The organism is Enterococcus sp. DIV1094 (genome assembly GCF_017316305.2).
GTDB classification, from domain to species: Bacteria; Bacillota; Bacilli; order Lactobacillales; family Enterococcaceae; genus Enterococcus_B; species Enterococcus_B mangumiae.
Genome location: NZ_CP147250.1, coordinates 1,865,344 through 1,923,014, shown reverse-complemented (window position 1 = coordinate 1,923,014; position 57,671 = coordinate 1,865,344). Strand labels below are relative to the sequence as shown.

The window sequence follows — 57,671 nt, the reverse complement described above, 5'->3', positions numbered from 1 at the left end:
CCCCTAATGCAAAGAAAGAACTAAAAACGATCCCGATTGCTGTATCATTTTTCAAGCGACTCCGTTGTGTGACAAATCCAATGATTCCAGCTGTCAACATCCCAAATGCGGTAGCTCCTAAAATATAACTAAAACCAAACATATAAGAAATCGCCACTCCAGGTAGTACTGCATGAGAGATTGCATCCCCCATCAACGACATGCCTCTTAAAATAATAAAAGAGCCAATCACACCTGAAGCTAGTCCTACGAGCATCGATGTGATCAATGCGTATTGTAGAAACTGATAATCCATTAACCCCTCAATAAACGATTGAATCATTTTTCCATTACCCCTTTAGCTAATTGTCCAATGATCTCCCCATAAGCCAACTGTAGATTTTCTGAAGTAAATACTTCGCCAACTGGTCCAGCTGCGATCAGCGCTTGATTCAATAAAATCACTTCATCAAAATAAGCTTCGACTTTGTGCAGATCATGATGGACGATCACAATAGTTTTTCCTTCATTTTTCAGTTCATTCAAAATAGCAAAGATTTTTCTTTCACTGACCGCATCGATCCCTACAAACGGTTCATCTAAAAAGATCCATTCTGCGCCCTGAGCCAATGCTCGGGCGATAAAGATCCGCTGTAATTGACCACCAGATAATTCACTGATTTGACGATCTTCATAGTCCGCCATATCAACTTTTCGTAAAGCTTGCTTCGCTCGTTCCTTTTCTTTTTTCCCAGGTCGTTGACCCAAACGCAAGGATGGATAGGTTCCTAATAGAACGACTCCTAACACATCGATTGGAAAAGAAAGATCCAACTCACTTCGTTGTTCCACATAGGCAATTTTTTTGCGGATCGTTTTTATGGATCGATCGTCAAAAGTGATTTCACCAGAAACTTTAGGAACTAGCTCCAATAAAGCCTTCATAAAAGTAGATTTCCCGGCACCATTCGGTCCTATGATCCCGGTAAATTTTTGTGCTTGGATAACTGTTGATACATTATTTAATACTGTCTTTCCTTGGTACGCAACCGTTAAATCTTTAACGGAGATTTCATTTTTAGACACCTTTCGCCACTCCTTTTTTCGGCATACCTAACTTTTTATTTAATCTTAGTTTAACTAATATCAAAATGATTTACAAGTGTTGTGAAAGATTTTTTTGATTTTTCTCGCAATTTTAAAAATTTTTATGTAAAATCACAAACAAGAGCCTTAAAGTAATATTCGTTATTTATTTTCTCAGTTATAAAATGAACTTATTTTTTACTTTATCACTCAACTTAAAAAAGGGGTTTTTGTATGGAAGAAGAAAAATTAACTCGGAGTCTCAGCGCCCGTCATATTCAAATGATCGCGCTAGGAGGGACGATCGGTGTCGGTCTGTTCATGGGTGCTTCATCCACCATCCGTTGGACAGGGCCTTCTGTAATGGTTGCTTATGCTGTAGCAGGCTTCTTTTTGTATCTGATCATGCGTGCCTTAGGTGAAATGCTGTATCTTGATCCCTCTACTGGTTCATTTGCTAATTATGCAAGTGAATATATCCATCCCGTCGCAGGCTATTTGACCGCTTGGAGCAACATTTTTCAGTTTATCGTGGTCGGTATCAGCGAAGTGATCGCTGTAGGGGAATATATGAACTACTGGTGGCCAGACTTGCCTCAAATCATACCAGGGATCATTGTCGTCCTCTTTTTGATGTTCGCAAATCTTGTATCAGTCAAAGCATTTGGTGAATTAGAATTTTGGTTTTCTACTATTAAAGTAGTCACGATCATTTTGATGATCATCGCTGGTTTAGGAATTATTTTTTTCGGATTCGGTAATCATGGCGAAGCAATCGGGATTTCAAACTTATGGAAAAATGGTGGTTTCTTTACAGGCGGCGTAAAAGGTTTCTTTTTTGCTCTATCGATCGTCGTTGCCTCTTATCAAGGAATCGAATTGATCGGAATGACCGCAGGTGAAGCGAAAGATCCGCAAAAAACGATCGTCGAAGCGGTGCAGTCAACGATTGGGCGTATTTTGATATTTTACATTGGCGCAATCTTCATCATTGTCAGTATCTATCCTTGGAACCAATTAAGCGAACTAGGATCACCGTTTGTTCAAACATTTTCTAAAATTGGAATCACATTTGCGGCTGGTTTGATCAATTTTGTTGTGATCACCGCAGCTTTATCTGGTTGTAATTCTGGTATTTTCAGTGCCAGTCGAATGGTTTATACCTTAGCAATCAACGGCAAAATGTCTAAAAAATTCTTGAAACTTACCCGACATGGCGTTCCATTTTATCCAGTAGTAGCCATCTCATTTGGTATTTTGATTGGGTTGATTTTGAATTATTTGTTGCCATTAGTCTATTCTCAAACACAGGATCTATTTGTTTTTGTCTATAGTTCCAGTATCTTACCAGGAATGGTCCCTTGGATCGTTATTTTGATCAGTCAAATCAAATTTAGAAAGAGTCATCAGTTGGAAATGGCGTCACATCCGTTCAAAATGCCTTTTTCTCCATATACCAATTATCTGTCATTAGGCTTTTTGGCAGTCGTTTTGATCTTTATGTTCATCAATCCTGAAACAAGGGTTTCATTGATGATCGGTTTCGTTTTCTTAGTGTATATGGCGCTCTACTATTTTGTACGTGAAAGAAAAATCAAGCAATAGTAAAAGAAGTCAAGACTACACAATGGTAGTCCTGACTTCTTTTATTCTCTATAATAACCAGATTGCACAACTGCTACTCACCAGGGACTAAACTTTCTACAAGAGTGTATTAACATGTGATTTCAATAATCGTTCTGTTCTTTACTTTGTTCTAGTATGGTATGGTGTGGTTTAGTGAATTCCAATTGAGTGTGTATAAATATAGAAATAAAGTCCCTGGCAAATAGCAGTTGTGCAGTCTGATTTTTTTCTCTACTGATAGTCCCAAACGTATGGATGACCTTATTACTTTCTTTTGTTCTCCACAAAAGTGACAGAAAAACACATGCTAGAATTAGTTGATGGCTTAAATGAATACTCCCAGCCATACTTGTCTAATAGTTGTTGTACGATAAACAGTCCGAGACCAGTACCGCCAGTATCACGACTTCGACTATAATCTGGTCGATAAAACGGCTGGAAAATCTTACTTAATTCCTCCGCATCCAGTATCTGGTTGACCTCATTTTCAATCAATAATTGTTTCCCATCGAAAAACAGACTGATTTCCCCTTCATGCTTTGTGTATTTGAAAGCATTACTCAGTAGATTATCTAAAATCTTATCAAGATCATTTTTATTCCCGATGATCGACTGCTCTTTTAGGTGAACGACTAGCTTTTTCTGTTCTGCTTCAGCTAGTATCCGAAAAGAAGTTAATTTATGTTCAATCATTTCTTTGATAGATACTTCTTCATAGACCACATCATCTGACGGCAAATGATTTCTCGAAGCAAAGAGAATATTATTGATCATTTCTGTTTGTTCTTGCAAAATATTTTTGCAAACTTCTAAATAGCGTTCTCTATCTTTGAACTTACCGACATTATAGATCATGCCATCAATCAGCCCCATCAATGACGCCACGGGTGTTTTTAATTCATGCGAAGCAACTTGCATGAACTCTGATTTTGCTTTTTCTAATTCTTTCGTTTTTGCTACTTCAAGCTCTAAAACATCAATCGTTTGGATCAAAGACGCATATAATTGATTGATATCTTGCGCTAAAAGTGAGATTTCATCCGTACCTTTGACATCACAACGAATATCCGCATCTAAATCGATCATCTTTTCTGTCACTTTGGAGATTTCTTTGATTTTTTTTGTTGAATAAATACTATAATAGTAGGCACCTATTCCACCGATGATCAGTGAGATGATGATGATAAATGGATATAAATGAAGTAAAACTTGACTTGCTTCTGCGACTGGTTGCAACGAATACATACCGAGTAAATAATAAGTATTACCTTCTTTGTCCGTAATTTCTTGATAAAGACTCATTTCATCAGAAAAATAGTTTATTCCTGAATAATCAAGATTCACATCAAAAAATGGACCAATGACTCTGCCATTCTTATCCATCAACATGAGATCAAGATTTTGTTCTCTTCCAAGCCAGTATTGATCAACCTCCTTTTGTATGGTAGATAAATCTTTGTTCTCGATACTCTTTGCCACTTGATTGAATTCCTTGTTTATTTCATTTAGCTTCATTCGCTCATAATAGACAGGCATTGTAAAATATAAAGCAACCAATGAGATGATCGAGACTAAAAAAATGATGACCCCAGAAAACAGAAAATTTTTCAGCATGATGTTCATGGTGAAACCTCTAATTGATAACCTCTATTTTTAATTGTTTTTATCGATAATAGAGGCATTTTCTTTCGAATGTTTTTAATATGATTATCTAATATGCGATTCTCCAAATGATATTCATACGACCAAACTTGATAAACCAATTGTTCTCGCGTGACGATTTTCCCTTTATTCCTTATCAGAACCACTAAAATATCATACTCTTTTCTGGTTAAGTGGATTTCTTCTGTCTGATGTTTTACAAGACCACCATCTAAATCAATGGCATACTCTCCGATAGTTATATGTGGATTTCCTTTATTCAACCGAAAAACATTTTCGATACGTTTGATCAAAATAAGCGGTGAAAAAGGTTTAACCACATAGTCACTGATCAAATGAGAGAAACTGAGTAATTGCGTATATTCATCATCTAACGCAGTTAACATGATGATGGGCACATCCGAAGTTTCTCTTATTTTCTTTAAAACATCCGTCCCCCTTATCCCAGGCAACATAATGTCCAATAGGATCAAGTCAAATGTTTCCTCAGCAAAAACTTCCAATGCCTGTTCGCCACTCCTGACTGAACAGACCTCATATTTTCGCTCTTTTAAAAATTCCGTTACGATTTGATTGATCATATATTCATCTTCAACTACTAGAATTTTCTCCATGTGTACCTCTCCTTATTCAAAGCGAAGCGCCTCGATAGGGTTTAATTTTGATGCTTTCATTGCCGGCAATAGACCGAATATGATTCCCATCATTGAACTGAAAATCAAACTGCCGACAATTGAAAGTGCGGATACGATATAAGGATAATCAAGCGACTGAGTAATGGCATAGCCACTGAGTAATCCAATCAGCACACCCAGCACACCACCAATCAAAGTCAGGACGACCGCTTCGACTAAAAACTGTTTTAAAATAGTTTTTCTTCTTGCACCGAGGGCTTTCTTTATCCCAATTTCTTTCGTTCTTTCTGTAACTGAAACCAACATGATATTCATCACACCGATCCCTCCGACCAATAAAGAGATACTTGCTATACCAGTTAAAAGAATAAAACTTGATTGATTCATTCGTTCCAATTCCCTGGCAAATTCGCTAAGATTCATTATCCCATACTCATAATCGGATGGTGGGATCTGTTGGTTAAGGATCTCTGCTGCTTTTTCCGAAGCAGTTTGTAATTGATCGGTATGATTTGTTTGGATCGTGACAAGTGGTACAATATCCAACTCATCAGATAGTTTATGTGCTTGCTGCAAAGGAACATAAGCTCGTTTTTCAAAACTAAATATATTGCTACTATTTGGATCTAATTTAAATACACCTTGAACTTTAAAGGGAACACCATTCACTTCGACAAACTGTCCTATACCTTCTTCATTCGGAAACAGTTCATCATATAGCTCATTTTCTAAAAAAATCACTTGTTGATTCTCTTTAAATGCTTGAGAACCAAATCCTTCTCCTTTGATGAAGTTTAATTGCTCTAACTCCTCAACAGATGAAGTGACAGCAGAAACTTTGGCGTCGGTTCCTTTTGCTTTCCTATAGATTTTCCCATCTTTTTGATAGGACAAACCACTCGCTAAGACTTCTGGTATTTCATTGATTTGCTTCAGTACCTCCTCACCCAAAAATGGAAAATATAACGGTTTTTTCTCTTCCTTGTCAGACAGGATTCCACCAGACATAAGGTTCTGTTGGAAAGCACTTTTTCTGTCATATTGGATATTCATCGTATTATTGTTGCCACCAATCATTTCTCGTTTCATTTTTTCGGTGTTACCTCCGATGATACTGAAAATCGAAATAATGGCAGCAATCCCAATGATAACACCTAGCATGGTCAATATCGAACGCATTTTATGAGCAAAGATCGATTGTAAGGCAAATCTGATTTCTTCCATTTCCGATCACCTCACTTCATTTTGTTCGTCGCTGATTATTTGACCATCTCGTAAAGTAATCGTTCGTTGACATAACGCTGCGATTTCTGGCTCATGAGTAATGAGAATAATCGTCTTTCCCGCTTGATGGAATTGCTTGAATAGCTCCATGATTTGACTACTTGTTTTTGTATCAAGTGCCCCTGTCGGCTCATCGCCTAAAACAAAACTAGGATTGGTGACTAAAGCTCTCGCAATCGCCACTCGCTGTTTTTGTCCTCCAGATAATTCCATCGGTTTGAATTCACTTCGATCCTCTAAACCGACGAGCTGCAACATATCCAACGCACGCTTACGTCGCTCTTTTTTATTGACTTTCTTATATGTTAAAGGCATTTCCACATTCTGCGAAACGGACAATTTTGGCATAAGATTGAAATTCTGGAAAACAAAACCGATTTTTGCATTGCGAAAATCAGCCAATGAATTGTCAGCTAGCGTTTTGACGTCAGTTCCTTCAACGATATAATCTCCTGAGGTCGCCGTGTCCAAACAACCGATGATATTCATCAATGTTGATTTTCCTGATCCTGAAGGCCCCATGATCGCAACTAATTCGCCTTCATTGATCTGCAAAGAGATATCTTTAAGAACTTGCAGCTCTTTTCCGCCTTGCCAATAAGACTTATGGATGTTGTTAAGCGTCAACACTCGCACCAACCTCCATTCCTTCGACCATTCCTGTTTGTGGCAAAGCAAGCTGATCTTCAACTGTCAATCCTTCGACTATTTCTGCGAGTTCATCCTCCATCAGATTTACCTTTACTTCATGCTCTTTGATCCGATCATTTTCTACTTTCCAGACATAATACTTTTCATCTTTTTCCATGAGGTATCTTTGATTGATGATCACTTTTCCAGCCACAAAATCTTTCGGTAAAACATTGACATACACATTCGAACCAATCAATGGCATCTCTTCTTTTGGATCAATCTTAACTTTATAAGGAAACTTAGATAAATTAGGGTTCTCTTCTTTTTGATCGTCTTGTTTTGCCTCATTCGTTAAGTTTGCCACCTGCACAATGCTTCCTTGCCAAGTATTCTCTTGGTTTTTACGATCCATGATTTCTACTCGCTGATCGACAGCGACCTTTTCACGATCAAATTCAGTGACTTGACCATCCACATACAAGTTGGAATCATCAAGGATCTCCATAAAGTTTTCTTCTTTTTGACGTTCTTTGGATTGATTGACTAAGTCGCGATTCAATGATTTGATTCTTCCTGAGTGATCAGCTGTCACTGTGTCTTCATTCAAACGTCCTTTTTCGTTTTCCAGAAGTAATTGCGCCCTTCTTAATTCTGTTTCTGCATTCTTCACTTCATTGTCGCCAGCAATAGCTTCTGCATGTAAACCTGTGACTTCTCCTTCTAACGCTTTGATCGTACTTTGCAACTCTTCCGATTTTTCTTTTGCATAATCCTGTCTTGCTTTTCCGAGCTCTGCTACTTTTTGATTATGTGCCGTCCATTTTTGACTTGCAGTCGCTCGTGCTTGTTCTACCGCTCTCACTTTGATTTCTACATCCATTTCAGCTTCAGCCACTTTTGTCTGCTGATCTGTTTGGTACGTAAATAAAGGTTGCCCTTTTTCAATGACATCTCCTTCATTTACCAAAATTTCTTTTACTGACCCACGTTCCGGATCGATTTTGATTTTATTACTATTATTTGGCATGACTTTCCCAGCTAAGATCAAGTTTCCAGATTTTACTTCATCGATGAGAGATTTAACAGAGCGTGCTTCAATCGTTGTTGCTGAACTATTTTCTTTCGTGCCGCCACTGGTTGCAACCAGACTGATCGCACCAATCCCTAGTAAAACGACGATGACAGCTATTGGCAAATACCATTTTCGGTTGAACTTTGTTCTTTTTTTTTGCTTCATGTACCTACTCCTTCATTAAGATCAGTCATTAAAAAAGCGCTTATATAATTCTATCCAAAGCTCATTCCTCTTCTTTTTCCGACACTTCTTCATCAAACATTTGAACAACCGTTCCATCATCCATAACTAGTTCCGTTCCTTCTTTTCCATCAACAGTCACTTTTCTCTCGCTTTTCACATTTGGTATTTCAGCCTCATTCGACTCTTTTGTCCCTGAACCACAGCCTGCTAAAAGGCCGATTGAAAAAGCTAATACAAGATACCCTTTATACTTTGTTCCTTTTTTCATCATAAAAAACCATCCTCTTCTATTTGTTTTAGTTATGTTTCGCTTGTTATGTTTACTATCATACATAACAGACCTATTCTCTTTCTAAAGCTAATCTGTTTTTTGTGTAATTTTTTTATTAATATTTTTAGAACAAAAAGATAGCGCTCTATTTTTATGTAAACAAAAAAACAACCCAAGTGATCGTTGGATTGTTTTTCGTAATGAAGCGAGGGATTCAATTCATTTATTTCGTCAACTCATAACTATCTTTCAGCAAGTAGACAACTTGTTTTTCTTCAACTGCACCATTCAGCGCCACACTGATCCAATGGTTCTTATTCATATGATAGGCAGGATAATACCCCTCACTCTTTTTCAGAATCGAAATGATTTCTTGATCAGCTTTCACATTGAGGAGTGGTACTTTTCCTTCCCATCCAATCCCAATTTGTCTTTTTCAATAGAAACGACCAAGCCAAACCATTTACCTGACGATCGATGCCGCAACACGATATACTCAGGAAATTTTGCAAAAGGATGATCGATTTGGACGTCTTTTAAGGTAGCTGTGAAATCGATGAGTTTTTGTGTTAGGTCCATAGGTAGGTTCTCCTTTCTGACAACAAATAAAATAGGATGATCATCAGTCAATTTAAACGATGTGTCATGTTACATCTAAGGAATGATACATCATTTGGTTATCAATGATCGAATTATTTTTTGTGTGTTGAGGGCTTTTATTATGCTTCCTCCACCAAATAACCTCATGTCCTTTTATATTGTAAATATTCCCTTTTTAACCAGTGTATTTTCTTTCTGTGTATTGCTGTCTTTAATAACTAATAGTAACTTTTTAAAAACCATTTTATGAGTATTTTTGTTGGAAATAACTTGATATGATAGTTGATAAGCTTCGGTCACTATATGACAACCATGATTACACTCGTAAACCTAAACCTAGATCAAGCATGAAAGTCATAGTTGAATATATTTTTCTTCGTGTTTTTATCCATTATGAGTTGTCAAAAATAAATTCGTTTCAGCAAATATAGTGACCGTGAGCTTACTTTTACTCCTTTGTCTTTTTTCTACTCAATAAGGATAAGTATTGTCACAACAAGTAAAAAACATCGGATTTTATCAACCTTCACGAAGATATTTCTATTTCATATCATGATCATTATATTCCCTTATCCTAAACAGATAGTGCTGAGTCTAGAATAAACAACTAATACTTTTATTAACTTAAAGTCAGGCTCACACCGGAATCCGTGTGATTTTTTTGTAAATAAGCGGAAAAATCCATAAAAATTTGATGAGTCACTTTTATGAATGATTCCCTAATTTTGTGGCTCTACACTTCAATAGCAATAGCCTCTTTTCAAGTAAACTTCTTACTCAAGCATATCAAAATAATTATTCTCAATACAAGAATAAAATCCAATTTAATATCTTGTTGTCTTACTCAGTTGATTTCTAAAAATTCCAGCATATTAATATTTTCATAACAAACACAACCTTGAAAATCCTGATATTTTTATTCACCCTCAAAATGTCTGCTCTCTACCTCAATATGCTACTCTCTATAAACAAAAATCAGGTACTGCCTGAAACTTCACTAACGGGCAGTACCTATAAAAACAATATATAATGGACGTCTATAAGTTAGATTTTACCAAATTATTATTTTTTATACGTTCAAAAAAACAATGAAAGAAATCCAAATTTTGGATTTCTTTCATTGTTTTTCTTATTTTTAATAGGTGCATCTCATTATTTTAATTGTTCTTTTAATTCATTCTGTATCCGTGTTAATTCTTTTTCTTCTACTTTTTGGTAAGAGATACCTTGTTCACCTGTCACTCCATCTCCAGTAAAACCTGTACCCATTAGTTGATCTGATTTTATTTTTTTCAGTGCTGGTCGGTATTGTTTAACCATACTTTGCATCATGTTCCACGGTACGTCAGTTTTCATATTTCCACCAATTATTTCTAGGAAATCTTTATAATTCGTCAAGGTTTTTATTGATTTCAATTGGTCTATAATACCAGTAACAATTTGTCGTTGTCTCTTTTGCCGACCATAATCGCCATCAGGATCATCGTAACGCATCCGAGAATATTTGAGCGCCTTTTCGCCATCCAAGTGTAATTTTCCGATTGGGAAATCGGTTCCTTCATAATTAAAACTGAAGGCATTATTTACGTCAACACCGCCCACAGCATCAACTAATTCTTGCATGCCTTTTAAATCGATTTGAACATAATAATCAATCGGAACATTTAATAAATTTTCTACAGTTGATAGTGACATAGGAACGCCCCCATAAGCATAGGCGTGATTGATTTTATCCGTTGTACCATGCCCTACGATTTCTGTATAAGTATCTCTTGGAATGCTGACTAATGTGGTTGTTTCTTTTTTAGGATTGACTGTAGCAACAATCATCGTATCTGATCGCCCTTGCTCTGTTCTACCTAAATCACCGCTATCCGTTCCTAACAATAAGACAGAAAAAGGTTCGCCAGACTCATAATCTAAGCTGTCATTTTTTGAACCGTCTGTTCGTTCGATTGCTTCATAGGATTCATTTGCTGTTGCTTTCACATCAAAATAGATTTTTCCGACATAGCCAATAATCCCAATAACGACAATCAACATGACCGCTAAAATAGAAAGAAAGATTCGTTTAACCATTGACATTATTTTTGCTCCTTTTTTTATTAAATTTAAAAATCTCCACTGATGCCTTGATTTAAATGATGAAACTCATTTGCAATTGCTTCTATGATTCGTTCACTTGCTCTTCCATCTCCATAAGGATTAGACGCCTGTGCCATTTTTTTATGATCAATTTCATTTTCGATCAAGTTTTTTATTTCACGATACACGTTTTCTTCATTCGTGCCGACAAGTTTAAGAGTATTCGCAGCTACGCCTTCTGGTCTTTCTGTCGTGTCACGTAAAACTAGAACTGGTACCCCCAATGATGGGGCTTCTTCTTGCACCCCACCCGAGTCTGTCAAGATCATATAACTACGGGCAATAAAATTATGAAAATCCACGACATCTAACGGTTCAATCAAATGAATGTTAGGCAAATCACCTAGTATCTTTACTACTTTTTCTCTAACCTTAGGATTGCGATGCATCGGAAAAACAAATTCAATATTCGGATAGGAAGAAGCAACCCTATGAATTGCCCGACACACATTCTCCATTGGCTCTCCGAGGTTTTCTCTTCGATGCATAGTCACTACAATCATTTTTCTATTCTCTTTCAGTTCTGGTAGATAGGGATGACTATATTTTTCCTTGATTGTATATTTCATCGTATCAATTGCTGTATTTCCAGTGATATAGATTCTATCAAGAGAGTGGTTTTCCTTTTCCAAATTTTCCTTACTTCTTTCTGTCGGCGCAAAGTAAAGATCGCTTAGAATATCAGTCAATTGTCGATTTGCTTCCTCCGGATATGGTGAACGTTTATTCCATGTTCGAAGACCAGCTTCTACGTGCCCAATTTTGATTTGTTGATAAAAAGCAGCTAATGCACTCGCATAAGTTGTCGTAGTATCCCCATGTACCAAGACGATATCTGGTTTTTCTGTTACCAAAATAGGTGTCAACTTTTCTAATATTTTTGTAGTGATACTTGTCAAAGTTTGATTACTTTCCATGACATCCAAGTCATAATCCGGTACAATATTAAAATATTGCAATACTTGATCTAACATTTCACGGTGTTGTGCTGTTATGACGACTATTGATGTAAAGCGAGCATCTTTTTCTAATTTTTTTATTAACGGAATCATCTTGATTGCTTCAGGCCGAGTACCAAATATAGACATTACTTTTATTTTTGACATTTTTAGTTCTTCTCTCCTTTAACTAATATATAGCCAATAAGTAGAAGTCTATTCTTTTTTTTTAAACTATTTGCCTAATATTCACCATTTGAAATCCCAAATATTGATTTACTCTTCTAAGATTTAGGGGAGCACAAAATAAAGAGACCAGAGTATTTTTCTGGTCTCTCTCATTACTCACCGTTTTTTCTTTTTATTGATAACTATATACGTTAGGAATCCAAAGAATAAAATGAGGATAAGCACTCCAAATAAAACGAGTAAAGGTTGTCTTTGTTCACCAGTTTTAGGAAAGCTTTCATCCGTCTTTTGATTTACTTTTTTCGGATCATTTTCTTTTGTTAGTTCAACTGATTCGTTTCTTTTTGAGATATTAAAAGCTATCGGACGATCATCTAAAATATAACCTTCTGGTGCTTTCGTCTCAATCAATTCGTAACTACCTTCAGGTAAACCTTCAATTGATAGATGTCCAGATGAATCAGTTTTTAAATTTTTTTGAACTATTTTCCCTTTTTGATCTTTAATCATAAATGAGGCATTAGCCAATTTTTCACCAGATTGGCTGTCTATTTTTTCTAGCAAAATACTGTTAGCTTTACGTGTATTCGTTTTCGTTACTTCTACCGCTTCGGTTTGCCCTTTTTCTATCGTGAAGCTGACTGGTTTCTTGTCTAGGTCATAACCGGTTGGCGCTTTTGTTTCTACCAACTGATATTCACCTGGCGCTAACTCATCGATTGCTAGTTTCCCACTTGCATCAGTCGTCAATCCACTTTGCAGTTTCTTCCCTTCTTTATCTTGTAACTCGAAGACTGCGCCAGCTAGACCTTCTCCGCTTTGATCATCCGTTTTCGTGAGAACCACTCCTCCTGGAGTTAAGTGGTTCGTTTTCGTTACTTCTACCGCTTCGGTTTGCCCTTTTTCTATCGTGAAGCTGACTGGTTTCTTGTCTAGGTCATAACCGGTTGGCGCTTTTGTTTCTACCAACTGATATTCACCTGGCGCTAACTCATCGATTGCTAGTTTCCCACTTGCATCAGTCGTCAATCCACTTTGCAGTTTCTTCCCTTCTTTGTCTTGTAACTCGAAGACTGCGCCAGCTAGACCTTCTCCGCTTTGATCATCCGTTTTCGTGAGAACCACTCCTCCTGGAGTTAAGTGGTTCGTTTTCGTTACTTCTACCGCTTCGGTTTGCCCTTTTTCTATCGTGAAGCTGACTGGTTTCTTGTCTAGGTCATAACCGGTTGGCGCTTTTGTTTCTACCAACTGATATTCACCTGGCGCTAACTCATCGATTGCTAGTTTCCCACTTGCATCAGTCGTCAATCCACTTTGCAGTTTCTTCCCTTCTTTATCTTGTAACTCGAAGACTGCGCCAGCTAGACCTTCTCCGCTTTGATCATCCGTTTTCGTGAGAACCACTCCTCCTGTATCTAAGGAATTGGTTTTAGATAACACTACAGGAACTTCTTGTCCAGAGACGACTGTAAATGAAACAGGTGTTGGATCGATCGCATAATTTTCTGGCGCTTGGGTTTCGATAAACTGATAATCACCTGGCGGAAGTAAACCTGTATTAACTTTTCCACTTGAATCAGATACTAGATTTTCAAGTACAGTCTGCCCCTTACTATCTACTACTTTGAAAACGGCCCCAGCTAATGGATTTTTATTTTCAGAAGCTATTTTAGTTAGATACGCGCTTCCATCTAATATCGTCACAGCATCATTACTATATATACTCGTACCATTATAGTTGATTGACGCCTTATTGATAATTTTATCCCCAGCTTGTGCATCTTTATTATTATAAACTGCATTAAATACGATAGTTAAGCTTTCACCTTCTTCTAAAGTATCTAATAAGGTATAAGAAACTTTTCTAGTTGTAGAATCATACACAGCATCCGATACTTTTGTATCGTTTTTTGAAACAGTTGTTTGATAGGTTGTGTAGTCTGGAAGTGGATCACTTATCACAGTTCCAGCTGGGATACTACCGCTTGAACTTTTCAAAGTCAATGTATAATCCAAAATCCCTTCTGTATCTGCTAGCGTAGTTTGTTCCACTTTTTTATTTAAAGAAATACCACTGTAACTTGATTCGTCCAAAGCCATTGCTGAGTCATAACTTGAAACAAGCGAATCATTTGAATAGATTGCTGCATGATTATTTTTCACACCAAATTCTGCCGGTGTTGGATTCCCTAGTATTTCTTCCCCATACATGACAACGTAACTGTCTTCAGTTGTAACATCGCCGAAATCAATGGTAAATCCTTGATTATTCACAGTTATTTTGTTAGATAATTCACTCGTTACATACTTCCACTCATTTGGGGTACCATCTGCCTTTCTAGAAGTTACTTTAGCAATTCTTATATGTTGATAGGGTGTTAGATCCCCAACTGCGGGTATATAAGTATCTGGATCGGTTAACTGAGTCCCTTCTGGTATGGTATCCGTAAGCTTAACATTTTTCATAGATTTTTGGTCATAATTGACTGTTATTGCATAGATATTTGATGCAGGTTTATCTAGGCTCATTAGTGCAACTTCATTTCCATCAATTATTTTCTTGGGCCTCGTACTCCACTTTGAAAGATTAGGTAAGCTATTATTTAGTCGATGTACTTCGGAATTCAGCTGATCGCTGCTGACTAAGTTATTCCCCTTATAAAATTCAACAGGAAATTCGACAAAATCAGGAATACTTTCATCCCCAACATTAAAAATCGGAGCAATAAATTTAATCGTAAATGTATAGCCTACAGCATCTGTTTGAGATATCTTGGTATGATCATAAAACACCGTCAAGACGTAATCTCCCTGACTATCCTTGGTCAAGGAAGAATCATCTAAATAGAATGGCTCACCGATAATCAGTTTATTTAAAAGATCACTTTCATCTTGAACAATTTCATGGGGAATCGAGATTTGTATTTTCCCATCCTCGTCGATTCCGCCTGCTGAAGAAGCTAAATGAATATTTAATTCAACTTGTTGCCGTGACTCAATAATACTAGGACCACTGATAGAAATTCCTGGATCATCTCCAACAATTCTTGGACTGATTTCCGATGAACTTCCAATCAACGGTAAGAATCCAAGTTGACCGATTATCAAGATAATACTAGTTAATAGATTTAAAAAAAATGTAGCCTTTTTATTCCTCAATTTTGTACCCTCTTTCACTTAATAAGATATTCTTTGATAAACATTTCATTGATTTACCCAGTTGTGTCTTATTTGGCTTGTTACTAGGTAGTTATCTGCTTCTAAAATAACTAAATCATCCTCTATTCGCTGAAGTTCTTTTGCTATTTTTAATTTCTCTTTGTTTGACAAAGAGATTTTGGTATTACTAATCGTTATCATCTGTTTTTCTTCATTAAAAAACAACTGTTGCGATTGACTCGAAGAATCGATTTTCTTTTTTAGTGAAATCTCTTTTATTCGCGACGCCTGACTTAGTGGATATACTCCTTGTCTACCAATCAGTAATATGGATAGAATGACAGATAAAAATTTCAACTAATTTACATCCTTTTCTCTTTGTCTTTTTACCTCTATAATTGCATCTCCAAATACCTCCCAATCGTTTGGAGTAGGTGGTCTTTTCCAGATGATTTGTGTAATCGATAAATTCTCAATAACAGAATCTGAAACAAAAATATCTGTTTTTGAGGTTAAGCGATTCTCTACAATAATATTTAGATTTTTAAATCCTTGAATTTGATTTTGAATAAAATTCGTGTATAAATTTCCCAAAGAAAAATCAACACAAACATAAACAGGTATTTCAATAAAAGCAAAATGATTGATTAGTAAAAATACGTACTCAAAAAAAAGTTGATTGACGCTTGTCTCATCGCTAAAATGCAATTGCTCTTTATAAATTGTTAAGGCTCTCGTAACCGATTTACTAAGTTTGGGATATGATTCCAAAAAATAATCTCTTTGATTACTTGAAGCAAAGGAAGACAAAGTAAAATCAAAAATTTGATGATACCTATTTAACGCAATTAAGTTATTTTCGAAAGATATACGATTTTTGTGTTCATTTATTTTTAATTCAGAGGTGATTTTACTTGCTAGATTTATACTTATTTCATCAATATCTTCAAACTTTGACGTTTGGATCACAACAGGTACTTCGTCTACACCTAATGACTTCAAAAAACCTAATAAATAGCGAATTTCAATACACTTCTTCGTCTCATCTTCAATAGACAAAAAATCAGCTATTTTATCGATGACAAGTTGAATATCCGAGCTTGTCAAAAAAATAAAAAAATCTTCTTCTTTGCTTAAAGAAAAACCATTTTTTTCTCTACATATTAAGATACCGATTAACAAATTTAATTTTACCTGTTCTGTTTTACTTAATCGTAAATGGAAAAGAAATGTTAAATATTCAGATAAAGATTTGATCTGATTTCTTATTTCTTCTGTAAAAGGAAGTTCAATTCCGTTATAAATGTCAAAGAATACAGAAAAAATAAGATTTCTTATAATGATTTCATTTCCTACTACTTTGCCATTTTTTATTTCAAGATTATGTTTTGATAAAAATTTTTTTATCGTTCGCTGTCTCAAGTAAACAGTTGGGAGAGCAAAATAGTGTCGAATGCTAAATTCCTTGACAGTCATGTTTTCTTCGATAAAAGCTTTAAATAATAAAAAAGTTGGTGCTTCTTTGTAATAAGTCAAGCGGAATTTTTTTACAATCGAATAATCTATATTGATTGGGTGGACTATGACACCATCACTGTGGATATGAGCATTCGATTCAAATTGATAAAGTTCATTGTTTAACTCATCAAGAAACTTTTTTAATCTTGTTTCAGTGATCTCAATAAATGAAGCAAGTTCCCTAACCTCAATACTCCTATCTTTTAACTCAATGTAGCGCAAAATAGCTAATTTGATTCTCTCCTTATCTTCTAAAAAAAACTCTAATTGCATTCGATCCTCCTTTTATTAGTTAAGTTAGGTGTTACAGTCCCATTAATAGGATACCTCTACTTAAAAATGGAAAAAGTATGGTTTCTAACTTTTTTTATATAAAATAACTTTTTTTTAAATGAATATATATAATATTTGTTATATATAAATCCTTAAAAACCTAGATCCAAAATAAAACAGAGCAGAAATAGATTCTCCATTCTGCTCTGCTCTATTTGAAATCCACATAGTTTTTTTACATCTTTAGTCTAACAATATTAAACTGATTTTATGTTCATTTATTACCGTATGATCCACCATTCATTAATCAACTCAGTATTATTGTACTTTCTTGGTAATCCATGAAATGTAACCTACCTAAATCTGTCTCTTTTGATTCCAGAAGATGAACGTATGAAAAATAGAAGTTTGTTAAAATAGCAAAGAAATACAAGGAGGTTGAAATATAAAGATGAAGAAATTACTACTGTTTAGTACAATATTATTGTTATCCCTACCTATCTTAACTAGTTGCAAAAATACCAACAATCACGCAACAACAACTACTTCTAGTAGTGCCTTAGATATAGAAACTCAAAAAGTTGATGGTATAGGAAAAGCAACTGTTATTGATGGATTGGAAATCACGATAAATAAACCAGAGAAAAAAGCGATAACAGATGAAAAAGGAGATAAGATTCTATATACGTTCCATGTGAAAGGTAAAAATATCTCCTCAGTTACTAAAGGTTTAGGATCAATTGATTTTTCTCTAGAGACCAAAGATGGTAAACAACATAGTGTAAGTACAAACTACACTGTTTTTGGACAAGAATTAGATGCTAACCAAGAAATTGAAGGAGATCTTTATTTTGAATTGAACAAAAATGATTCCATCGAACAGCTAATTTATCTCGTAAGCGATCAAAAACATATAGCCTGGGATTTAAATAAAAATTAAGCATTCTAAATATTAAATACACTAAACAGCAAAAAAGTTCGCACATTACTTAACAATGTAGTGCGAGCTTTTTTGCTGATCATCAAATCTTTCTATTTTGTAATTATAACTATTTTCGATATGCTGATATTAACAACTATCCTATGGTCAGTTTACACCACTATATATTCCAATTATTGATTTTGAATTCTTTATATATTTGGTATTGTTTCATTTATGTGATAAATAATATTTTTTAATAAATACTATAAAAAAGAGGGAATGCGGAATGGACATCAAACACGTTTATGGGAAAAACATCAAGAAAAAAATCACATTAGTGAACATACTTTACAATAACCATGATTGGATCACTACAAGCGAATTGGCCGAAAAAACGAAGCTAGAAAGAAAAACTACGCTAAAATATATTGCTGAGTTAGAGAGGGATTTAGAATTATTCGATCATTCTGAACTAACGATGGAATTTTCAAAAGGTAGAGGAACGTTTTTGCATGCTAGAGATCCTTTAATCATTCAAAAATTTATTTTGTGGCTAATCAAAGATAATATAGCCATTAAAATCATTCATACTCTTTTTTTTGAGAATCGTTTGAATATTACAAAGTGGTCTTATGAGAATTATGTAAGTATTTCAACAATTAGAAGAACGATCAATGAATTAAAAAAGTTGTTTAAAACTTTAAATATCAATATAACTTCTAAAAAATCAACCTATTATATTTCTGGTAAAGAACACAATATACGATATATGTTTCATGAGTTTTTCTGGAATACGTATAAAGGATTGTATTGGCCTTTTAAAAATATATCAAAAAATAAACTTCATGATTTATTAAATGATATGAGCATCGAATATGGTGCTTCATTTAGCATCCAAGCAAAAGAACAATTATGTTTTTTTATGGCTATAAATATAACTAGATATTTTCAAAATCATTATATTTCATTAGAAGAATTTGATTACAATTACCAACGAATCAATTCAGAATTAATGGAAAATTCACAAATACAGGAGATGATAAAAAAGCATTTTCTCATTTCTGATTCAGAGATTCAATTTTGGTTGTTCTATTTCCAAACGAAAGGAACGTTTTATCGACGATTCGTCAACAAAACTGATATATTCGGTTTACACGAAAATTATCATACGGAGAGTCATTATTATTATACAACATTTAAAACTAATTTTATTGAATACTTCAACTTAGACCTTGAATCACTACCAGACAGCGAGAAAATAAGATTTAAAACAAGTGCTTTTGCAATCCACTACAAAATTTCAATTTTCCCGAAAATCGATAAGAATCCCATTGAAGGGGATGATGTATTCGAAGCACTATATCCACAACTTTTAAATCGTATTGATCATTTTATGGAGTTGATGTATCAAGAAACGCTAAATCCTATCTTTTTAAACAACTCATTTTTAAGAAAGAAATATGCTTTATTATATGAAATTTTTCACCCGCTCTATTATTTAGAACAGAAAATCCAAATCTATTTTGAAGCAGATTATCCCTCAATGATTCGTTGGTCATTGAAAAAACACATAGAATCAATGTTTAGTCTTTATTTCAATCTTAATATTTATTCGATTGAAGAATTAGAATCGAATGTCTCTTTCTATGATGAGATTGATTTAGTGATATCTACACTTCCGACGAATACACAAGCCCATAATTTTCAAAAGAGTTCGTTTATCTATTTAAATTATAAAAATCATTTTTCTGAGTACGACATTCATTTAATTTATAAAGAGTTACAAAAGCTAGTGTTAGAAAACTATCAACATTCAATTCAAACTAGCTAAGTAACTGCTAATTCAATGGGCATCATTGCGACATCAAACGAACGTAAATACGATGCCACTTCTCCATATAGCTATCTAAACTAAAATCCTTCTTTACTTTTTTAAAAGCTTTTTCTGAAAATCTGGCTTTTTCAGTCGCAACTTTTCCGAGATACTGGAGGATTTTGTGACTCATTTCTTCTACATCACCGGGTTCCGTCAATAAACCATCCTCATTATTCTCAATGAGCTGTGGGATTCCTCCAATGTTAGTCGTAATGTTGGGAATGCCATAGCTCATTGTTTCTAAAATAGCCATCGGTAGCCCTTCATTATAAGAGGGCAAGAAATGTAACAATGTTCGTTGAAACAATTCACCCTTTTCTTCCTGATCAACCCAACCATTGATTTTTACATTTGGTAACTGACGGGTCAACTGCCGAAAGTGTTCCACTTCCCCATCTCCATATAACTCAAAAACGACTTCTGGATAAAACTCACCCACGATTTTTGCTACTTTAAGTAAATCATAGGAACCTTTTCGCTCACCGATTCTTCCTAGCGTCAATATCCGCTTTGCTGTCGTCTGATACTGATTTTCTTGTGGCATTTTCACTGCATTATTCACGAATTCAACCGGTGTATCAGTTATTTTTTGGTAAAACTTCTGCCAACTTTCAGAAACTGCAACAATCAAATCCGTTCGACCTAAGCACTTTCTGATGATTCTTTTTTTTCGTCTTGATGCTTCGTGATAAAATAAGTCAAATTGTGAAGCATGGATGTGGAACACTGATTTTACCTTTTTAGGCAATAAAAATAGTAATAAACTCTTACGATAAAAACTTCCTTTTTGTGCTACGTGGAAATGTACGATATCAATCTTCTCTTCTTTTATTGTTTTTCTAATTGTAAAGATATTTTTTAAAAATAGTGAAATACGGTGTTTCTCATGCCAATTACTCACCACTTTGATTTGGTCTTCTCCCTCATATTCATACATATTCTTGATGACTGTTGACATCCCGCCCTTCGCATCAATACTAGGCCCTATCATTAAGATATTCATTTTCACTTTCCTCTCGTAATAATCTCGATACGATCAAACCTAAAATAGTCGCAGACATTGCAGAATAAAATACATGACCCGAAGTCGCTGCAAACCCAAATGTCACAAGTAACAAAAAAGCATACTTATTAAATAATCGCATCTTGAAGATACGATAAATCAAATAGACCAGTGGTAAAAGAAAGACAAGCAAACCTATTGCTCCATATGAGAAAAAAGTATCCAAAAAGTCGATTTCAATATATCCCCCAGCTCGTCCAAAAAATTCCCAGCGATTCTCAACGCCAAATCCAAAGAGAAAGATCCAGTGATTATTTGGATATTCCATAAAATTAGCCATCGCATCTTCAAAATAAATACTTCTGGAACTACTAAGGATCTTGATCCAATTTCCATCGTATAAATCATAAAAATAAGTCATTCGATCAATCGTTCCTTGGATCATTCCGATAAATAGATCTTTTCCCCAAAACAAACTAAACCCAACACCAATTAATATTAATTGCGAAAGTAAAAACTTTACTTGGAAAGGGATATCAGATTTAAAGAAGAGTAAATATAAAATCGTAACAATCAAACTAGCAATGCTATAAATAATCCCCGTCTTCGTTCCAATCAGTAGGAGACAGTAACAATTTGCCAAATAGAGTAATGACAGATAAAATAAAGGACGCCATTGCTTTTTAGTAAAACAAGTAATTAGCACAAAAAGCAACAGAGTGCACAAAATAACTAAAACGTAGGTTAAATCATTGGTTGCATAAAAAAAACTTTTATAACCTGCATTAGAGTTGGCATAGGTAAAATTACCTAACCCTAAAAAATAAGGAACGATCAAACCCACCACAAATAAACTATCGATTGCAATAAACAACTGAGTCAGCTTAGGTTCAGCTATTTTAGAAAATAGTAAAGCAATCAGAAACCATAATAAATATTTAGTTACTGCGCTAGCATCACTAAACAACGTACTAAATGAATTATCAAAATAGATCGTTTGAATGGCTAACAGTAAAAAATATACAAACATACTTAAAATCATCAATAATCCAAAAACGCTGGTAACTAATTCTAGATGATTGATAAATAAGAAAAGTAGTATGATAAACAAAACAATGCGATAGAAGGTTCCAATAGGGATCGAAATCCCTTCACTTAAAAATACACCGTTCATAAAATCGACAAGCGGAAAGACGCCTACAAAATAAAGCAACCATTGGGAATATTTTTGTTTGCTATCTTCTAACAAGGGATTTCCTCTTTTCATCAATGACATGTCCTAAAAAAGTCAAATTGCCAAAAAAATACCGGTGGAACATTCTTCTTGGTTCCTGCGAAAACCGATAGAACCATTCCATTCCGATTTTTTGCATCCATCTAGGTGCACGCTTCACTTTTCCAGCAACTACATCAAAACTCCCACCTACGCCAATCAAAAGGGGGATATTTAAAATTTCTTTGTATTGATCCAACCAGTACTCTTTTTCAGGGGTAGGAATCGCTAAAAATAAAATATCAGGATGAGTAGCTGCAATTTCTTCAGCTACTTCCACTGATTTATTTCGATCGAAATACCCATCCATATAACCTGCTACTTTGAGAGCAGGATATTCTTCTTGATGCCTCCTGACCACTTCTTTTACAACATCTGACTTACTGCCTAAATAATACACACGATAATTCTTTTTTGCAGCAACTTCAATCATTTTTTCAAATAGGTCAATCCCTGTTACACGCTCTGGAATCGCTCGATTGAACAATCGATCTGCCCAGACAACGGACTGCCCATCCGCATTGATCAATTCACAAGAATTCACGATTTTTTTTAGTTTTGGTTCTTTGTATAACAAATTGATTTTATTGGCATTCACTACCACGTGTTGCGTGATTTTTCGTTGTTCAATGATGCGGACCATTTGCTCGATTGTTTCGTCAAACGTATACGAATCTACTTCTGCACTTAATAATTTTACTCTGTTCAATACTTAGTAAGCTCCTTTCATCTTTAAGACCGCTGGGACTGTCAAACACAATATCTTCAAATCAAACCATAGACTCTTATTCTCAATATATTGCAAATCCAAATCAACCATTTCTTCAAACGAAACATCACTTCTACCACTCACTTGCCATAAACCAGTACAACCTGGCAAGACAGTCAAACGTTGCAAATCATGATCTGTGTATTTAGCTACCTCGTTAGGTAAAGGAGGACGTGGCCCCACCAAGGCCATCTCGCCTTTTATTACATTGATCAATTGTGGCAATTCATCAATACTTGTTTTACGTATAATCCGGCCAATCGGTGTGATACGTGGATCTTCTTTAATTTTGAACATCTGCTCTCCAGCTTCATTCAATCGATCAAGTGCGATAAGTTCTTGTTGCGTGACCTCTCTCATACTTCGTAACTTATAAAGAGTAAATTTTTTTTGGTTTTTTCCAATTCTTGTCTGGGAAAAGAAAGGAGAGAGTTCTGGATTCTCCAGCTTCAAAAGAATACTTACTATAATAAGTAAAGGGGATAAAATCAACAGCGCAAAAGCAGCAAGAACACGATTGATGATTGAGTCAAGAATATTCATAAATTACCTCCTGAAAAATATTTGATTCAGGAGTATTATAGTGAATAAATAACCTTTACAATGTTCACTAAACGTATTATTTAAAAGATAAAAAAGACCTATAAATTTTTCTAAAACACTTCCTTGCAGTAAGAAAATATAAATTTTCCTATCTATTAAAAATCATTATTTTTGACAGTTATATCAATCATAAAATACTTTCCCATCGAAATTAAAACAATATAAAAAACCGATCAAATCCCTATTGGTTTGATCGATAAAAAAGCTTTTTTCTACTAAAATAAGCATCTATAAAATAACAATATTTCATATTCACCTTACAATTAATGCTCTAATTTACTAAAATTATTTTTTAGAACAGACTTGATTTGCAGAATATAACTCCACTGAAACACGAAATAAACGATTATACTCAATATGATCAATCCTACTGACTGAGTGAGCGAACACAAAATAGTCGCCAAAATAATGATGAATAGCTGAACAAAAAAAGAGTGATGGGTCATTCGCAACCCAGAAACATTTCTCACTTTGTTAAATCTCAAGTAAGCCAAAAATAAAAAACTGATTGATGCGGATATTCCTGCACCATGCAATCCCATGCTTTTAATAAAGAGTGGACTAAGTACAAGATTTACAATGGCGCACAGGATCGACGAATGAAAAACAAATTTTGTTTCACCTTCCGCAATACAATTTGCGCCTAATAAACTGGCGAGATTGGAAAAAAACGCAGCTAAAACCAAAAAGGGAATATAGTCGATTGCCTGAGTAAACGCATCAGCAAATAAGATTTTCCCGATTGGTTCCATAAAAAGATACATCATGAGCACACCTAGACTCATTAAAAAAAGGAATGCACGAAAAACGGTTGTGTAAAATGCTTCTTTTTTATTGGATTGTACCTCTTCAATTGCCGAAACTTGCCAAGCTTGAAAAAATACAGTACTTAACATGGTAATAAACATGGGTAACTTATTGGCAGCCGCAAATAGACCACTTGCACTTGTTCCTAGAATCAGTACAATAAAAATTTTGTCTGCCGAATTAATTCCCCACCACATCAATGCATTAGGAATCAATGGAAAACTTTTTTTTACCAATTGTTTGAGATAGTCAAAATCGACTGCAAATAGCGCTGTTTGTTTTTCAACATCTTTTTTTCGGAAAAGTATTAACGGCATGACAACGAGAAGCACTACCGTATAAGCACCGACATTTGCATAAAAATAACCAGGCAAACCCAATTCTAAGTATCGGAGCATCATTATCGCAAAAATAATCAATAAAACTGTTTGAATCAAGTTCATCGTCGCATAAATCGTATTTTTATTGATTGCACGAAGGTAATTAGAAAATAAACTATTATAAGATTGGAGTGTCATCAAAAGCATCATCAACAGGAAAATCGAATAATCTAGATGGATATAGCCCAGTGCATACAAACCTTGACCAATGATCCACGCACTAACATTTGTACATAAAAGCAAGAACCAAGCATTTTTTAAGAAGTAGATTTTACGTTCTGGTTGCTGGATCACATCTTTCATGAACATTTCAAAAATACTCATTGTAATGATGGGTAAAAATAAATTAATGAACGTAATTGATAGATCTGCCACACCATATTCAGAAGTAGAAAGGTACTTTGTATACAATGGTAGTAGAAAGAGTGACCCAAATTTCGTTCCTAGATTCCCAATCATTAATATGCCTGAACTTGTTAGTAATTTCTTATATCGGTTCATTTGATCGCCAAGAGCGCATTTACTCGTTCCTTTTCTTTAGACACTTTCTCCTGAAAGGATTGACCAATCTCTCCGAGTAAATACCGCTCATCTTCTACATGATTCATCTTATACTCTACTCGTTCAAGAATCGCTGTTTGTTGTTTCTCTAATTCTTGGATTGAAAAACAACTCGTCGGATCAGCTAGTATACGAAACATTTCAGTTACTTTATCTTGCCAAGAAATTCCGACCACAGGAATTTTTGCTGCGACAGCAAAGATCATCGAATGCATTCGTGTACCAATGATCAAGGTACTCACTTCGTACAACGCATAAAGTTCTTCTTTCGAGCGTATTATTTTCATTTCTACAGCACCAACTAATAAATGATAGATATCCTCAACCGCTTGATAATCTCTCATTTCTGTTGAAAAAATGGTTACTTGGTACTTGATTGAAAGCTGTAAAAGTATTGCTGTCATTTGTTTGATATATACCGAATATTGTTCCTGAGAAGCCCCAGCAAAGCGATAGTCAATGATAGAAACCGCAATGTGTTGCTCATTTTTTAGACTTTGACGTTGCGCTAACGGTGCAAAAAACTCTGAAGTAAAGACAGGATCCTGAATCACAGCTACTTCTTTTTTAAAATAGGAAGCTGATTTTAGATCCCTCACACTAACATAGCTCAAATCGTTTAATAATCTCACCGCTTCTTTTTCTTGTTTTTTTGTTTTGAATGGTCCTAAACCAATCGACAGAGCAACTATTTTTTTGTTGTGTTTCTTAGCCAACTCAACGATCCATTTTAGTTTAAAATAAGATTTACTATACTTGTTTAAGTCAAAAATTAAATTTCCACCAGAAAAAACGATGCAATCTGCGTCAGCGATCCATTGTTCCACTAGATCTTCTGTCCTTCGGTCTGGATGGTAAGGAATCATCATAGCAAGTTTTTGTTTCAATTTATTCTTCTTTTTTGATTTTTCAACTGAAGAATCAGCAATCGAGGGAATGTTCTCTCTAGGCGTGCCCAAATAAGAGACTGCCCTTGTTTCATGATTTTCTAAATACTGATGTTGGATTTCTTCAGCAATCAAACGATCCCCGATATTTAAGCTATCAATAAAACCAAACTGTAAAATTTTCACTTTCTCACCTCACCAATCATTGTTTGATACATTTTTTCTAAAGAATAGTTTTCAGCATGTTGTCGATAATCAAACTTCTTGATTGCTTGTTCATTTTTAAAAAAATACGTCATTGCTTTTACCAAATCGATTGTTAATGTTTTGGGGGCAGCAGCTATTTGTAATTGTTCATCGCCAAAAAAGTAGTCTCTCAATGCCCCTGCATCTGTCGTGATCACTGGTATGCCACACGCCTGTGCTTCCATATTCACTAAACAAAAGGATTCCTTGACGATTGAAGGAATGACGCAAAGATCCGCTACTTGGTAGTACATTGGCATTTCTTCTTGAGTTGCTTGTTCAATCAGTTTCAAATCAATCGCTGAATGTCTTAATGCTTTGTCTAATTGTTTATTGGAAACAGTCCCTACTATCAATAGTAGTACTTGCTCATTCGTCAATTGTTCGATGGCATCCATCAAATAAGTGATTCCCTTGGAACGATCGATCCTACCTGAAAACAAGACCACCTTTTCTTGGTGACCTATGCCTAGCTCTGCCCTCAGACTCATTTTCGTGTCATTTGTGACAGGCGAATAAGCAGTCGTATCGATTCCATTTTCAACCACACACAAGGATGGTCTATTGGATTGGTTTAGCACTTCCTTCACCTTATGGTCAATAAACGAACTAACCGAAATGATGCGATCGACTGACTGTAAAATCTTATTTTTCTGATAAGAAAACCGATTAAGATAATCATTATGTAAGTATAGTGATACTTTCCCTACATAAAATTCTCTGATTTTTGGACAATACACCCCGTAATTCAGCATAATGATTTCATCAAAAGAATAGCTTCCTATCAAAATTTTCAGCTTAGATAATAAATTGGGATTGATTGATGTATACTTTTGTTGATATCTGTTGATTCGATTTGTGCACTTATTTAAATACCTCTTCGCTCTCTGAAAAATAGTTGGGGCGTCTTTATAATAAAAGAGCCCCGTTGATGGATCATCCGAAGAAACAGAACTACAAGAAAGTACAAAAAAATCAACATCCATTGGTTTGTTTTGGTTCAATTCCCAAAGTTTCTGTGTAAGAAACTCGATTGCCCCTCCTGAGGTAGCGGGAACCGGCTTATTGCTTCCAGAGACGAAAAGGACTCTTTTCTTTTTTTCTGTTCCCATAGCCGTAAGCACCTCCATAACCATAGTGCTTCGATTTTTTTGTTTTATTTCCGTTATAAATAACTCCAAGAACATTTGCTCCTGAATTATCAAGTAGTTTTTTAGCTTCAACGATCAATTTTTTACTGGACTTACTATCTCGTACCACTAACGCACAACTATCAACCAACGTCGCTATAATTTTAGCATCCGCTACTTCGGTGATTGGTGGCACATCGATAACGACAAAATCATAAGTTAAATTGATTTCTCTCAGTAGTTTTTTAAATCCAGCACTTGCCAAAACTTCAGCTGGATTTTCTGAATAAACCCCACTAGGTAGCACATCTAGATTCTCAATATTTGTCTGGTACGTACTAGATTCTAATGAGTATCCTTTATCTAAGATGCCACATAGCCCTGAAGCATTAGGAACATTCAATGATTCCGTGATGGAACGTTTCCTTAAATCACCGTCGATCAATAATGTTTTACATTTTGTTAGAGCAAAGACAACAGCTAAATTCACACTCGTTGTTGTCTTTCCTTCACCCGGACTGGCTGAAGTAATCATCAATGAAGTCAATGCTTCCTTTTCTCTTTGGATTTGGATATTCGAGCGAATACTACGATACTGTTCAGAAGCAACTGATTCTGGATTCGATAATGTCACAATATCCAATCCAAGCTTTCCCCTTGCCATTCGTGTCTATCTCCTTTCCTCTACTACATATAGTTTTTTCTTGCTTTTTTCATTTTGTGTTGGTTTCATTTCCGCCACATTTCCTAAATTTAGAAGACCGAGCGTTTCTTCAAAGTTGTCTTCTTTCTCTAAGATTTGATTCGACAGTGACCAAATAAATATGCCGATAACAGCGACTAACCAGCCAATCAAAGCAAACATAACTGTATTCATCTTTAAGTTTGGAGAAATCGGTGTTCCCGAGGTACGAGCGGGTGAAATAATCGAAACAGAATTCCCTTCACCTAGTAATTCACCGACTTTTGCTGAAAAAGATTCTGCCACCTTTTCAGAAACAACTTGAGCAATTTCTGGTTTTTCAGATAAAACAGAAATACTGAATATCTGTGAGTTTTCTTCTTGAGCCACCGTGATCATTTGGCGAATCTGATCCACATTCAAATCGATATCTTGCGTTTCTTTTATTTTCTTTTGTGCATCATCTAAAATCGAATAACTTGTGACTAAACTTTTATACGTATTGATCATCAATAACTTATAGTTCGCATCATTAAGGGTCTCATCCGACTCTGGTGTCACCGTTGTTTTTGCTACAAGTTGAGTGGTTGCCTTATACGTAGGTGTAATGAATTTTTCAGTAAAAATATACCCCCCAGCAGCAAAAAAAACCGTAGAAAGTAAAATAATCCATAGATTTTGTCTTAGTAAGCGAAATGTTTTAAGTAGTTGATTCGTGCCTTGCATCGAACTCTCCTTTCTATAAGACCACCTTATCCATGCTCAAATCACCAATAGGATCAAGAACAGTCTCACCAGACTGTTTTATCAATGGCTCATTGACCACTAAATGTTCATGTCTATTCATCACTAGCACGACATCTGTATTCTGTAAGAAATCATCAAAATCCATTGCTTGATTTTTTACGATCGATTTTTTGACCAATGGATCATAAAATAGGACTTCTGCTTGTTCTTTATCAGTCATTGCTTGGTACAGTTGTAAACTAGGACTTTCTCGAACATCGTCTACATTATCTTTATAAGTTAGACCGTAGATACCCAAACGTTTTCCAGAAAATGAATGATCCATTATTTCTCTTACTTTGTCTAAAATACGTTTTGGTACAGCATCATTGACCTCTCTCGCTGTTCGGATCAATCTTGCTTGCTCAGGATAATCTCCCACTAAAAACCAAGGATCTACGGGAATGCAATGTCCTCCCACACCAGTTCCTGGATTCAAGATATTGACACGAGGATGTTTATTAGCGATTTCGATCACCGAATGTACATCCAATCCTTCCCGTTCACAGATCAGCTTCAATTCATTCGCAAACGCGATATTGATATCTCTAAAGGTATTTTCAACAACTTTAGAAAGTTCGGCTGTTTTGATATCTGTTAAAACGATTTCGCCTTCACAAAAACCTTGATAGATTTCTTTGACTACTTGGGCTGTTTCCTCATTATCCGCACCAATCGTACGAGAATTATATCGTAGTTCTTTCAGGATATTACCAGGTAGAATACGTTCAGGTGCATGACATAAGTTCACCTTTTTATTTTTAAAAATTGGTCGAACATATTGATCAATTGTTCCTGGAGAAATCGTTGATTCTACAATAATCAACGCTCCTTCTAAACAATGTTCACTGATTGCAGTCAGTGCACTGACTAAATAGGTCGGATCGATTTTTTTTGTCGTTGCTTCAAACGGTGTTGGTACAGCGACGACATAGGTCTCTACTTGTTGATATTTTGTTGTGAACTGTATCCCATTAACCATTGCTTGATCATAGGCTTCTTGAAGACCCGGCTCGTCAAACGTCTTCTTTCTATTACTTAATTCAGATACTAGTTCTTGATTGATATCTGTCCCAATGATAGAATAGCCAGAATTTTGTAGTAATAACGCTGCAGGTAACCCTACGTAACCTAAACCCACAAAATTGATTGTTTTTTTGTCCATGTTTCCATCTCCTTATTTTGTTTTCCAAGAAAGAAGTATACTGTCAAAAGCCCCCAAAGGATGTTCAATCCTCGGTTTTATATAGTGAAACAAACGAACATCGGTCACTTAGTGATTTTTATTTATTGATACTTACTATGTTGAATATAGATCAACAAACACTTCTTTTGATTCCACATAAAATTTTATAGTCATTAAATGAATAAAAGGGAATCGATCCAAGCAATTCTATACTCGGATCGATTCCCTCTTCGTAGAACAAGCAACGATAAAACTATTACGATTTTATCTACAAATTCTCATTATAAGTGTTTTCAATTAAGCATTGATTGTAACTGTTTGTTGATCTAATTGTTTGCCGTAAGCATCATAAGCAACAACTTCCACAGTTTGATCTGCTTGAATTGAGAGATTACCTACATAGTAAGAAAATACGCCATCTTTGACTGAATTCCCACTAACAACACCTTGTGGTGCACCATCAATCACTAAATCAATAGATGAAACATCTCCCGTAAAGGTACCAGTGATTGAATTGCCACCTACTTTAAATGGATCAGGTGTAATGGTACCTTCTGTAACCGTTGCAGTTACTTCAGTAGCGACAGAACTAATACCATCTGAATTTACTGCTGTAATTTGATACATGTTACCTGCTCGTACTTTGCTTGATAGAATAATACTAAATGTACCATCTTCACTAACTTCACCACGACCTACTTCTTTTCCATTTAAAGTAATGACTACTGTATCACCAGCTTGTGCAGTCCCAGTGATTTTTCCAGCTCCTTCTTTAACTGCATCCACTGTTGGTTGTAGTGGGCGAGCTGCTAAGACTTTTGCATTGACCTCTTCACTTCTTGCATTCCCTTTTTTTGCCATGACAATCAATTGTGTATCTTTTGCTTGAGCCGGAATCGTCACTTCATAGGTACCATCTGCTTTGACTTCGGCTTCGCCGATAATATTTTTCAAATGATCTTTCACATAGACCGTGCTACCTGCCTCACCTGTACCTGTAACGGTTGTATCGCCAGCATAAATATCATTGACTGTTGGTGTATCAACACCATTATCGATAGTGACTTCTTTTTCATCTAGTCGTTTACCGTATTTATCGTATCCGACAACTGTGACTTTTTGACCTGCTTTGATATGGTCTCCTACATAGAAGTTAAATTGTCCATTAGCTACATTCGCTCCAGAAGTTTTACCTAATTCCACGCCATCGACAAATACAGCAATTGTAGTAACATCGCCTGTATATGTTCCTGTAATGGATAATTCTCCTAGAACATAATCATTTGGTTTTACTTGTCCGGAAGTCGCAACGACTACTTTTTTCACTGTTTCAGATTGGACATTATCATCATTTACTGCATACACTTCATAAGTTTCACCTTGTTTTGCACGATACGTACCAGTTAAAAGTTCAAATGTTCCATCAGCTTTGACTTTTCCACGACCGATTTCTTTTCCATTCACAGTGATAACAATAGTATCGCCTGCTTGGCCTTTACCTGTTACTTTTCCGGCACCATCTTTGATATCATCAACACTTGGCGCTTGTGGAAGTTGGTCGATAACTATTTTAGACACCAACTCACTGGCTTCCTCACCATCTTTTGCTAAAATTGTTAGTTCTGTACCTGCCTTTTGCGCTGGAATCGTTACTTCAAACGTACCGTCTTCCTTCACTTCAGCTTGGCCTAAAATCGTTGAACCTAATTTGACATAGACGGTTGTACCCGCTTGTCCAGTTCCTGTTACCGTTGTATCGCCAACATAAATATCATTGACTGTTGGTGTTTGAATTGTTTCTTTGTTATAGATCGTCAATTCTTTTTCATCCAAACGTTTACCATACTTATCGTACCCAACAACTGTTACGACATCCCCCATTTTAATGTTTTTTCCAACATAATAGGTGAATTGTCCATCTTTTACACTAGCTCCAGAAATCGTTCCTTTGTTCACACCATTGATAAAGACCGCAATAGAAGTGACATCGCCAGTATAGCTTCCGGTCACATTTGCGTCCCCAATCGTATAATCATCTGGATTGACTTTTCCTGCAGTGGCAATAACTTTGACATCTGTAATTTCAGAGCCTGCGTTTTCTGAATTAAAGGCTTGAACAGAGTACACATCTCCCGCTTTTGCACGATACGTGCCAGTCAAGATCTCGAATGTACCATCTTCTTTAACCGTTCCTGTGCCAACTTCTTTTCCATCAACAGTGATGACAATTTTATCGCCGGCTTTTCCTTGTCCTGTGACCTTACCTGCTCCTTCTTTGATTGGATCAACGGTGGGTTTCATGGCAGCTTCTGCGTTCACTGTCACTTTGACTGTTTTTTCTTTTCCTGATGCGGAAACAAATGTAATACTATATTCACCTGGTTTACTTGTGTCAACATTCGTTTCTTTCACTGTGACAGCTTCTTCTTTTCCGTATTTGTCAGTTGCTTTCGCTTCCGCTTTTTCAATCGCTGCTTCGTCTGTTAGATCAAACCCATAATCTACTTCAAAATCATGTGCTTCGATCGTTGCATTTTCTTCTGGCGCATCTTTGACAGTCACTTTGACTGTTTTCTCTTTTCCTGATGCAGAAACAAATGTAATACTATATTCACCTGGTTTACTTGTGTCAACATTCGTTTCTTTCACTGTGACAGCTTCTTCTTTTCCGTATTTGTCAGTTGCTTTCGCTTCCGCTTTTTCAATCGCTGCTTCGTCTGTTAGATCAAACCCATAATCTACTTCAAAATCATGTGCTTCGATCGTTGCATTTTCTTCTGGCGCATCTTTGACAGTCACTTTGACTGTTTTCTCTTTTCCTGATGCAGAAACAAATGTAATACTATATTCACCTGGTTTTGAAGTATCTACATTACTTTCTTTGACTGTGACCGCTTCTTCTTTACCATATTTGTCAGTTGCTTTTGCTTCAGCTTTTTCGATCGCCGCTTCATCGGTTAGATCAAAGCCATAATCTACTTCAAAGTCATGCGCTTCAATGGCTGGTTCTACTGTTGGATCTTTCACTGTTACTTTACGTTCTACGGTCTCAACATTGAAATCAGAATCCCAAACTGTATAAGTAACGGTATACTCGCCTGCTTTACCAGTATCAACAATACCACCGTATTTGATTTCAGAGGTTAAGTCCCCATCTTCGTTATCATACGCAGTGACACCTGAAATTGGATCAAAGCTATCTCCTACATTGATTTCCAAATCGTCTGCACCACTAATAACGGGCGCATTTCCTAGCGTTGCAACCACTTCAACTTCCATCATTTTAGTAGCTTTGTTTCCGTCACTATCAGTCACTTCATAAGTAATGAATTGTGAACCTAGTTTATCGGTATAAATTTGCCCTAAAACTTTGATTTGATCAGTAATATCGCCATCTTCATTGTCATATGCTTGTGCATAAAGTGTTGGATCAAATTTACTATTTTGTTTGATTGTTAGTTTATCTGGACTCATTACCACTGGTTTACTTGCATCACTTTGGACTGTCACAACCCGTTCTGCAGTCGCTACTTTACCATCTTTGTCATACACATAATATTTTATCGTATATTCTCCTGGAGTAGATGTATCAACAGATCCTGTATACGTTAGATTATCAGTTATATCATTTCCTTGACTATCTTGTGCAGTAACGCCTTCAAGTGGATCAAATTTCGCACGTTCATCAACTCTCACGTCATCTGCGCCCTTGATCACCGGACCATCTGTTACTTGATCAACTACATGGATCGTAACTGTTTGTTCAGTCGTATTTCCGTCCTTATCTGTTACAGATAATTTCAACTCATAATCGCCTGCTTTAGACATATTGACTCCAGAAGCATCGGCTTTGACTTGGTCCGTTAAATCACCGTCTTCTGGATCTTCAGCGGTTACGCCTAATAATGGGTTTAATGTTTCTCCTACTTGATAGGTCATATCTGTTGCATGGATGATTGGTTCGGAACCAATGATTGGTTTGTTTTTAACAGTTACTTTCACTGTTTTTTCTTTTCCTGAATCAGAAACAAATGTGATACTATATTCACCTGGTTTTGAAGTATCTACATTACTTTCCTTGACTTTGACCGCTTCTTCTTTACCGTATTTGTCGGTTGCTTTCGCACCAGCTTTTTCAATCGCCGCTTCGTCTGTTAAATCGAAACCATAGTCTACTTCAAAATCATTTGCTTCAATTGAGGAATGGTTTTCTTCAACTGTTACCAATCCCATTTCACTAGTTGATCCGTCTGATCCAAATGAAGCAGTAGCAAAAAGTGTACTTCCAACTTTATAATTATCATATTGTTTCAATTTTTCAACAGGGATTGAGAAATCACCGTTGTCATCTGATTGGACAGTTATATCAACTTGGGCTGGCTTGGTAATACGTAATTGGACAGATGCATTTGGGGATGTCTTTCCTCTTAAATCATCTCCATATATATAGGGTGTCTCAAATACTGGCGTTTCTGCTTTTACGGATTCTTTCACCGTTACTTTAACTGTTTTTTCTTTTCCTGATGCGGAAACAAATGTGATACTGTATTCACCGGGTTTGCTTGTGTCAACATTCGTTTCTTTGACTGTGACAGCTTCTTCTTTGCCGTATTTATCGGTTGCTTTTGCTTCAGCTTTTTCAATCGCTGCTTCATCGGTTAAATCAAACCCGTAATCTACTTCAAAATCATGTGCTTCGATCGTTGCGTTTTCTTCTGGTACATCTTTGACCGTTACTTTGACTGTTTTTTCTTTTCCTGATGCGGAAACAAATGTGATACTGTATTCGCCCGGCTTACTTGTATCTACATTATTTGCTTTAACTCTGACACCTTCGATATTTCCGTTGGCATTTGTAGCAGTTGCTCCCGCTTTTTCAATAGCAATCTGATCATTAAAATCTGCACCATATTCTAAGGTAAAATCATTAGCTGTAATCGACGCTTTATTTTCTGTGATTTTTGTGGATGCTACTAGACTGATTGCTTGACTATAATAATCATCTGCACTCATAAAATATAAAGTAGCACCAATTTTGTATTCAGTTAAAGCCTTTAACTGAGAAGCTGAAACTGTAAAGTTACCTGATGAGTCAGTTTCAACAGTCATATATCCACCAAAATCATTCATATCAGAAATATAAACTTTCGAGTTTGGATATGCTATACCTTTAATTTCTGTGTTATAGGCATAGCTTTCAGCTACTTTAGGTGTAGGATAATGGATCAGAGTAGTTTCTACTTCACTATAATTGGCATTTTCTATATCCCCAGATTTGACATAAAGTTTAGTACCTGGAGTATGTTTTGCAAGAGAATTTAACAAAGAACTTGATGCAGTAAAATTACCTGAAGAATCTGAATGAACAGTGACAAATTCTTCGAAGCCGTCACTATCAGAAATCACAACATCTGTATCAGGTGTCGTTTTTCCTTTCAAATCCGTTTGATAAATATATGGATTTTCAAGAACTGGTTTTTCATATTTAGCTGATTTCACAGTAATCACTACTGTTTTACTTTTTCCTGATTCGGGCGAAGTAAATGTCACATTATAATTTCCAGGTTTATTTGTATCTACATTCCCTGATACTGTTACGTTATTCGTTACATCATTGCCATATTTATCAGTTGCTTTGACTCCTGTTACTTGTTTGGCCACACTATCATTCCAGGTTGATCCGTATTCGACAGTAGCATTGTTTGCTGTAATCGTTGCTTTATCTGCTGGTGCATCTTTAACAGTCGCCACTACAGTAGTACTTTTACCTGATTCTGGTGATGTAAATGTCACGTTATAATTTCCAGGAATTTTTGTATTTACATTTCCAGAAACCTGCACATTATTTGTAACATCATTGCCATTTGCATCAGTCGCTCTTACACCAGACATTTGAATAGCAATATTGCTGTTATACGCTGATCCATAATCCAGTGTAAAATTATTAGCAGTAATTGTAGCCTTATCTTCAGTAATCTGAGTAGACACTGTGTGACTAAGCAATCCTGATACGTTATTATTAGAACCGGCTGCCCCACTCCTTATATACATAGTCTTTCCTGAAGCGTAGCCTGCTAAACTTTTTAATTGGTTTGAACTTACTGAAAAGTTACCAGACCCATCTGTAGTTGCTGTTACCCAGCCAGAAGCGAAAGACGAATCATCAGAAATGTATACTTCCGAACCAGGATAAGCGGTCCCAGTGATTGGTGAATCATAAGTGTAACTATTACTTACTTTTGGAGTACTATAATGTACATATGTCGTATCATCACTTCCAAAAAGTCCTGATGCATCGACACTTCTTACTGTAATTACATCTCCAGGTTGGATCATGTATTCAGCAACACCAATTTCAAAATTTCCAAAAAGATCTGCGTTAACCGTGGATGTTACACCCGTACTACTTTCACCTTTAAAACCAGTTACCCGAAAAAGGGGCTCACAAGTTCCTTTAATTGTTTTACTTTCTCCATAATAGTATTCTCCTGATGTAATCTTAGTATTCAAAATTCTACTACCGGAAGAATTTGTTGTTATTTGTTGTTTTTCATTAGTATTTTCTTTACTATCAGATAGTCCGCTGGTAGTTGTAGAGTTTGTCGTCACTTCATCAGCAAGAGCTAAACCTGTTCCGACAAATGTATTTGTCATCATTCCTGCTGTCATAAACATTGCCAGCAGTTGCTTTTTTCTTTTTTTAGTTAACTTTTTTTTACTCATAAATTTTCCCCCTTATAACTTCATAAAACTAGATTTTATCCAGCTGTTACATTTTAAGAGATTATTATTTGTAAAAATGTTCAGTTCTAGGTTTTTTTTAAGAACAAAATTGAACTCAACTATCTGATATAATATTTTTTAAACATATAGTTAAAAAAATCATCATAATCATGTTGAATGAAGTATAAATAATTGGTCCTTAAACGTTCTAGTAACATAAACATAATAATAGTTAGGGATAAATCAAATAAATTTTGTATCAGTATCTGGTCATGAACGATCAATCAATGTAAAAGCTTATTGATTGCTATCCAAAATTCTAAAAATAAAAAATCATTGAAGTTACTGAAAAGTTAACAAAATAATTTCTGATACTTTCTCAATCTCTTCTTACTGTAAGAATATTCTTTCACATATGTGATTGGAATTCTTCTTGATTATATTATTTTCGTCATCTAAAGCTGCAACACTAAATATCCACTTTTCTTTTTTGTTAGGTTATTAGTAACTATTCATATTAGTTAAACAGATAATCTTCTTTTTTATCTGTTCTATAAAATCGCTTCACTAAATTAAATACACCGCCGCTCCTTATGATCTAAATAATCATTTTCATAGTCCGTGAAAAGAACTTCTATCACCATTTTTTTTGTTACTATTATTGATAAGCAGTGACCACTAGGTATACTAGAATTACATTTGAAAAACAAAAAAGATTAGTTTTATCTCTTTTTAACCCGTTTCTGTTTATTCATTTGTGAAAGATCTTGTCAGGGTGTAGGTAATCTAGTGGTCAGTGCTTTTTACAGCAATAATGTAAATCGAATTTCTTTACTTCATACATAATTAAATATTTCATTTTATTCGATTTGATAAACCGTTTTGTGAAGATAATTTTACATTGTTATATGTTATTCTCTTTATAAGCTTTGGTCACTTATATTTTTATTCAATATATGAACGTATAAACATAAAAACAAACTTAATCAATGTGTTTTGAACACAAATTTTCATCCATTCGTGATTTTGCACAAATAAAATCACGTTAAAATATATGGTGACCAACAGCTTTTTACTTTTCTATTTCAATTTTTCCGAGATTATTAAATGCGAAATTATCATTGTTACCGCCTTGTAACTAATTCTAGTATGAGAAACAAATATAGCCTTTTGATTTTGTTTCTCACTTTTTTGTTTTGCTATTCAGCATCTATTTATCTCCCTAGTTCCATTCGTGACTTTTTAAACACCATTTCTTGAGTATTGAATTGGTTATTTTCCTGATACTATATGTAGTAAGCTTCGGTCACTATATTGCAACTTTATTTATAAACCCTAAACCTAGTGTCAACATGAAAGACATCGTTAAATGCGCCTTTTCTTTCATATTATTTTGTCCATTCATGAGTTTGTGAAAATAGACTTATTTCCAACAGTATAGTGGCCGATAGCTTTTTCGTATTAAAATTACTTATAGATATATAATTTTTCTATATTGGTGATTCATAAAAAAGTGCTGCTGGAAAACACAAATGTTTTCCAGCAGCACTTTTTTTAAAGGCCAATTTAATTTTTGCCTACTCAATCACCAACCCCAATCCTGCCGCAATAATGACTGCTTGTTCTTGATTGACGGTCAGTCCGCGAAGTAATTCCAATGACAGGTTGATTTGTGAGAATGTATTCGTTGTAAAATCTAATCCTTTCAGTGCCGTATTGAACCAATTTGAGCCTGAAAGTTCATTATTTTCCAATACTAGATTTTTCCAATTACTATCAAAAAAATCACTATTATTCAATTGATTATCGCTAAATCGAACGAACTTCATATTCGTATAGCTAAAAGAAGACAGATTAGCTACACATTCTTCAAAGACGCAGTCTCTTAAAAAGCTGTCAGAAAAATTGGTTCCAGTCAATTTGCATTGCTTGAAATGCACGCGATGAAAACTTGCGCCAAACCACTCTAAATTTGAAAAATCGCACTTTTCAAAAACAACATCACTACATTCAAACCGTTCCAAGCGTGATTTTTGCATCGCTAATTTTTTAATATGGCTATTTTTCAATACAGTATTCCGGGAACTAAGATAACTTTGATCTTCTCCTTCAGAAATAATACCTGTAAATGTTGTTTCGTCTTCTAAATAGAACGATCCATCAACTAATTCTGTCAGCTCTGGAGAAGCAATTTTCTTTGCCATACATTCACCCCACCTTTTTCTATTTATCATGCTATTTCTATCATAACAGAATCAAGAAAAAAGAAGATACTTTATTCGATAGATAAGCTTGCTTTAACTTCTATACTAATGAAGAACTTTTTAGCTTTGTTTTCTGTAGGAATTTGACAATGAAACAGCTTTCACCGTAAACTATAGATAACTAGTATTTTATTGATAAAATATGAGATGTATCTTTCAGGAGGCTGCTATTTTGACTAATTACCATTCCAAACCGTTTACATTCCTACGCTTGGCGTTATATACCCTTTGTAGTTTAAATCTATACTACCAATTCATCACAAATTCGATTTTTACTTGGGTGCTTTATCTACTCGCAATGGGATTTGTTGCTTATGACGTTTTTGATATGATCAAGACACGGAAATAATGGATCGATTAAACGAATTATTTTATAAATATGAAAGAATCAAGCTAAACTGGCATGTTTTAGCTTGATTCTTTTAGTTTTTATTGGTTGCTTATCTAAAGACCGAAAACTTCAAGGCTTTTAGAAACGCAGTAATCGCCGAATGTATCTAAAGTTTTTACTCAGTTTAGTGATTGGATTGTAAACCACATTCGTCCCTCTTTGATATGACTCGTCCAATACTATAAATTAGATTTCTTGTTGCTCGAAGTAATCTCGTAATCTCTCCCTTTTACTGTATAAATCTTGATAAGTAGTGACCGTGATGTCAGTCGGTTGAAGGAACGTTTTCGAAGTTTTACATTCTGGATAGTAGTATTGGATTGCTTCGAGCCACTGATGCTTCAACAATAATAAAAATTTAACGATTAATTTCTGATGGAAGTCATTTTATTTCGATTGAATATTTCTAGGAAATCCCCGTTGGCTCCAATACTATATCTATACGATCAATAAATTGATTCCTCGTGTGTTGATCTCGCTTAATTGTGTAGGATAATTGAATTCAATTTTACTTTTTCTTTAGATAATCCCCATCATTCGTTGCGATATAGCTAAGACTCCCTAATTAGCACTTGATCATGCGTTGCTGTCAAATCAAAATCAACAAAAGCTAATTATTATAGCTTTCGAATTTCTTTCATCAACCTGCTCCTTTTAACTGTTTATATTCTTCGATGATTTTGATGCCAGCGCTTGTTCCTAAACGTTCCGCCCCAGCTTCAATCATCTGTAACGCAGTGTCTAAGTCACGAATCCCTCCTGCAGCCTTCACTTTCACTGTTTCACCTACCACGCTTTTCATTAACTTGACGTCTTCTACTGTCGCACCTCCTGTACCGAAACCTGTTGATGTTTTGACATAATCAGGCTTTACTTCTTTTGCGATTTCACATACAGCGATTTTTTCTTGATCCGTTAAGTAACAATTTTCTAAAATGACTTTACTGATGATGTTACCTTTACGAGAAGAATTAACAATCGCTTTCATTTCTTCACGAATATAGCCGAAATCCCCTTCTTTTACCTTACCGATATTGATGACATAATCGATTTCGTCTGCACCATTTTTGATGACATCTTCTACTTCAAAAACCTTCGTCTCAATCGTAGTTTGTCCTAATGGAAAACCAATCGCAGCGCCCACATGGACTTCGCTATCTTCCAAAAAATCACGACATATTGCTACAGGATAAGAATTGATTGCTACCATTTTAAATCCATAGTTAGTCGCTTCCTTACAAAGTTGTTCAAATTCTGCCTTCTGAGCATCCGCTTTCAATAATGTGTGGTCTACCATATTCGCTAATCTTTTTAACTCGATCATTTATTTTCTCCGTCCTTCATTTATTTTCATTTACACTTATATACTATCCTTTAGTTTTTTTGTCAATATATAAAAAGAAATAAGAATAGAGTGTTGATCAATAGTGTTCACTTATTATTCCAATCTAAAACAAAATAATGTATCTGAGGTAAAATTAATATTCACTTTTATTGTATACCTTAGAACTGAATAAACAACGGGAACAGAAGTAACCTCTAATTATTTCTTTCGATTAAGCATTCCTCTCCCGCCCTCTGTTTCTTTCACTTTCGATTGGCACATTTTTTATTCACCGATTATTTAGTTTTCTCTTTCTTTGCATTACGCCATATCTTTGTTGTACAATATCGTTTCATTAAATAAATCAACTGACAAAGTACTGAGCGGTTCATGTTAAGACCTGTTAACTCTCTGTAAAATCATTTAACAACGTCTTCTTTTTATAAAGCAATCATACCTGAAAGCAAAACAGAATAGCAAAAGTGTTTTTTCTATAAATCAAGAATTTTTCTATTTTTATACTTAGAAGTTGTTCCCATTTGACACATACATTCCCTCAGATACGAACAAACCAACAAGCCCCTTTCAATGACGGAGGCCTATTGGTTTGTTTCTTCTTTATTATTTTACTTTTAGTCAGTACTCTTTTTCGGATGCTTGTCACCCAAGTACTGATTCTTTCTGATTGAAATAACAAGCCAGGCTGTAACGATTAAATAGCCAAGCCATAAGAAACGCCGACCACTCAAACCGTTTGTTTTTGGTAGATTCCCTTGTTTTAGTTGTGAAATATCTGCGACAAGGGTGTGTTTCTTGCTCTCGCTTCCATGTGCTTCATTGATCGTTATACCTTTTTCAGTGCTAGTGTCTTCGCCAATTCGTCCAGTGACAGTGACTTGTCCCGTTGTCGAATTTGCTATAACTACTTTAGTCTGCAAAACGTTCGAGATAATGAAGAATAGGCTCGTGATATAAAATAACTTCATACTTTTTTTCATTTGATTTATCCCTTCTTTTCTGGGATTTCAGCGATTCTTTTTTTACGCTACATTAGGAGAGAAACTCAAAACTAATTTAAACGTTGGATTTAACTCTGCTGAAGCATTGACCGGCGTAACTTTACCAGTGAAAGTAAACTTGCCTTCATTCGCCCCTTGATTTCCTTGGAGTCTGAAAAGTTCAGCTACCGTTTCTGTTGGCTTACCATCTTCAAACAAATCAATCGTATTCACTTTTAGTGAATCCACTTCAGCCATATTCGTGGGTGTATCTACGCCAGAAACTGAAGTAATCACACCAACAGCGGAATTATTCGTGATCGTATGTTCAGGTGACGAAATTGTTGTATGATTTGAGGCTGTTGTTGTGTAAAACAAAGCATTGGTTGGAATCGTCACATTGATCCATTGATCCAATTCGTCAGGATTTGGTCCAGGTGTCGTATTATCGAATTCCCCAATAATTCCCTGTACAAGGACATCTCCTGACGTCTCGCCTTTACGCCCGTCAACCACTTGCTCTGCTCCTACGATTGTCCCAGTTGCCATGATCCCTGCGATTGTTGCTGTACTTAGAAGTGCTGCTACTATTTTTTTCATCTAAATTCCCTCATTTTCTTTTTATTTTAGTTATTAACAATAATCATTACTTCCGCTTCAGTGACCCCTTGTTTTTCTTTCGTTTCAGGGTCATAGATATTAACGGTGGCTCTAGCAGGATACTCTCCTTTAGCTAGTTGTTTTTCCAATTTTACATTTTCTACGAATTGGTTCGGATAGATGGCACCAGAAGAATAAATCAGCTCGTCACTAGATATTAAAGAAATATCTACTGCAATCGGATAAACATTCGTCCCAGGATTGACTATCTCGATCGATCCTTCACTCTGTCCGTTCTCAAAGACGGCTTCTGGATTGATTTGTAATGTAAAATAATTGGCATCAGCTACTTCTTGCGCTCGTTCCGCCAATTGTTGATCAGAGGCATCGCCGACCGCTGGTAAAAGATCTGCACTGACCAATGGAACGTGATCTTTTGGTTGATTGAAATAATAGGCGAGACCACCGGCAATCAACAAAAATAGCAAAAACCACAAGAGCCATTTACGCTTATTTTTATTTTGTGCTTGGTTCGTTTCCTCCAATGGATTTACCTCCTTGATAACTATTTTTTTCTTTAAATGCGTGGAACGAATCGTAACACGATTCGGTAATTAGGTACGAGTGTGTTCTCGTAATAGCCTCCTTGGTCAATCTCAGGATTATCAATCCACCGTGGATAATTCCCATAAAATTCTCCCGATAAGGAAAGCGGTGTACGATCTCCTTCTGGTAAACGAATCAAATGTTGCTCCGGCATCGTTGCGTATAACTGTTTTTTAGTCTCTTGCGTTTGGAGATTCAAGCGCAACAATGGCTTCGTAATATCCTCATAACTAGGATCTTCCACATCACTTTCTACATAGTCAAGTGGATCTTCTCCTTCTTTCAAAAGAACGATTCCAGCAGAATCATCAATAGCAACTTGGTTGATATACGTATCGACAGCTACCGAAGATTGATTGTGGATCTCATAGGTTTGGCTCTCAAACTGGCGGTTCGATTCTTCTTCATCATACAATGATTCAAAGATCATTTTAACTGGGATCGTTACCCGCAAATGTTCAACTTTTGAGGTAAGATCGATACCGATCGTCATCTGATATGCTTTATTGCCGACTTCAAGAATAGCGTAGTAACTTCCGTCTTCTTTACTATCTAACGAAAGATCGGTCTCAATGATGCGAAAATCATTGGTCATGTCTTCTTCAGATAAGATGTTTCTTGCTTGCGCACGACTTTCTTGAAGAATGAGCGCATGTAATGCTTCAACAGTATCTATCTCGTTGATCTTAGAACGATCTAACGTAAAGTTATTGCTCCGATAATCAATACCTTTGATGACTGTTTGCTCTTCTGTCACATCCCCAGTCGTATCCCCAGAAGGCTTTGACAGTTTCATTTCGACCTTTGACTCCGTTTCGAGCCGTTCATTTTCTGCTAAGTTGATCTGGAAGGAACGAACTTTCTGTTGATTATCTTGATAGTCTCCCCAGACAATGCGAGGAGAATCTTTTTCAAGAACAACTGTATTTCCTTCTGTGTTTTTATAGGTAATCGTCAAATGATCCACCATTTCTGTGGCATGACCGTGAATCGCTACAGATTGGTCACTCACAGGGTAAAATTTGGCAATGAGTTGTTCAGGAGGAACCGGTTCCCAGATGTAAGTACCTGGATAAGTGCCATCATAGTTATTCATAAACTCGGTTGAGTTTTCAAACGCGATAACCCCCGTTTCGCTCGTTAAACTTTCTTCTAAGACCCATCTGCCTGTATATTGATCAGTTATTTCAATCTGTGGTAAATTTGTCGAATCTCCTGATAGCGTGGATGTGAAAACCGTTTTTTTTCCCAGAACGATTGTCTTTAAAGGTGTATTATTAAACATAGCTACAACCACAATGCCTCTTGCTATATCCCAATTACTGATATCTAATTTTGTTAAAGACGTTGCACCATTGAACATAAACATAGTATGACCTAAAGCTGAGGTATTCCAATTTCCTAAATCTAGTTCTGTGATTGAGCTTGCAAATTGGAACATGAAGCTCGTATTAGTTACCTTCGATGTATTCCAGCTACTTATATCCAATTGAACTAAAGAACTCGCATTTTGGAACATGCCACTCATATCTGTGACATTTGACGTATCCCAATTACGTAAATCTAATTCTCTTAGATTTGATGTATCGGAAAACATCAGCTGCATGTTTTCGACATTTGAAACATCCATTCTATCAATATTCTCGATTATTTCCAGATTTCGCAAGCCTATAAACAGACCTTGTGAATTTTTCGGTAATATCACTTGATCTTCCACGATAATTTGTTTAACCAAAGAATAGGTTTTCCAAGGTGCATCAGCTACTGCGCCAGCTTCTCCACCATATAATCTGATTGTTTCAGTTTCTTCCTCATACGACCAAGGAACCGTTCCCCATAGATTCTGTTCAGGCTCGTAGGTATAGACAACCGTTTGTTCTTCTACTCTAAAAGTTCCAGAGGCATTTTCAGGAGTCTTACTCAATTGCCAACCACTGATGCTTAATGCTTCGGTTGTGTAGGTTTGATCAACTAATCCAGTCAGCACGCTAGGATCAGCTAATTGATTCCCTTCCTCATCTTCATGCTTTACAGTAACATTTCCACCTTGAACTGGTTCAAAGACTGCACGAATCACAGAGTTTCCAGCTCCATTTTGGCTTACAGCAAGATCCTGGCTAGTTGGATGAAATATAAATATTGGACCTGAAGCGACTTCCCAACGTAAAAATCGGTAGCCGGGATTAGGAAATGCATTCATATTACCCAGAGTATCTCCTACACGGAGCCATACCACATTCGATCCTGCCGAATCAGTTCGTCTAGGATTACCGCCAGCTGGTGGACTTGCTACTAACTCTAAACGATATTCAGTCGTACGATTACTCTTTTCTGATTATTCTGACTTTTCTGGATATTCCGAAGTCGCTGTTACTTCCTGATTATCAGAAGAGCTTGAATGATCATGCGCATAGGCTAGTTGAAATGGGAGATGGGGCAAAAGTAAAACCATGATCAATAATAACTTTCCAACGGTTCGGCTAATTGTATTTATTTTCATACCACTCCTCCTAGTATTTGACCTACTGTATTATTCCAATTAGAAACTTATAGCGAACAAAGTTTAGACATTCTTTTTATTAACTGTCATTTTTTGTTGGCTCGAAGATAAATCTTTCCCAAATGTTCTGTAAGTCAACTTGCATGTTTATTACTTCACTAAGATTACATTGATTTTTTAATGAAATAAAATCATCTATTTCATTAACGTCTGAAATAAATGAAAAAAAACAGTCGCTATTTTTATTAGCAACTGTGGAAAAACATTAGTTATATGTTTTACGATAAGGATTTATTTTTCTTTCTAATCGTTGCCAATCATGTTCATTTGGAACAGCTTTTAACAAAAGAAAATCGCTCTCAATAATGTAATCCAAAAGATAACGATTGTAATTTGTTACAATCAAATCAATATGGGCGGCGTTCAATACTTCTTCTGCTAGGTAATAAAGAGGTAAAAAAACTAATGTATGTTTACTCCCAAATTGTTGACGTACACGAGTGATAATTTGTTGACACACAAAATGATCCCCTTCCAGAAGAAAGTAAATTGTTTTACTGGGTAAATAAAAATCAAAAATCAAATTACTATAAATCGTTAAGCTCACGCTTATATCTTCCATGTATTTTGTAGAAATAGTGTAGTTCTTCCTTTCTTTTTTTAAAAAACGTAAATTCCGTTGATAATTCTCATTATCTGAGCGTATGACTGCTTTTTTTATCTCTATCGCCTCTTTATTTAATACAGGTGACAATAAATCATTTATTTTTCTAGATAAAAAAAACGAACGTAAGAATGTTGTGACTTTTGGATCAATTTTTTTTGGAAAATCAAATTCTTTGAGATATCGATTGGTAAGTTGAGAAATTTCTGTGCCTACATGAAATTCTTTATAAAAATTTTTCTCTGATTCCTCTTGATCTAGGATACGTTTGCAGATAGTGACTAAATAGATCCACGCGAATTCTTCTTTTGATAATTCAACCATATAAAGTTTTTTGATGTCCTCTTTCAAAGAATGAAGGAGAGAGAAATTCTTTGCTTTGTATGCTGATTTTGCTAATTTTCTAGGAATCTCTATAGAAAAACCAAGCCCTGCACGTTTGATTGCAATATAAAAAGTATAATAAAATGCTGCCGGCGTAGTTCCAGATCCAACCTCATCTTGGCCCAGTTTATTGCTTAATTTTTTTAAAACCAACTCATGTAATTCAATATCAGGAACAAGCGTATAGGGCGTTTCTACTCCTTCATAATAAAAATCTTTAAAGAATTTCCGCAAATTAGCTTCTCGTCCTTCAATCGATAAGGGATTAGATACCCATTCTAGTCCATAACTTTTTAAAACTGTCGTTGATCGATTCAATAATCGCCGAAAGGTACTCTCTGAAAAATGATAGAAATGTGCAAGTTCATCGATATTCGACAATTTCCCTAAAAAAATATTCCCTATGATTTCAAATAAACATTCATTTTCTAATAATTTTTGTTTTCTTTCTTGGTATATCGAAGGTTTTTTTTCTTTAAAAAAGATTCCACTATTGCCTGATTCTAAACTGATACAATCATCAAAATAGTCTTTGATGTACTTGATATCATTCGCAATCGTTCGTTGTGTCACTTGGATTTTTTCGGCCACTTCTCCAATCGTAAAGAATCGTCTTCGTTCGATCATGCTCAATATTCGAAACAAACGGCTCGTCGTCCGATTACTGATAAATGCTAATTGTAAGTCTTTCAATATTTCCACCTCACCTTATCTTCCTCTCTAAATATAAATAACACAACCAAGCGGAATGATAAACTATATTGTTTCTACTTGAGAGAAAAAATAAAAGTAAAACTGGCAGTTTTTTTCGTTCTATTTTGCTTACTAAACCTTATGGTAGTTATGATTTATTCAATAATTACACAACGTCTTCTAAATGAATGCTCATACCCATTTTTATATTTTTCCCAGGATTCCAAATGACTCCTACTGTTATAAGCAGAGTTACCAACGAAGTAATTTTTCCAAATATGTAGGACTATTATTGCCAATTGATCAATCTTATTAGTTACTAATTCTCTATAATCCAAAAAAAGCTGGTTCTCCTCACATTAAAACAGCTGATTTATAACAATTTATTTATTTTTGCTTATTATCCACAAACTCAAGTTCTTGATTCTCCTCAAAAATCCATTTGCAATTATCGTTTTTTGTCGACCTTGCTTTAGTAACTTATAAAAATATGCATTAAATAAAAAAACATGCCTTTCTCCTCCGTCAGATAAACGTAGGAGAAAGGCACATAGAAAATTTCTAGATATATTTAATATTTTTTTCATACCTGAGTGAATAATTTATTGGAATCATCATGGTTTTATCCACTTCAATGGACTATCGTTCTCTTCTCTCCCAATGCCGCCAAGTCATCATTTCATGAAAGGCAATATGCACATCTAAATGCTTATTCGACGCTCCGCCATTCGCATCATCCGCCCATTTCAGCGCATACTCTGGAACCTTTGCCAATTCAGTATGCATATAGTCTCTTCCAAATCCAACAAACTGAGCATTTGGTGCTTTATCTGGTTCCTCTCCAGATAAAAACACTGTACCTGAGAGAATAATTGGTTTTCCAACATTTCGAGCATATGCTAGATGGTTTTTAGAAGCCTCTGCAATCGCATTTGCTGTCGTTCTAAAAGACATCACTACTGTCGTATTCGCTTCTTCGATCATTGCTCGATAGAGTAGTGTTTTTTTACCACGATACGTAACTGGATATCTGTCACGGTCCCACCACATTCCCGTTGACCAGTCAAAGGTTGTGTAATCTCCATATACATTCGTTGCATCAACTGCAAAATCAATCAGTTGTTGCATCATCCTTGCTTGTACGTCATATCCTTTATCCCAATAGCGCTCGCCAGTGCTATCTCTTAATTGATTCGGCTCAACATTCAAATGTACCCCAGCAAACTGTGCATCTTTTGCTATATTTTGATAAGCTAAGTACCCTTTCATCAATAAATGAAAACGATTAGGATTGTTTAACCAAGTACCATTGTTACTTAGAAGCAAATAGACATCAATTCCCTTGGCATTTGCTGCTTGAATAAAATTTTGTGTGGGGATAACTACATTAGTCGTACCATTTGAACCAAAAGTGTTACTCGGGTTTACCTCGCTTAACCTGGTTTGATTCAAATAAATCTCTGTTATCCCATTATTCTTTGCATAGTCTAAGTAACTTTCGCTATGCGCTAAATTCAAATTACTCGTATCCCACCACCACACACCTACGCGCTCAGTGGTTGGTTTGAAAAGTGATTCATCTGCTTGTACGTCCGTACTAAAAAAAGCACCAAATGTAATGACGAATAAAACCGTAACGAGTATGTGGACTAAGCTTCTTTTTTTCATTGGATTCCTTCCTCCTGTATACGTAACTTTCGATTTTAATTTTTATTTTGAATCATCTGTATCTTTGCTTGTATGAGGAATCAAAATCATCTCCTCATGCTCTTTATTCTCCTCATCTGGTGTTAATACGATATTACTTTCCGCTCTAGACACTTTATATTTTGCTTCTTCGCTAATACCAGCAGGATCTTCCCATGTCATCATGTCTTTTTCTAAACGATAATTGATTTCAAACGCCATTTCTCTTACAAACTCATCTGCTGTATCTTTTATGCTTGCCTCTGAGCTATCAATGGTAAAAGTAATAACATCATCGGAAAAAGATGCAATCATCTTATTGCCTGACCTATCCTCAAAGCCTTTCACTGTCCAATCGTTTGCTTGTAGATCCTTTACTGTGACCCCGCTCGCACAACCACTTAGAACCACAAAAGACAAGATGATCAATAGACTACCAACTACTTTTTTCATTTGACCCTCCAACATTTTTATTTCTAAAGTCCAACAATTTGAAGCAATAGTGGTAAAAAAATAAGCCATCATCCTTGAAATTTATCCTTCAAATAGTTACGGATGATGGCTCATTACCAAATTGTTTTTTTATAGAACGTTAATTATTTAATTATTAGGAAGTACCAGATCGCTGATGATACAGCTCTCTACTCGTCCTGATTTATAACATCTTACTCGTTGTTTCGTAGATTTGTTGTAATCCTTGCTTTAATATAGTCCTTACGGAGTTGGCACAACCGCTTGGAATTGCAACACCATATCAAACGTTGGAACGATCACATCTGAAGTATTTGTATTTGGAATTGCTGTTCCTGTAAATCCAAAAGTTCCGACAGGTGCTGTTCCACCTTCAGCAGCATTTTTTGTTAAAGACATGAATGATGTTGGATTACTTAGTGCTGTTCCATTTGTGACAATCGGAATAGTCGTATTCTGACCAACTACAGCTAACTCTAAAGCGGATAGACTATCTAGATTTGTTGGAGTTGCCAAACCAGTGATGTTGATGTTCACATCCCACGCTGAATTGTTCGTCACAGTATAGCTTGGTGATTCAACGACAGTATGCCCAGACTCACCAGTTGTAAAAAAGATCGCGGATGTTGGTACTGTTACGTTGATCATTTCATCTGGATTGGTCGGCGGAATCTCCCCAGGGTCTACAGTATTGTCTAAGCCAACACGTCCAGTAACTGGTATATTTCCATCTGCCTCTCCATTAAATGTGGTGGCTGCAACTGAAGCTGCTCCAGCTCCTAATAACGTACCCATCATTGCTACTGTTCCGACTATTTTTTTATACTTCTTCATCAAATTTTCTCCTCCATGTTCCATTGTTTTATTTGCAAACAAGAAATCATCGTTCGCATCATGTAACAGCTACTTCCAATTTATGCAGTTTTCACCTAAGCCTTTCGAATTATCAACCTAAGCAAAGCAAACTTATTATGATCAACCCCCACGAGTTCTGGTATTAGTGGTGGATGTAAACTTAGGATGTTGATCAAAATGAATGACGTGGTGAAAAAACAAGACGCTACAGGTGTATACTCTGCTTAGTTTGTTTATGATCATCTGGCTAGATAGCAGAAAATCTCAAAAATTGGTAGGAGCTGCTAGATGATGCGTACGATAATTTCTTGTTCGTTGTACGAAATTTGTATCGATCAGAAATTATTTATCTCTGTCCCTCTTTTTTTAAAAAAAGGAAGCGGACACTTAGTAAAATCATAAGAACACCTGCTAATTGTATCCACAAGTTCCCTTCACTTCCAGTTTTTGGCAAGTTTGCGAGTAAGCTCGGTTTACTCTGAGTTCTGTTCGGTAATCTTGATGTATCAACGACTAAAACATCTCTGTCATTTCCTTTTGTTCCATCATCTGAACCAGGAGTTGTTCCTGGTTCTTGTGGTGTATGAGTACTACCGATTTGCCCTTCTACACGCTTGAAGAATGATTGGTCTTCTGAGGCATGAACATAGTAGTTAGAACTAGCTAGAAAGATCACTCCTACAAACAATAAAAATTGTTTCAGTTTACGCATTAAGTTTCTCCTTTCATTCATTTAATTATTGATAGTGATGGAAATCTCTGCTTCCGTAATTCCTTGACGCTCATTCGTTTCTGGATCATAGATATTGATGCGTGCAACAGCTTGATACTCCCCTTTATCAAGTGATTTATCTAATTTAGCGCCAACGATTTGTTGATTTGGATGAATGGATCCAGAAGAATAGATTACTTCTTCCGAATCTGCTAAAAAGAGATCGACCGCGATTGGATACACATTACTTCCTGGATTCACGATCTCAATTGAGCCTTCCGATTCCCCATCTTCAAAAATAGCTGTCGGCGCTATTTGCAAAGTAAAATAGTTGGCATCCGCAATCTCTTGCGCGCGCTCTGCAATTTCAATGTCACTTGCATCCCTTAAACCGGGTAACAACTCCGCACTAACAACTGGAACAGGCTCATTCTCTTGATTAGTGAAATATAAAAAGACTCCACCAATAATCAATAGAAGTAATCCCAATACGATCCATTTCTTTTGCTTTTTCTTAGCCATCCATTCTTTCTCCATTTCCCCAATAAGATTATTGTTCGTTTTTCTTGATAAATACTCCTACGACAGATTTGGCACGAAACGTAAAACCAAGTTGAAAGTAGGCGTGATGTGACTACTTCCTTCTGGTAATTCTTCTGCTGTTCCTGTGAATGTGAAGGTGTTCGTTTCTTCAGTTGCTAATTCAAATAAACGAAATGCCTCTGTTTGATGGGCACTTCCTTGACTGATCAAGACATTTTCTCCTCCATCAGCAGCCACATTCAACTCTTCAATGATATCCATATTCTTCAACTCTGTAGGTTCGACTACATTTACGAAAACAGCAAAAGGTGACTCATTCCCAATCTCATAATCTGGTGAAACAATATCTCTATGCTTGGATTCAGAAGTCGTATTGAATACAGCGGATGTTGGGATTCTTATGGATAGTAGTGAATTCAATTCTTCAAAAACCGCCACCAATTTAGTATCTTCTTCTCCCATAACAAAAGTAGTTATTGCTTGATTGGTATCTGCAATCGTCCCTTCCCCACTCTCGATCCGCCAATGAGAAAAACGCCATCCTGATTCGGCTGTTGCACTGATATCAATCATTTCCCCACGTTCAACACTGGTTGAGGTAGCCGGGGAGACAGTTCCTTGTCCTTCAGCTTCAATAATTAGATTTGAAAAGGTTCTAGGTTGCCAAACCCAGGTATCTGCCATGGTTGCTCCATCGTAGTTTGCCATTAGTTGCGCACTAGTAAATACAAAACTTCCTTTTGGCTCATCCCCAGTTCCTTCACCGACATTTTGCCAATTCGGATGATGTGTTGCTGAACTAGTTAACGGAAGAAGTCCAGGGCCTCCTCCTACCATATTAAAAACGAAGCTACTTCCTAAAGTCAGTTGTTCTAACGAAATACGATCAAACATAGCCAGCATATTAGAAACTTGTCGAGTATCAAAACTGGATAAATCAAGTTTTCTTAAACTTCGAGCATCCGCAAACATTCTCCACATATCTCTAACATTGCTTGTATCAAAGTTTGATAAGTCAACTGATTCCAAACTTCGAGCATCCGCAAACATTGAATGCATTCGAGTGACTTTACTCGTATCAAAATTTGATAAATCAAGTGACTTTATATTACTAGCACTAGCGAACATCCACCACATCTCTGTGACGTTACTCGTATCAAAATTAGAAAGATCTATTTCACTAAGGCTAACACTACTAAACATACCCGACATATCAGTCACTTGACTGGTAACAAAATTAGAGACATCTAACTGGTCCACTCTTGCTAATCCACGGAACATATGACTCATATCTGTTACTTGGTGTGTTTCGAAACTAGAGACATCTAACTTTCTAAGATTTGCCAATTCAGTAAACATTTGTGCCATATTTGTGACATTACTCGTATCAAAGCTTGAGACATCTAGTTCTAGTAACCCAGATGAGCGAAGAAACATACTATTCATATCGGTCACATTACTAGTATCAAGATAGTGCATTCCTTCAATCGTTTGTAGATTGCTCAAGTAAGCAAAGAATCCTTGTCTTGTAGAATCAGCACCACCAGCATGAGGCGCAAAGTTTTTTGTTCCTCGCTGACTTCCATGCAGTACAACTGGTCCAGTTAGCACGATTCTAGTAATTGAATCACTATATGCCGTATGATTAAAATAATCCGTTGATTCGTAATTTCCTCCCACATCATTCACTTCATCAAAAATCCCTGAACCTAATGTCAGTGTCCCAGTATCATCGATCACCCACGGAATCGTACCGACTTGACCTGTATATACGGCATTTACTCCAGGTGGTAAAGCAATTCTTTCTAACTCCTCAGGTACATCTAACTCGTCTTCTGCTATCTCTGAATGATCTACTATTGACGATAGTTCTTGCTCTGGTAAAACTACTTCTGGTTGGATTTCTTCATCAATTCCTTGCACTTCTTCATTAACTTCTTCAAAAGAAGTTTCCTCATTGTTTCCAGAAATTGACTCTGGTACTTCAACATCGATTGGTTCATCGGGAACAACTAACTGATCGCTCATTAACTCATCTGATTGAATATCAGGCGCGTGAATATCGATTGCTAATACCTGTCCGATTGGCAAAAGCAAAAGCATACTTGTTGTAATTATACCCAAAGAACGTTTTTTTAATTTTGACTTTTTAGTCACTATTTTTAACCTCCCCTAACTTTTTCACCGTGTAAAATGTGATGAATGCTTAATATAACTTATTTATATTTTGGAAATATGTTTGTTGGCATACCAATAAAATTCTGCAACAAAGCGCTTTGTCGATACACAAAGTGTAGCACCTCACTAATTTTTAATCTATTTATAATTTTATTCGAATCTAGAAAAAAAGCTGCACTCAGCGGATTAAAATTATTGAGATTTTGTTCTTTTAAATCTTTTTGTCGTTATTTATTTTTCTCTCTATTTTTTTTATTTCAATTTTTTTTTTAGAATACTAAAAAAGAAGTATTCAAATATTATTTGTTCAATAATCAATTATTAAGAATAAATACTTTAGTATTTAGACATAAACAACCAAAAAAACGTTTGGTTGTTTTATCTTTGGAATTATTACAATAAAAATAAAAAGATCCCTGTTTTTTTATATTTCTTTTATTTGAATTTTTTTATGCTTTGACTCTTTATTCAAGCTTTTCATCAAAAAATCCTTCAGATCGTTGATTGATCTAAAGGATTTTTTGATATGTAACTCTTATTAAATGAGTTACTTTTTATTCAGTTTTAGGATGCGAAAGATAACTTATGTGTCTGAGACAAAAGTAAATTTTTACTTTTATTGTATATCTAAAAAGCGAATAAAAGACGAGAGTAGAAGTAACCTCTTCATACATAAGACGGAATCCACAAAAATTTAAAAAGTGATTTTCGTATATTCCGTCTTATTTCTCGAGGCTGCCCCGTATTGTCCCGTCCTACTAGTGTTTTAATACTTAATTAAATCCTCAAACAACGGATCAATAATGATGACTGTCACAAATCCAAGAACTGTAAGAACTTTCTTTAATTCTAAGTAGTCATGTGCGATTTTTGATAAACCTAGAGTTTCTAAGGTTGTTAAGGTACGATCCATCAATTGAATAGCTTGTTCCTCCTCTTGATTTAATAGTGCTAAACAGCCTTCATAAAATGGCAAAAGAACCGCCTGTTCAATATGCTCATCTTTAATGACACGGCTTTTCCAAAGAGAGAATAGCTTGGTTGCATAGTCCACTTCACCAAATAAACAAAAAACGGAAAAGATCGTAATGAATGTTTGATACAAGATATCTTTATTACCTGGGACTTTTTCAAATCGTTCACTTTTATCATTCGCCATCTTTACATACTTCCATAGAACTTCAGGTTCCAAAGACACAGCAATGCGAGAAAACAATTTTAATTCATACACGCCCCATGTCGTCGTATCAGCCAAATATTGTTTCGCCGAGTCTAAAAGATGGCTGTGCATCAAGCTAGCCTCATGCATCGGGACTCCCTTGAAATAAGATTTTTTCGTTTCATAATTGAACCGGATTATTTGCAAAAAATGATCCAGTTCCAAGGAATAATTTTCGTGATAATATGCTAGTAATTCTTCGTAGTTTTCTTGTAGTTTTTCTAATTCCTTTAATGAAGCCACATTAGTAGCGCGCATATATTTGCTAATGGCTACATGTACTGGTGAATAAGGACTTTCAGAATGCAATACAATAAATTCTTCAAACTTCACCTCAAGCTTTGACAACAAAAGGTGGAATCTTTCACAAGACATTGATAGTCGCCCATTTTCAAATTGAGATAACAATGATATTGAAAGTTGCTCATCCACTAATTCCTTTTGTAACATGCCTTTCGCTTTGCGTATCTCTTTGATTGTTTTTCCATAACTTTTCACTTAAACACCCTCTTATAATATTTTAATATAACGCTCACCTTATTTTCATTATATTCTATTCATATTATAAAGTTAATAGGCAGATACAATTAATTTGACTAATCTCAGATTAATCATTACTCAGATGTTCGTGCAATAACTACCACTTTCCAGCCATATATAAAAATACATTCGTTGCTTTACCACAACTTTCGATAATGTCGCCTTTTCTATTGACACCCGAATAATTGAATTCATAAGTGAAGACTTTTACCGCTTTGTTCTCTTCTAATATTCGGATATCCGTAGCGAAATACTTTTCATTGCTGATTTCTTGTCAAGCTGATTCAAAGTAATTTGTGATGCCATATATTTGTTTACTGATTGACTACTGGCTAGCCAAGACTAACTGACATAATGCGGATATACGCTTTCCTAGATATTTTACGTAAAATTCATAAAAAAATAAGCAATCATCTACAAAATCAACTTTTGTAAATGACAGCTTACTTTCAAATAATTGAATCGCTACAAAGCATTTAATAAAATAACGTAAAGTTCTCTAACCATAGATTTCTGTGTACTACTCACTCTCCGCCATCGCAGAAACGAATGTTCCTGGTAAAGCATAGCGACGATGGATTCTTTCATTATCACTTAGCAAGTAAGTAATATAAATATGCTCTCCACCATTTTCGATAAAGCGTTCACCATTCCCAGTGATGGATTGCCAAAAAGCTTCCTGCATATTTTTTCGATGCTCACGTTCATCCGAGCGTATATCGCGACGTTCGTTTCTTGATAAATCTCTCCAATCACGTCCTGTAACCGAGCGAGTACCAATGATTTGATGATGCAAGTTGATCGTATCTTGGATCATTTGATCATCTGTTGAAAAGTCATTGCCTTTCATCTGACCCTCATGACTGACATAGATTCCTTCCACTTGAGATACTGCCGGCACATGATTCGTATAGGTACGTACACCGAAATTCGTCACTAACAGCATCACACCATATAAACTAAGAACGATGCCCATCATCGGCATCAACCATTTCACTTCAGTAATCACATTGAATGTTTTTTTCACAATCATTTGAGCAATCACAAAAGTAAAAGAAAAGCCAATCACAAAACCATAATACATAAACCAGCGACCGCTAAAGAAATCCATTAAATACGCACCCATAGCAAGCATTCCTGCTACTGACAACAAGAAAATCAGCAGATGTTTAAAGTTAGTGAAAACAATTGGTTCTTCCGTTTTTTCCACTTTCCGTTGCGTAAAACTAAGATACGCTAAAAATAGGATAACTAGCGTCATACTGATGTAAATCAGTAAAAAGATCGGTTGAGCATTCTGCCCAAAACTCCAAAACCATGCGATCGGATTGCTATAAGTGAAGATCACTTGACTGTCTAAAGGATTTACTGGTACATAGCCAAACACATACATCGCAGCGATTGTTTGGATCAAGCGATGAATCAGTGTTGGAATAAATGGGAAAATCGCAAACAAAAGACTGGCAATCACCCAATTTCCACTCACTGTTACCGCAAGGAGAAAAAGTGAAAAATAAAAAGTAACGATGATCAGGCTGCGTAAAAAGAACATCGCAACTACTGAAAAAGTATTGATCACTTCGCCACTGACGATCCCCCTTGAAAATAACGCAGTCGGAAATTCCAAGACATCTACTGAACCAGAATAACGAACACGAATCAACAGCAATGCACTCATCGCTAACAATGGAAGAACCATAACAAGCCAGCCACTTAGTGCGGAAGTCCAAAACAATTGGTTTTTGTTATCTGAAAAAGACGAATAGGCGCTCATTGCTTTTGAATCAAATAAATGTGAAAACAGAAGTAATATAACGACAACGGGGATCATGATCATTGAAACCAACATGATTGGTTGCCTCATCGCCAAAAGATCGATCATTCTTTGCGCTCGGACAACTGAATCGGCTCCTCCTGTTTGTAAAAATATTGGTAATAATAAAGCTAACCCAT

The 57,671-nt window shown here is 35.7% G+C and carries 46 protein-coding genes (2 of these 46 only partly in view); 4 read left to right on the top strand and 42 right to left on the bottom strand.

All coding sequences use genetic code 11. From position 1 onward, the window contains the following. Positions 1-322 carry the 5' portion of a metal ABC transporter permease gene (locus DOK79_RS09165; protein WP_206856974.1) on the bottom strand. It extends 536 nt beyond the left edge of the window, so only the first 322 of its 858 coding nucleotides appear in the window; the start codon lies at positions 320-322; the stop codon falls past the left edge of the window. Next, the gene (locus DOK79_RS09160; protein WP_206856973.1) at positions 319-1,065 is read right to left on the bottom strand and encodes an ATP-binding cassette domain-containing protein; all 747 of its coding nucleotides are present in this window, start codon (positions 1,063-1,065) and stop codon (positions 319-321) included. Before DOK79_RS09160 ends, DOK79_RS09165 begins: the two co-directional genes overlap by 4 nt. Positions 1,066-1,299: 234 nt before the next feature. Between DOK79_RS09160 and DOK79_RS09155 the strand changes: the two genes are divergently transcribed. Next, positions 1,300-2,670: an amino acid permease gene (locus DOK79_RS09155; protein ID WP_206856972.1), complete on the top strand. Its 1,371-nt coding sequence runs from the start codon at positions 1,300-1,302 to the stop codon at positions 2,668-2,670. Between the two features lie 285 nt (positions 2,671-2,955). On the opposite strand, the gene DOK79_RS09150 is transcribed toward DOK79_RS09155, so the two are convergent. The 13 genes from DOK79_RS09150 to DOK79_RS09090 all read right to left on the bottom strand — a co-directional run bounded on the left by DOK79_RS09150 (position 2,956) and on the right by DOK79_RS09090 (position 17,256). Then, entirely contained in the window at positions 2,956-4,314 is a 1,359-nt protein-coding gene (locus DOK79_RS09150; protein ID WP_206856970.1) for a sensor histidine kinase, read from the bottom strand. Further along, complete coding sequence (locus DOK79_RS09145; RefSeq protein ID WP_206856968.1) at positions 4,311-4,967, bottom strand: response regulator transcription factor; 657 nt, start codon at positions 4,965-4,967, stop codon at positions 4,311-4,313. Before DOK79_RS09145 ends, DOK79_RS09150 begins: the two co-directional genes overlap by 4 nt. Before the next feature lie 12 nt (positions 4,968-4,979). Beyond that, on the bottom strand, positions 4,980-6,212 hold the full coding sequence (locus DOK79_RS09140; RefSeq protein ID WP_206856965.1) for an ABC transporter permease: 1,233 nt from the start codon (positions 6,210-6,212) through the stop codon (positions 4,980-4,982). Positions 6,213-6,218: 6 nt separating this feature from the next. Continuing rightward, complete coding sequence (locus tag DOK79_RS09135) at positions 6,219-6,902, bottom strand: ATP-binding cassette domain-containing protein (protein ID WP_206856963.1); 684 nt, start codon at positions 6,900-6,902, stop codon at positions 6,219-6,221. Continuing rightward, positions 6,889-8,142 carry an efflux RND transporter periplasmic adaptor subunit gene (locus DOK79_RS09130; protein ID WP_206856961.1) on the bottom strand — a complete coding sequence of 418 codons (1,254 nt, stop codon included), beginning with the start codon at positions 8,140-8,142 and terminating at the stop codon, positions 6,889-6,891. Before DOK79_RS09130 ends, DOK79_RS09135 begins: the two co-directional genes overlap by 14 nt. Before the next feature lie 61 nt (positions 8,143-8,203). Continuing rightward, positions 8,204-8,434, bottom strand: coding sequence for a hypothetical protein (locus DOK79_RS09125; protein WP_206856959.1), 231 nt, complete (start codon positions 8,432-8,434; stop codon positions 8,204-8,206). Positions 8,435-8,657: 223 nt separating this feature from the next. Next, entirely contained in the window at positions 8,658-8,822 is a 165-nt protein-coding gene (locus tag DOK79_RS09120; protein ID WP_339091831.1) for an MmcQ/YjbR family DNA-binding protein, read from the bottom strand. Continuing rightward, positions 8,819-9,013 (bottom strand): hypothetical protein, encoded by a 195-nt coding sequence (locus tag DOK79_RS09115; protein WP_242543301.1) that lies wholly within the window; start codon positions 9,011-9,013, stop codon positions 8,819-8,821. Before DOK79_RS09115 ends, DOK79_RS09120 begins: the two co-directional genes overlap by 4 nt. Before the next feature lie 1,173 nt (positions 9,014-10,186). After that, complete coding sequence (locus DOK79_RS09110) at positions 10,187-11,119, bottom strand: LCP family protein (RefSeq protein WP_206859648.1); 933 nt, start codon at positions 11,117-11,119, stop codon at positions 10,187-10,189. 26 nt (positions 11,120-11,145) lie between these two features. Then, complete coding sequence (gene wecB, locus DOK79_RS09105) at positions 11,146-12,285, bottom strand: non-hydrolyzing UDP-N-acetylglucosamine 2-epimerase (RefSeq protein ID WP_206859649.1); 1,140 nt, start codon at positions 12,283-12,285, stop codon at positions 11,146-11,148. A gap of 177 nt (positions 12,286-12,462) precedes the next feature. Further along, complete coding sequence (locus tag DOK79_RS09100; protein ID WP_339091826.1) at positions 12,463-15,465, bottom strand: SpaA isopeptide-forming pilin-related protein; 3,003 nt, start codon at positions 15,463-15,465, stop codon at positions 12,463-12,465. Positions 15,466-15,510: 45 nt separating this feature from the next. Further along, positions 15,511-15,822 carry a hypothetical protein gene (locus tag DOK79_RS09095; protein WP_206859558.1) on the bottom strand — a complete coding sequence of 104 codons (312 nt, stop codon included), beginning with the start codon at positions 15,820-15,822 and terminating at the stop codon, positions 15,511-15,513. Then, complete coding sequence (locus DOK79_RS09090; protein WP_206859557.1) at positions 15,823-17,256, bottom strand: helix-turn-helix domain-containing protein; 1,434 nt, start codon at positions 17,254-17,256, stop codon at positions 15,823-15,825. A 451-nt stretch (positions 17,257-17,707) separates the two neighbouring features. Between DOK79_RS09090 and DOK79_RS09085 the strand changes: the two genes are divergently transcribed. Together DOK79_RS09085 and DOK79_RS09080 are read left to right on the top strand one after the other, a co-directional pair. Beyond that, the gene (locus DOK79_RS09085) at positions 17,708-18,196 is read left to right on the top strand and encodes a DUF4352 domain-containing protein (protein WP_206859555.1); all 489 of its coding nucleotides are present in this window, start codon (positions 17,708-17,710) and stop codon (positions 18,194-18,196) included. 268 nt (positions 18,197-18,464) lie between these two features. Further along, a complete protein-coding gene (locus tag DOK79_RS09080) occupies positions 18,465-20,009 on the top strand; it encodes a helix-turn-helix domain-containing protein (RefSeq protein WP_206859553.1) in 1,545 nt (514 codons plus the stop codon). A gap of 22 nt (positions 20,010-20,031) precedes the next feature. On the opposite strand, the gene DOK79_RS09075 is transcribed toward DOK79_RS09080, so the two are convergent. The 12 genes from DOK79_RS09075 to DOK79_RS09020 form a co-directional block, all read right to left on the bottom strand. After that, positions 20,032-21,057, bottom strand: coding sequence for a glycosyltransferase family 4 protein (locus DOK79_RS09075; RefSeq protein WP_206859544.1), 1,026 nt, complete (start codon positions 21,055-21,057; stop codon positions 20,032-20,034). Further along, positions 21,032-22,324 (bottom strand): O-antigen ligase family protein, encoded by a 1,293-nt coding sequence (locus DOK79_RS09070; RefSeq protein ID WP_206859543.1) that lies wholly within the window; start codon positions 22,322-22,324, stop codon positions 21,032-21,034. Before DOK79_RS09070 ends, DOK79_RS09075 begins: the two co-directional genes overlap by 26 nt. Then, positions 22,293-23,039, bottom strand: coding sequence for a WecB/TagA/CpsF family glycosyltransferase (locus tag DOK79_RS09065; RefSeq protein ID WP_242543367.1), 747 nt, complete (start codon positions 23,037-23,039; stop codon positions 22,293-22,295). The genes DOK79_RS09070 and DOK79_RS09065 overlap by 32 nt, the downstream gene beginning before the upstream one ends. A 3-nt stretch (positions 23,040-23,042) precedes the next feature. Next, on the bottom strand, positions 23,043-23,642 hold the full coding sequence (locus DOK79_RS09060) for a sugar transferase (RefSeq protein WP_206859542.1): 600 nt from the start codon (positions 23,640-23,642) through the stop codon (positions 23,043-23,045). A gap of 323 nt (positions 23,643-23,965) precedes the next feature. Next, positions 23,966-25,390, bottom strand: coding sequence for a lipopolysaccharide biosynthesis protein (locus tag DOK79_RS09055; RefSeq protein WP_206859541.1), 1,425 nt, complete (start codon positions 25,388-25,390; stop codon positions 23,966-23,968). After that, positions 25,387-26,523: a polysaccharide pyruvyl transferase family protein gene (locus tag DOK79_RS09050; protein WP_206859540.1), complete on the bottom strand. Its 1,137-nt coding sequence runs from the start codon at positions 26,521-26,523 to the stop codon at positions 25,387-25,389. The genes DOK79_RS09055 and DOK79_RS09050 overlap by 4 nt, the downstream gene beginning before the upstream one ends. Beyond that, positions 26,520-27,695 (bottom strand): glycosyltransferase family 4 protein, encoded by a 1,176-nt coding sequence (locus DOK79_RS09045; RefSeq protein WP_206859539.1) that lies wholly within the window; start codon positions 27,693-27,695, stop codon positions 26,520-26,522. Before DOK79_RS09045 ends, DOK79_RS09050 begins: the two co-directional genes overlap by 4 nt. Next, on the bottom strand, positions 27,646-28,377 hold the full coding sequence (locus tag DOK79_RS09040; RefSeq protein WP_206859538.1) for a CpsD/CapB family tyrosine-protein kinase: 732 nt from the start codon (positions 28,375-28,377) through the stop codon (positions 27,646-27,648). Before DOK79_RS09040 ends, DOK79_RS09045 begins: the two co-directional genes overlap by 50 nt. A gap of 6 nt (positions 28,378-28,383) precedes the next feature. Continuing rightward, on the bottom strand, positions 28,384-29,121 hold the full coding sequence (locus tag DOK79_RS09035; protein WP_206859537.1) for a YveK family protein: 738 nt from the start codon (positions 29,119-29,121) through the stop codon (positions 28,384-28,386). Positions 29,122-29,134: 13 nt separating this feature from the next. Continuing rightward, a complete protein-coding gene (locus DOK79_RS09030; protein WP_206859535.1) occupies positions 29,135-30,346 on the bottom strand; it encodes a nucleotide sugar dehydrogenase in 1,212 nt (403 codons plus the stop codon). A 318-nt stretch (positions 30,347-30,664) separates the two neighbouring features. Then, the gene (locus DOK79_RS09025) at positions 30,665-37,090 is read right to left on the bottom strand and encodes an immunoglobulin-like domain-containing protein (RefSeq protein WP_339091814.1); all 6,426 of its coding nucleotides are present in this window, start codon (positions 37,088-37,090) and stop codon (positions 30,665-30,667) included. A gap of 1,577 nt (positions 37,091-38,667) precedes the next feature. Beyond that, the gene (locus DOK79_RS09020; RefSeq protein WP_206859450.1) at positions 38,668-39,294 is read right to left on the bottom strand and encodes a pentapeptide repeat-containing protein; all 627 of its coding nucleotides are present in this window, start codon (positions 39,292-39,294) and stop codon (positions 38,668-38,670) included. Between the two features lie 232 nt (positions 39,295-39,526). Here DOK79_RS09020 and DOK79_RS09015 point away from each other — a divergent pair, with 232 nt between their 5' ends. Next, positions 39,527-39,703, top strand: a complete 177-nt coding sequence (locus tag DOK79_RS09015; RefSeq protein ID WP_206859451.1) for a hypothetical protein — start codon at positions 39,527-39,529, stop codon at positions 39,701-39,703. Positions 39,704-40,385: 682 nt separating this feature from the next. Here DOK79_RS09015 and deoC read toward each other — a convergent pair. From deoC to DOK79_RS08940, 15 genes are all read right to left on the bottom strand, one after another. Then, positions 40,386-41,069: a deoxyribose-phosphate aldolase gene (deoC, locus tag DOK79_RS09010; RefSeq protein WP_206859452.1), complete on the bottom strand. Its 684-nt coding sequence runs from the start codon at positions 41,067-41,069 to the stop codon at positions 40,386-40,388. 632 nt (positions 41,070-41,701) lie between these two features. Next, positions 41,702-42,067, bottom strand: a complete 366-nt coding sequence (locus tag DOK79_RS09005) for a hypothetical protein (RefSeq protein ID WP_206859454.1) — start codon at positions 42,065-42,067, stop codon at positions 41,702-41,704. 42 nt (positions 42,068-42,109) lie between these two features. Beyond that, complete coding sequence (locus DOK79_RS09000) at positions 42,110-42,667, bottom strand: hypothetical protein (protein ID WP_206859455.1); 558 nt, start codon at positions 42,665-42,667, stop codon at positions 42,110-42,112. A 26-nt stretch (positions 42,668-42,693) separates the two neighbouring features. Continuing rightward, the gene (locus tag DOK79_RS08995; protein ID WP_206859457.1) at positions 42,694-43,212 is read right to left on the bottom strand and encodes a hypothetical protein; all 519 of its coding nucleotides are present in this window, start codon (positions 43,210-43,212) and stop codon (positions 42,694-42,696) included. Positions 43,213-43,244: 32 nt separating this feature from the next. Continuing rightward, positions 43,245-45,473, bottom strand: coding sequence for a BspA family leucine-rich repeat surface protein (locus tag DOK79_RS08990; RefSeq protein WP_242543361.1), 2,229 nt, complete (start codon positions 45,471-45,473; stop codon positions 43,245-43,247). Between the two features lie 135 nt (positions 45,474-45,608). Continuing rightward, positions 45,609-45,773 carry a hypothetical protein gene (locus DOK79_RS08985; RefSeq protein ID WP_242543362.1) on the bottom strand — a complete coding sequence of 55 codons (165 nt, stop codon included), beginning with the start codon at positions 45,771-45,773 and terminating at the stop codon, positions 45,609-45,611. A gap of 265 nt (positions 45,774-46,038) precedes the next feature. Further along, positions 46,039-47,514, bottom strand: coding sequence for a helix-turn-helix domain-containing protein (locus DOK79_RS08980; RefSeq protein WP_206859470.1), 1,476 nt, complete (start codon positions 47,512-47,514; stop codon positions 46,039-46,041). Between the two features lie 639 nt (positions 47,515-48,153). Next, positions 48,154-49,182 carry a hypothetical protein gene (locus DOK79_RS08975; RefSeq protein ID WP_206859458.1) on the bottom strand — a complete coding sequence of 343 codons (1,029 nt, stop codon included), beginning with the start codon at positions 49,180-49,182 and terminating at the stop codon, positions 48,154-48,156. Between the two features lie 42 nt (positions 49,183-49,224). Then, positions 49,225-49,653, bottom strand: coding sequence for a hypothetical protein (locus DOK79_RS08970; protein WP_206859459.1), 429 nt, complete (start codon positions 49,651-49,653; stop codon positions 49,225-49,227). 261 nt (positions 49,654-49,914) lie between these two features. Continuing rightward, on the bottom strand, positions 49,915-50,505 hold the full coding sequence (locus DOK79_RS08965) for a hypothetical protein (RefSeq protein WP_206859460.1): 591 nt from the start codon (positions 50,503-50,505) through the stop codon (positions 49,915-49,917). Positions 50,506-50,872: 367 nt separating this feature from the next. Next, complete coding sequence (locus DOK79_RS08960; protein ID WP_206859461.1) at positions 50,873-51,238, bottom strand: LPXTG cell wall anchor domain-containing protein; 366 nt, start codon at positions 51,236-51,238, stop codon at positions 50,873-50,875. Between the two features lie 21 nt (positions 51,239-51,259). Then, positions 51,260-51,760 (bottom strand): hypothetical protein, encoded by a 501-nt coding sequence (locus DOK79_RS08955; RefSeq protein ID WP_422392094.1) that lies wholly within the window; start codon positions 51,758-51,760, stop codon positions 51,260-51,262. Positions 51,761-51,817: 57 nt separating this feature from the next. Continuing rightward, complete coding sequence (locus DOK79_RS08950) at positions 51,818-53,938, bottom strand: BspA family leucine-rich repeat surface protein (RefSeq protein WP_206859463.1); 2,121 nt, start codon at positions 53,936-53,938, stop codon at positions 51,818-51,820. Between the two features lie 787 nt (positions 53,939-54,725). Further along, positions 54,726-55,676 carry a helix-turn-helix domain-containing protein gene (locus DOK79_RS08945; protein WP_206855546.1) on the bottom strand — a complete coding sequence of 317 codons (951 nt, stop codon included), beginning with the start codon at positions 55,674-55,676 and terminating at the stop codon, positions 54,726-54,728. A gap of 562 nt (positions 55,677-56,238) precedes the next feature. Continuing rightward, positions 56,239-57,671: the 3' portion of a hypothetical protein gene (locus DOK79_RS08940; protein WP_206855545.1), read on the bottom strand. 82 nt of this gene lie beyond the right edge of the window; only the last 1,433 of its 1,515 coding nucleotides appear in the window; its start codon lies beyond the right edge, outside the window; it ends in the stop codon at positions 56,239-56,241.

Excerpts from the sequence above, each read along its gene's own strand:
- DOK79_RS09155 (WP_206856972.1), top strand. The coding sequence starts at position 1,300 with ATGGAAGAAGAAAAATTAACTCGGAGTCTCAGCGCCCGTCATATTCAA.
- DOK79_RS09150 (WP_206856970.1), bottom strand. The coding sequence starts at position 4,314 with ATGAACATCATGCTGAAAAATTTTCTGTTTTCTGGGGTCATCATTTTT.
- DOK79_RS09145 (WP_206856968.1), bottom strand. The coding sequence starts at position 4,967 with ATGGAGAAAATTCTAGTAGTTGAAGATGAATATATGATCAATCAAATC.
- DOK79_RS09140 (WP_206856965.1), bottom strand. The coding sequence starts at position 6,212 with ATGGAAGAAATCAGATTTGCCTTACAATCGATCTTTGCTCATAAAATG.
- DOK79_RS09130 (WP_206856961.1), bottom strand. The coding sequence starts at position 8,142 with ATGAAGCAAAAAAAAAGAACAAAGTTCAACCGAAAATGGTATTTGCCA.
- DOK79_RS09125 (WP_206856959.1), bottom strand. The coding sequence starts at position 8,434 with ATGATGAAAAAAGGAACAAAGTATAAAGGGTATCTTGTATTAGCTTTT.
- DOK79_RS09115 (WP_242543301.1), bottom strand. The coding sequence starts at position 9,013 with ATGGACCTAACACAAAAACTCATCGATTTCACAGCTACCTTAAAAGAC.
- DOK79_RS09110 (WP_206859648.1), bottom strand. The coding sequence starts at position 11,119 with ATGTCAATGGTTAAACGAATCTTTCTTTCTATTTTAGCGGTCATGTTG.
- wecB (WP_206859649.1), bottom strand. The coding sequence starts at position 12,285 with ATGTCAAAAATAAAAGTAATGTCTATATTTGGTACTCGGCCTGAAGCA.
- DOK79_RS09090 (WP_206859557.1), bottom strand. The coding sequence starts at position 17,256 with ATGCAATTAGAGTTTTTTTTAGAAGATAAGGAGAGAATCAAATTAGCT.
- DOK79_RS09085 (WP_206859555.1), top strand. The coding sequence starts at position 17,708 with ATGAAGAAATTACTACTGTTTAGTACAATATTATTGTTATCCCTACCT.
- DOK79_RS09080 (WP_206859553.1), top strand. The coding sequence starts at position 18,465 with ATGGACATCAAACACGTTTATGGGAAAAACATCAAGAAAAAAATCACA.
- DOK79_RS09075 (WP_206859544.1), bottom strand. The coding sequence starts at position 21,057 with ATGAATATCTTAATGATAGGGCCTAGTATTGATGCGAAGGGCGGGATG.
- DOK79_RS09070 (WP_206859543.1), bottom strand. The coding sequence starts at position 22,324 with ATGAAAAGAGGAAATCCCTTGTTAGAAGATAGCAAACAAAAATATTCC.
- DOK79_RS09060 (WP_206859542.1), bottom strand. The coding sequence starts at position 23,642 with ATGAATATTCTTGACTCAATCATCAATCGTGTTCTTGCTGCTTTTGCG.
- DOK79_RS09055 (WP_206859541.1), bottom strand. The coding sequence starts at position 25,390 with ATGAACCGATATAAGAAATTACTAACAAGTTCAGGCATATTAATGATT.
- DOK79_RS09045 (WP_206859539.1), bottom strand. The coding sequence starts at position 27,695 with ATGGGAACAGAAAAAAAGAAAAGAGTCCTTTTCGTCTCTGGAAGCAAT.
- DOK79_RS09040 (WP_206859538.1), bottom strand. The coding sequence starts at position 28,377 with ATGGCAAGGGGAAAGCTTGGATTGGATATTGTGACATTATCGAATCCA.
- DOK79_RS09035 (WP_206859537.1), bottom strand. The coding sequence starts at position 29,121 with ATGCAAGGCACGAATCAACTACTTAAAACATTTCGCTTACTAAGACAA.
- DOK79_RS09030 (WP_206859535.1), bottom strand. The coding sequence starts at position 30,346 with ATGGACAAAAAAACAATCAATTTTGTGGGTTTAGGTTACGTAGGGTTA.
- DOK79_RS09025 (WP_339091814.1), bottom strand. The coding sequence starts at position 37,090 with ATGAGTAAAAAAAAGTTAACTAAAAAAAGAAAAAAGCAACTGCTGGCA.
- DOK79_RS09020 (WP_206859450.1), bottom strand. The coding sequence starts at position 39,294 with ATGGCAAAGAAAATTGCTTCTCCAGAGCTGACAGAATTAGTTGATGGA.
- deoC (WP_206859452.1), bottom strand. The coding sequence starts at position 41,069 with ATGATCGAGTTAAAAAGATTAGCGAATATGGTAGACCACACATTATTG.
- DOK79_RS09005 (WP_206859454.1), bottom strand. The coding sequence starts at position 42,067 with ATGAAAAAAAGTATGAAGTTATTTTATATCACGAGCCTATTCTTCATT.
- DOK79_RS09000 (WP_206859455.1), bottom strand. The coding sequence starts at position 42,667 with ATGAAAAAAATAGTAGCAGCACTTCTAAGTACAGCAACAATCGCAGGG.
- DOK79_RS08990 (WP_242543361.1), bottom strand. The coding sequence starts at position 45,473 with ATGAATGCATTTCCTAATCCCGGCTACCGATTTTTACGTTGGGAAGTC.
- DOK79_RS08985 (WP_242543362.1), bottom strand. The coding sequence starts at position 45,773 with ATGAAAATAAATACAATTAGCCGAACCGTTGGAAAGTTATTATTGATC.
- DOK79_RS08975 (WP_206859458.1), bottom strand. The coding sequence starts at position 49,182 with ATGAAAAAAAGAAGCTTAGTCCACATACTCGTTACGGTTTTATTCGTC.
- DOK79_RS08970 (WP_206859459.1), bottom strand. The coding sequence starts at position 49,653 with ATGAAAAAAGTAGTTGGTAGTCTATTGATCATCTTGTCTTTTGTGGTT.
- DOK79_RS08965 (WP_206859460.1), bottom strand. The coding sequence starts at position 50,505 with ATGAAGAAGTATAAAAAAATAGTCGGAACAGTAGCAATGATGGGTACG.
- DOK79_RS08960 (WP_206859461.1), bottom strand. The coding sequence starts at position 51,238 with ATGCGTAAACTGAAACAATTTTTATTGTTTGTAGGAGTGATCTTTCTA.
- DOK79_RS08955 (WP_422392094.1), bottom strand. The coding sequence starts at position 51,760 with ATGGCTAAGAAAAAGCAAAAGAAATGGATCGTATTGGGATTACTTCTA.